Below are 57671 nucleotides of genomic sequence, written 5' to 3'. Positions count from 1 at the left end.
ATAGGTTGTTATTGTAGCGGCTCCCAATGCTGATGACAGTGCGCCGTTGCCAACGGCAAATCCCGCAAATGAACCACTTGGGAAAACGTTGGTAGTAGTAGCATTATTATCTTTCACCTGAATCCATCCTGATCCTCCAAGAATAAAGTCGAAGTTCGAAGGTGTGGTCAGATTGGCATCAGTAAGTCGGCTTTTGTTCGAAAATTCATCTGTCGAAACAATCGATTGACTGGAGGTTACCGTCAGATTACCAAATGCTGAAACTGTTAATGGCATGTACGTATTACATGTTGCGCTGCTGACCTGTGCAATTGCATTGATGGATACAAACACAGAAAAGAATACATACAAAACAGCAAAAAAGCAGGCATAAGCCCTGCTTCTCGCGAAAGCGGTTGAATTTGAAAATGATTTCATGGTTTCTATATTAGAGGGATTGAAAAACTTTGACCTTTGGATAAGTAAAAGAATGAATACCAAATGACGTGAGCCTTAGCTTATCAAGCGACGGATATAGAGAAACCGCTTTACTGATAAATAAATGATGACGAAGTGATACACACGAAGGCCGGTGTATAATATCTCTCCGAATACGGAAGATAGAAGTGTTCATAACGGGATTAATATATAGTGAGAAATAGTTAGTAAAAGCGCATTATATTATCAGGCATAGTTCTCCCGCAAGGATAAAATCTCGTTATCCTAGGTACAGAAAAGCCGATCAAAAAAGAAATTAAAGAATTACTGGCGGCGAGCCACACTCGAAATATGAATAGGACTGAAGGGTTTGTCCCCGGAATTTATCATATTTTCCGCGACTGTGAAGACGGGGGGATAGTAGTGTTGTGCATTTCATAAAATGTACTATAAATGGTGAGAAATATGTTTATGGGTATTCTTAGAATCGTCAAGACATAAACTGCCTTCCTAACTAGAATATATCCTTTCAATGAGATCGTTGAAAATCTTATTAATATTACTATCTCATTTGACAGTAGTACAGGCTATATTTTAATTTTCCTTCTCTTCTTCTTATTACTACCTTTTAATGATTGTGGAGTTCCGGGCTTGTTTTTACAGACCAGATTTTAAGCCAGCAAGTTATGAGCTATACCGGCAGCATTGTGGGTAAGGTTACTGCAAGGACTTGTAATCTGATTTATAATTTAAGCCTTCACATCTTCAATATAGGGTAATATTCCATTGTATTATCTAAAATTAAATTACTGGTTGGAAATATCAAACTAGTGTCATTCCGTTAAGTATTTTATTCTATCATAAACATAGTAAAATTTCTACAATAAACTAACACTTAATTGGAAATTTTTACTGAAAAAATATTTTACGGTAGAATGACGCTCTGAGTCAGGAAAAAAATGTCAGAATATTGAGAAATTTGAAGAAGACTTTCTTGGTGTATGAATGCGATTATGTAATATAATATCGACAGTTCTTTTTTCTTTTAAGATGGGTCAATAGACACAAAAAAACATCAAAAATAAAAGCCCGGTATAAATTATGCCAAGCTTTTGTCTTTGATGTTTGTACCAAAAAGTACAGATTTTTGAGATAACGTTGAGTAAAAGTTTATGTAATATTTTTTAAATTTTAATGTTAATGAATATTTAATCGGTATATCAGACCACAATAGATTACAATTTCAATCCGAAGTAATACTTGTTCTACACAAAATCGGGTAAAAACTTCGATGTAAATATATAAAAATATTTGTAATTATATAAATGGTTGAAATAAAAAAATATAATTTTTTTTTGTTTTGAGAACTATCGTAGTTGGCCGGAAAAGATATTTAAAAGACGGTAATGTGATAAAATATCAAATTTATTTTATAATTTCTATCTTGATTACAATTTCTTATAAATACTGGTATGAAGATTTATTCTGTGATATATTCTAACTTTCTTATTATCAGTAGTTTTAAAACGATATTGGTCACATTTACTTAAATTTTCCAGGAGATAGGCGGAGATTTTATTGTGTTATTCTAAAGATTAAAAAGCCTGAAATAATTGTTGAACAAAATTGAAAAGATCATGAAAAAACTAATAATGGCTGTAATAATGGTATTTTTACTTTCTTCATCTTTTGCTAATGCCACAGCCAATAGTAATGTAGAAGTTTTAGTACAAGACAAGATGTCTGTAAAACCAGAGGATTTGCCTGAACCTATCAAGTCTACGCTTTCTGCAGGCGCTTATGCAGGATGGGAAATTACCGAAGCCTTTCTAATAACGAAGCCTGACAAGACTCAGTTTTTCGAGATTATTGTAAAAAAGGGTAGCGAAATGTCAAAAATTAATCTTGATAAAGACGGCAGAAAGGTTGAATAAAGGTTTTAGGAAAGAAAACGCCAAAAAGCAGAAATATTCTCCGGCTTTTTGGCGTTAATTTTTGCAATTTTGCATTTCCGCAAAACGTTAGATAAAGAAATTTTTAATACTTAATCCATTTTTGCCTTATGGCTCACTTGCTCCTTGTTGAAGACGATACTACATTTTCTAAACTGCTAAGTAATTTTCTTGGTAAGCATGGCCATGAAGTGCAGGTTTGCTCAACAATAGCCGGAGCAAAAGAAGCGATACGTTCAAATGCGGGAACTTCAAATGAGTATGCCGTATTGATGCTGGATTATCGACTGCCTGATGGCAATTCCCTGGATCTTTTAAAATTGCTGAGAGAGGAAGGAAACAGAACGCCTGCATTGATCATGACAAGCTTTAATGATATCAGGACGGCCGTGACAGCTATGCAGAGCGGTGCATTTGATTATATTACGAAACCAGTCAATCCGGAAGAATTGTTAATGGTTTTGAAAGAGGCATTGAATAGAAAAGAAACTGTTTCTGTAAAGACAACCAAGAAACCTGAAAAGCAATCGCTTGATTTCATTGAGGGAAATAGTAAGATTTCAAAACAGCTTTACGAGTACGTTCGCTTAGTGGCACCAACGGATATGTCAGTGATCATTCAGGGTGAAAGTGGTACGGGTAAGGAACATGTAGCGAAATCAATCCACCGTTTGAGTAAACGTAGTGAGGGTCCGTTTGTAGCCATAGATTGCGGATCACTGTCAAAAGACCTGGCTGCCAGCGAACTGTTCGGACATAAAAAAGGTGCTTTTACGGGAGCGCTACAAGATAAAATTGGTCAGTTTGAAGCAGCTGACGGCGGGACATTGTTCCTGGATGAAATTGGTAATCTTGGATATGATGTCCAGATAAAATTGCTCAGGGCATTGCAGGAAAGAATTGTGGTACCAATTGGAAGTACAAATCCTGTTAAGGTTGATGTCCGGTTAATTGCTGCTACAAATGAAGATTTAATGGTGATTTCTCAAACTGGCGACTTCAGGGAAGATCTTTATCATCGCTTGAATGAGTTTAAAATTCAGGTACCTGCGCTTCGTGAAAGAGGGGAGGACTTGGCAGTATTTATTCAGCATTTTGTTGATAAAGCGAATGAGGAATTAGGAAAGGATGTTCGTGAAATATCTAAGGAAGTAATGGATATTTTTCAAAAATATGACTGGCCTGGTAACTTGCGCGAACTTAATAATGTAATAAAAAGGCTTGTGCTCTTATCAAAAGAAGAGATTGCGGATCTTAAATCACTTCCTCAGGAAATGATCACTTCGATGCAGGCAGTACCAGCCGCTCCCGTAAAATTGCCGGGAGGTTCCGATCTTAAATTATTACAGGAGACGCATGAAAAGGAAATGATCGAAAAAGTTTTGCAGGATGTCCGCTACAATAAAAGTAAGGCTGCGAAGCTTTTGAACATTGACCGCAAAACACTTTACTATAAAATCGAAAAATATCAGATCGAATAAGAAAGAATCTTTTCGTCAATCTGTTCTATCAATAAATCAGCCTCTGCAACTGTTTCATTCAGTTCGGAGGCTGAAATGCTTTCAGGGTTTTCTCTAAGTGAAACTTCGATTTTTCGGAATTGGACCGAGATTTCGGGTGCTCCAATTTGTCCAATACGACCCGATAAACGATGCGCTATCTCTGTAATGGTTTCAACATCATTATTAGATATAGAATCTTTCAAGTGCGATAAATCAGTCCGGGTATCTTTTACAAATTGTTCTAAAATTTCTTTCAGCAAACTTTCATCACCAAAAGTCATTTCTTCCAAAACACTAAAATCTGGGGCACTTGACAGTTTTTCTGCACTTACAACAGGTGGATTGACAGGAATTTTTACCGGCTGATTATCCGAATTTGCCTGTAACAAATCCAGAATTTCATTAGCATGAAACGGCTTCATTAAGATTCCGTCAAATCCCATTTCCAAAAGATTACTTTGTTCTTCCGGTAACGCTTGTGCCGTCAGGACATAAATTTTAACAGACTTCGCCGCTACTTTTCTTAAACGCTGGCATAATTCTGCACCATTGAGGCCAGGCATACGCATATCCGTTAGCACGACGGTAACTTCGTTGTCCCATTCTCTCGCCAGAACTTCTTCGGCTGATGAAAAACATTCGTGCGCAATATGATGGCTTTCCAAAACCGAAGCACACCATTTTAGGATGAATGCATCATCATCTACAAGCCAGACTTTGCCGGTAATGTTGTAAGTTTTTTCCAGTGATTTATCTGTAATTCCTGTCGGTGTTTCACCTTTTGGAAAATCTGTGTTAACAATAAATGTTGTTCCTTTATTTAATGTACTGTTCACTTCAATAGTGCCGCCCATGGCATCCACCAGCGCTTTTACAATACTCAATCCTAAACCGGTTCCTCCAAAACGACGGGCGATAGAAGGATCCGCCTGTTCAAACTGATTGAAAACACGGTTTGCCTGCTCTTTTGACAATCCGATTCCGGTATCTTCAACTTCAAATTTTACAGTGTAATTATTTTTTATTTCCGTGTGCGTAACCCGTAGCGTTACCTGACCTTTTTCCGTGAATTTGATGGCGTTTGTAAGCAAATTGTACAGGATCTGACGAAGCCGGAATGGATCTCCTTTTAAATACACATCTGCACCAAGTGAATTTTCCAAAGACAAAACCAAAGATTTGGCAGTGGCCGTCGGACTCAACATTTTTACTACCTCGTTAAGTAAAGGTGTTATAGCAAAAGTGCGTTCTTCAAAAGTGAATTGATCTGAAATAATCCTGCTGTAATCCAGCACTTCATTTACCAGATATAACAAATGTTCCGATGCAGAATGAAGTGTTTCCAGATCTTCTTTTTTCGGTTTTTCTTCTTTTTTCAGTGCTTCTGCATAACCGATAATCGATTGCAGCGGTGTCCTAATTTCATGACTCATATTGGACAAAAACCGCTGTTTTGCCATACTGTGATACTCGGCTTCTTCTTTTGCTTCTTCAAGTTCGTAACGGTATTTGCTGCTTCGGGTAATATCTGTAAAAATAAAATAAGCCAGCAAAGCGGTTAAAAAGAAAAATCCGATCATAATATATTCGATCTGATTGATACTTTCTCCAACCATATTTTGGGTTTGCAAACCATCCGTACTAGCCTGGCGAACAATCTCACCTTCAACCTCCTGCATCACATTTCGCAATTGTCCCACCAGCGCATTTCCAGCCGTTGTTAATTCATGTTCACGATTAACAAAGCGATCTGTTCGGGCACGCTGGGATTTTTCAATGGCTTGTACCGCAACGCCAACCTGTTCTATAGTGCTGTCTTCACGCGCAACGGTCAGCGTATCAATATGTGATGTAACTTCTTCTTTTCTGACAATCTTTGGCACCACAACCGGCGGTGCGGTTTTTACTTTTTTATTACCAAAAACGCGGTTGAAAAATCCCTTTTTTTCTGCCTCAGGGGCTGCGGAAGCCACTGGTTCTGTGTAAACTGTCGTGGTGGTAGTTCTTCTTTCTGTGGTAATTACAGTGCTGTCCGGTTTCTTCTTTTTCTTGGTCGTGATAAGTCCGGAAATGCTATGTACTTCTTCTGAAAGTGCCTTATTATTTACAAGTTTGGATCTAACTTTTACATAATCACTGTAAATACTGTCGCGGGCGATGAGGATGCTTTTCATCGAATCAATGCGTATTACCTGCAATGGTGTATCGCGACAAAAGAAACTTAGCGTATCCAGCGTACGGATAAGCTGCGCCGACTGATTCAAAAATTGCTGCTTAATAGAATCTTCTTTTTCAGGAAGGGGCCGTGCATTTTGCAGTTGGTCCAGCAAAAGAATATCCTTGAAAACTTTGTTTACAATGCGCAATTTTTCGCTGGGCGTAGAAAGAATTTCCAGCTTTTCCAGCATGTTTTCAAATGCAATTTTACTGACAATCCATGAAGATCCGAGCGCTATGGCGGCCACAAAGAAGCCCAGCAGCACCTTGCCTTTTACAGACTTTGTAAACGATCTGTTTCTTTTTGAAGACATTATAGATTGATCATGTATTTGTTAGTAACGCAATTTTGCAAAAAAAACGTTTAGTTTTCCAAAGAATGCATTTCGGGTCAATTTTAGAGAATCAGGTTTTAATATTTTAAACAAAAAAAGCAGGCCACCTCAATAAGAAGTGGCCTGCCGAAATATTTTTTTGACTTATTATTTTGCCAAGGAATTGATCCAGGCGGCAATTTTCATTGCATCTGCTTTTGGAACCTGAGGCATTGGAGCCATTGGTGTTGCAAAATCAGGCCAGTTTTCAGGCTTCGGAGCGTAGATTAAATCAACGATCTGCTGATTTGTATATTTACGTTTCGCAACATCAACATAAGCAGGACCCACTACTTTTTTATCCATTGCATGGCAAGCCAGACAGGTATTTTTTGTCAGTAAAGGTTTAACTTCTTCCCATGTTGGTGCTTTTGAAGCTGAGGCAGTTTTCGCTGGTGCAGCTTTTCCTTTTCCGTCCGGAGAGATATGTTCTTTTACCGGTGCTGCTTCTGTTGCTTTTACATTTCCTGATCTTGTTGTTTTCAAATCAGCGGCTTTCAATTTCTCGCCGTCAGGAATGTTGTTTAATGTGTAATAAGCATCCGGGTGAACAAGTGACCAGTAATTTCCGGCAGCACGTACACCTTCAAGCTGGATTTTATGAACAAAATACTGACGCATTCCGTCCAGTACGATTCTCACTTTTTTGCCATCTTCTGATACTTTCACGCCTTTTACAGTCACTTCTTCTGTATTGATCGGAGGACTTCCGTATACAGGATAGTGTTTGTACAAATAGCTGCTCACTTTATAAGAATCAAGATCTTCCGCAGATTTGCGGTCAACCGGCATAGTAAATTCAATTTCAAAACCGTCTGGCTGCGCTTTTACAGTATACATTTCAAATGGCATTTTACCATTCCAAACCAAACGCTGCAAGCCCTGATTTGCATCACCAGCTGAACCCCATCCGCGGTTTGTTTCACCCACGAACATAGAACCATCTTTATCAAAAGCCATACGCAAAACACCCGACTGGAATCCGCTGCGGAAACCGATAGAAGCACCCTGATATTCACCTTTTACTTTTTCAAGCACCAGACGCATGATATTACTTTGTCCCTGGTCACCTACAAAAACCTGACCTGTAAATGGACCAAAACCACCTTTTGTTTCATCCATAATCAATTCAGAAGTAGAAACTCCGTGAACACCATAAGGCAACCAAACAGCAGGAAGCTGAACCATCGGATATTTTTCTTTCAGCTGATACAAGAACTGAGGCGTTTCGTTACGCGTGTTTTCAGGTTTGATAGCGCGGTCGTTCGAATCCCTTTCTTTGCGGTTATCACGTTCTGCGAAGAATTGTTTTTCAGTCAATTTAACCGGAGAATTTGGTAATTCAGCCCATTTCAAACCGGCTGGATGTCCCATAAATCCACCTTTTTTCACAGGAAAAACACCACCTGTTCCCATCCAGTCACCCTGATTGTCTGTATACCAAAGTTCGCCAGCCAACATACTGATACCGGCAGGAGAACGAACTCCCGTTGCGTATGGCTCAAACTTTCCATCAGGCGTGATACGGAAAATCCATCCACGGCCAGGAACACGGCTTTCGCCTCTCCACCATTCTTCGTCACCAAATGCTACGTTTCCACTTACGAAAAAGCTTCCGTCCGGTGCAACTTTTGGACCGAAAGAATATTCATGATAGTGACCCGATAATGGCCATGCATAAACGGTTTCATAAACATCTGCTTTTCCATCCCCATTTTTGTCAATCAGTTTTGTCAACTCGCCACGTTGTGCACAATACAAAACACCATCTTTGTAAGCAAGACCAAGAATTTCATGCAGACCTGTTGCGAATTTTCTGAAATAGGGCGTGCGGCTCGTTGGATTATCCACGATCCACACATCTCCGCGACGTGTTGAAATTCCCAGAGATCCGTTTGGCAAACTTGTCAGACCACCCACTTCCAATACAATTCCCTCAGGAATCGGCGGGGTGATAATCTTGTAAAAATCCTCCTCTTTCGGCGATTCCTGAGCTTTTACCATCGGTAGAGCCGCCAAAATTATTAATGCTATTTGAGCAATTTTTTTCATTGTTATTATCAGCTTATAGCTTTGATTACTTTGAGTTTAGAATAATATGGCGTATTTCAGATCACCATTTTTCACCGGAACGATCAGTTCCTGGTTTCCATTGACAGTTCTGATCTCAGGTTTCACCGTTTTGTCAGTGATCTGGATAAAGTACGATTTGTTGTTCACCGCATAAAGTCCTTCCGAAACTTTTTCAATAGAAGTACCTTCTGCCAGTTTCGCTACAAGATCTTTTGCAGGATTTGTAACTTTCACTTCACGTTCAAAATATTGATCGTTAACAACTGAAAGATGATCAGAAACCGGTGAGCCGAAAGCGATATAATTGAAAGTAGGAGCGTCTGTATCATCCAATGAATATCCTTTTGGACGGTAACCGCTTCCGGTTGTATCCGCAACCCAGGCAGATTGTCCGTTAATTTTACCAAGCAACATATCATTTCCTAAAAGCGTAACGCTGCCACGTGGACGGGAAGATCCATCACCACGGTCATGCCACATTGGCGTTGCGTCAAGGAATTCTCCACGCCAAACCTGCAAAACTGCACCTTTTTCCAGGTCATAGGTGTAATGCAGGTTTGAAGGACTTCCTACCGAAACTGCGTGTACGATACGGATGTTCTTCGCTGTCGGCGTTTTTTTGAAATCCATAAAACTGCGCATAACTGTGTTGGTAGGAGCAGTAACAAGAATTGGATCAACACCACCGCCTGTTGCGCCGGAGCTCAAAGTATTCAAAGAAGTTTCTCTGAAACCAGGACCAGAAACCCAAAGTCCAAGGACTGGTTTCATCCAGCCTTCTGTTTTGTTGTTGAAAAGTTCAATGGTGTGATCGCCGGCAGCTAATGTAGTTTTTGCCTGGCGGAAACTGTTATTGTCTCTTCCTTCCAATGGCAGCACATTTTTACCGTCAATTTTCAAATAAGAATTGCCTGCTGCCTGTAACCTGAAATTGTACTCACCGGCAGTTGGAGCGTTATATTTACCATTATAAACGAAAGAATAGTTATTCGCTTCTTTCAAAATTTCCCAGGTAAGCGCGTCTGTCTTGCCTGATTCAGCTACTTTTTGTTTTGATAAATCTTCTTTTTCAGACAGATTTCCGTAGTAAGTTTTGTATGTAAGGTCTGATAACGTTCCCGGCTTTTTGTCAAAATTATTGATCACAATGTTTTTGATCGCCAAAGAACCATGGTCACCCTGGATACGGATAGGGCCCATCGCAACATCTTCTGCTGTAAGAGAACCACGTGTCGGGCCGCTTACTGCTACATTTTCATGGATAAGAACGCCATTCAGAATTATTTTCAGGAACACAGCGTTTGAGATTTTCTTTCCGCTCACATCGAAACGCGGAGCCTGGTAAGAAATTTTAATATTTTGCCACAAACCAGGAGCTTTGGCTACATTAAAACGAGGAGCATATCCTTCGTAACCTTTTTCGCCTTCCGGTTTGGAATCATTCCAGCGTTCGTAAATTCCACCATTGTCATTATACTTGGCTGTTTTTTTACCCCAACTATCAAAAAGCTGAACTTCATAATTGCCTTGAAGATAAATACCGGAATTGGATTCTTTTGTCAACATAAAATCCATTTCAATATCTAAATCTCCATGTTTGAAATTTGATATCAATTCATATTCCTGGCCGTATTTTCCTTTTTCGTGAATGGAAGCTAAAACTCCTTTACCAGGTTTGGTATTCAAAACATTGACTTTGGAAATATCAACAGAGGCGTCGCCCACAATTTTCCAATTGCCGGCTTTGTTCGTAAATGCGCTAAGATCGTTCAGAGGTATAGCCTCCTGTGCAAAAGCGGATTGCACGGCTATCACTCCCAGACCCCAGGCGAAAAGTTGTAAAAAGAAACTGTTAGGTTTAAACATACAAAAAGTAAGCTTAATAGGTTTATAGATAAAAAGAGGTACAAATTACGATATAAGAATCGGGAAAATCACATTTCTTTTCTGCCGAAAAAACATTTATCAACCATTTTAACACACTATTCCATAATACACAAGAAAAGTTTCAGGTTGAATTATTATCAATCTGAATACTTCTTAAAATCAAAATACGACTAGTCTGAATATTGACAGATCCAGCCTGCGGTTTGTTGATGAACCGCTGCTGGATCTGCCGGAAAAAGCTAAACGTAAGGAATAATTATATCTTGATGATTTGGGTATTTTTCAGTGTAATCGGGGAGTGAATTTTAACGCACAAAACTAAATCGGTTTAGTAAACTTACTTAGATATTAATAATTTTTCAATAGTGGCTTTATTATTTACATATTATTAATATGATTTCAGGAAACCGCTTTTGTTGAAGAATCCCTGATAATCAGCTGTGCAGGAAGAATAATTTCATGAATATTGGTATCTTTTTCTTTCAAAGCATTCAGCATAAGTCTGATAATATGCGTTGACAGCTCCGGAACGGGTTGGGCTATAACGGTGATAGACGGACTATAAAATTTAAACAAGTCGTGATCATCAAAGGATACGACGGCAATATCGTTTGGGATATTCAGTTTCAGACTTTTAATTGCCTGTAAACCCCAGACACCGATGTAATTGGTTGAAAAGAAAACTGCGTCAATTTCCTTGTTATCAGTAAGAAATGAAGCAATTTCGCTTACGTTTTGTTCCGGACTGTTATAAAAATTGAGTTTTTTGACGAATGATTTCAAACCCGCACCTGAGACTGCTTTATCATAGCCACCCTGCCGGTCGACCATTTGCATCTGATCAGATTCAATTGATACAAAAGCAATATTATTAAAGCCGTTCGTGATTAAGTGGTTAATTGCCTGGTAGCTGCTGTTCAGGTTTTCAATACCAACATAATTACATTTCAGTTTTGGAAGATTTCTGTCAATCAGAACAACGGGAATATCCTCATCAATAAGCGATTGGATTTCATCTTCAATTCCTTCCGGAGGTGTGATAATAAATCCGTCAATGGAGCGATCACGAAAAAGGCGGATGAGTTCTATGGCTTTTTCTGTTTTGTTATCCGTGCTGCAATAAATAATGCGGTAACCTTTACTATGCGCTTCCTCCTCAATCAATCTTGCAACCTGGGCAAAAAGAAGGTTATTGGAAATATCTTCCACCATCAGACAGATGATTTTGGATTTGCCCGTCCGTAATCCCTGAGCCATCATATTGGGTTTGAAATTCACCTCTTCGACAAATTTCAAAACCTTTTCTGTAAGTGCCTCACTGATTCGTTTTTCCTTGGCCTTACCGTTTAAAATGAAAGAAACAGTCGTGATTGATATTCCTAATTCTTTTCCGATATCCCGTATGGAAAGTTTTTTACTCATTTTTATTAAAGGCGGACGTTAATTTGACTAAAATAAAAATTCACTGAAAACGGGGTTCTCAATGAATTTTTACTCCTATATTTTATACAAAAAATTCAGAAAGCAATATACGGAATCATTTCTTAACTGATTCTGCCGCCACTCTTTTCTTGTTCGGTTTGGCACCCATAACGAAATTGATCCTGCCTCCGTCCATGATTTCTGCATGCGTAATGTAATTGCGGGTCAGAACTTTACCGTTCAGTTCAATTTTCTGAATATACACATTTTTATCGCTCTGGTCTTTTACATCGATTTCAAAAGTCTTACCGTTTTCAAGATTAAGCTTTGCATTTTGTACCGTTGGACTGGTAAAAATATATTGATCTGAACCTGGTGCTACCGGATAAAAACCCAGTGAGCTGAAAATAAACCAGGCGCTCATTTGTCCGAAATCATCATTTCCACCTAATCCATCAACAGAAGATTTGTACATCGCTTTCAGGATCATCCGTGTTTTTTCCTCCGTTTTCCATGGTTGATCCAGCCAGTTGTACAAATAAGCTACGTGGTGTGAAGGCTCATTTCCGTGAACATAATTACCAATGATTCCGTCGCGGGATATATCTTCAGTATTTTCAAAATATTTATCCGGCAAATTCATGCTGAAAAGTGAGTCCAGATGGGTTGTGAAACGTTTTTTTCCACCCATCAACTCGATCATATCAGTCGGTGCCTGTGGTACGTACAAACTGTAATTCCAGGAATTTCCCTCAATAAAACCTTGTCCGTGCGTATCAAGCGGATCAAAGTTTTTTCTCCAGGAACCATCATCCAATTTTGGGCGCATAAAACCGATGGATGCGTCATAAACATTTTTGTAGTTAGCAGCACGTTTGATAAACTCATCATAAATGTCAGAACGGTTCAATTTCTTCGCCATTTGCGCGATACACCAGTCGTCATATGCATATTCCAAAGTTTTTGAAACGGAAGACGAATTTTTGTCATCCGGCACAAAACCTTTTTCCATGTAGTAATTCAGTCCGTCGTAATATTTATTTCTGGCTGTTGTCACGCAGGCATCCAGCGCTTTGTTAACATCAAAATTAGCATTCCCTTTGATTACCGCGTCCGCAATAACCGGCACAGAATGATAGCCGATCATACACCAGTTTTCATTTCCATAATGCGACCATACCGGCAGCATTTTATGCACACTTTGGTTATAATGCGCCAGCATGGATTTGATCATATCTGCATTTCTGGCTGGCTGCAAAACGTTGAAAAGCGGATGCAAAGTTCTGTAAGTGTCCCAAAGTGAGAAACTTGTATAATTTGTAAAACTATCCGTTTTGTGAACAATTTGATCAATCCCTTTGTAAGATCCGTCAACGTCCATATAAGTGGTAGGTCCTAAAAACGAATGATACATCGCAGTGTAGAAGTTCACTTTGTCATCTTCATTAATCGCTTTGATCGCAACTTTATTGAATTCTTTGTTCCAAAGCGCTTGTCCTTCCTGTTTGACACGGTCAAAATCCCAATGCGGAATTTCAGCTTTCATATTCGCCAATGCACCTTCGGTACTTACCGGAGAAATGGCAAATTTGATCTTGATCTTTTCGTTTTCCGCTGTTTGAAAATCAAAATACATTTTCAGGTTTTTTCCAGCCACTTCCGGGAAATTATGCGCCTGATCGAACTTTCCCCAGAAACCTTTATAGACATTTTTATCGTCAATTCTGGTACCGTAATTTTTAAACGGTTTACTGAAAGTCATCGCGAAATAAACGATCCGTGTCCTAGCCCAACCGTTTGTCTGACGAAATCCGGTGATTAAAGTATCATTTTCAACGCGTACAAAAGTCCAGACATTTTTATTGTCATATTGATACAGTCCGGCCATTAAATCCAGAATCACGTGCGCCTCATCCGATTTTGGAAAAGTATACTGATGCATCCCAACACGGTTGCTGGTCGTTAATTCTGCCGTGATATTATGGTCGTCGAGTTTTACTTTATAATAAGCGGGTTCCGAGGTTTCGTTTTTGTGAGAAAAAGCTGAACGGTAGCCGCTTTCCGGTTTATCTTCCGTTCCGGGATTTAATTGCAGTTTTCCCGTTGTTGGCATAATCAGGAAATCTCCAAGATCCGAATGTCCGGTTCCGCTGAAATGCGTGTGACTGAAACCTGTGATTGTTTTGCTGTCGTATTGATAACCCGCGCAGAATCTGTAAACATCGGCATTGTATTTTCCGTTGACACCATATGGCAATGTATCGGTATCCGGACTCAACTGAACCATTCCGAAAGGAACCGTTGCGCCTGGATAGGTGTGTCCCATTTTGGCCGTTCCAACCAGTGGATGTGCATAAGGGACAAAATTTTCTGTTCCTTTTTGGGCAAAAGAACTAAGTGAAGCAAGAAAAAAGGCGGTGGAAAAAAGCTTTGTCAGGGTCATTTTACTATTTGTATTGATAGAAAATAAAGGCATAAACTTGAAGGTCAGCGTTTAACTTTTAGTTAAAAGTAGATATAAATCGATTTAGCAAACACATCAGCAATTTATATTTTTAATATTTATGCTTATTATGCAATTTAAGACGCGTAAATTTGAAATCTCTGATCGAAATTCACGTTTTTACAGACATCCAAAGGTAAGGAATTGACCTGCGGACTAAAAAACATGAGTAAATCAGTTCTTTTTAAATCTTATAATCCCAAATAAAAATCGATTGATAATCTATGAAAAAAATTACAATGATTGTGGCTGGTCTGTTAACAACAGCCGCATCGTATGCACAATTACAGCCCTCGAAACAAACTCCTGAATCTAGCGAATTATGGACTCCGGTTCCTCGCATTGTAACACCTGGAAAAGCTGCCCCAACCGGTTATGGTTTTTCAGCACCTTCGGATGCAATTGTTTTATTTGATGGTAAAAATCTTGATCAATGGGTTTCAGGCAATGAAGGCGGCGGGCCTGCACCATGGACAGTTGCTGACGGCGCGTTAACTTGTGCACCTAAAAAAGGTGATATCGTTACCAAACAAAGTTTCTCAGATTATCAGCTTCATATCGAATGGCGTACTCCTGCAAAAGTGGAGGGAAGCAGCCAGGGACGTGGAAACAGCGGTATTTTTATGCAGGGAATTTATGAGCTTCAGGTACTTGACAGCTACAATAACCCAACGTATGTAAACGGACAGGCTGGTTCTATTTACAAACAAACAATGCCGTTGGTAAACCCGGTTGTTGGACCTGGCGAATGGCAGACTTACGACATCGTTTATACTGCTCCGCATTTCAACAAAGATGGACAAATGACAATTCCTCCATATATCACAGTTCTTTTGAACGGTGTTTTGGTTCAAAACCATACAGCAATTCAAGGGACCACGCCTTACATTGGACAACCGATGATCACGCCTCACGGACCAGGCCCGATCAGATTGCAGGATCACAACAACACAACAAGTTTCCGTAATATCTGGATCAGAGAAATCTAGTATCAGAATATCTCAATGAAAAAGGGATGTCGGCAATGACATCCCTTTTTCATTTTTATCAAAATAGAACCACCAATTATATTTCACTGCAAAATTTCAGAAGCTGTTTCAGCTGATCTTCATTATCAAAATCAATTTCATTTTTCCGAAGAAATTCTGATAGCACATCCTGCTGTTTTGCATAGATTTTTGAAAAACCGGACCTTCTGGCCGGATGAAAATTGCGATTTTGATCAATCAGGTAATAGGTAGTTTTGTATTTATAATCCGGGCGTGATGCATTATTTTGCCACTGAAATTCTCCGTTGAGATTATTGATCAAGAGAGAAGTTGGGATTGCACTTTCGCTGGTAGCCGTCAGTTTTCTTTCCGACATATTCGCGGAACTTCCTTTTACTGCCAGGTATTTCTTTTTTGCCAGGAGCACATTATTGAAATTTCCAACAACTTCCATTTCTCCCTTTTTAAGCCGGCTATAAAAAATATTTTCGCCAATAGAAATATGGTCGATGAATTCTTTGTTGGTGATCAGCAAGGTATCGCGGCTTGCGGCAATATATTCAACTTCACCGTGCAGATAGTTATAATTCAGTTTTACCCGCGTATGTTTTCCATTTTTGAAATAAACCTTGCCGTCCTTAAATTCTTCAAACTGGTAAATTCCTTTCGGAGAAACCCGAATTCCTTCTTTGTTTTCCTTTCCTGAACCGGGAGGCATCGTTTGAGAAACAAGATCACTGGCAGGAGCCGATAGCAATAGTACAAACAGCAAAGTTTTCATATAGAGGATTATTTAGTTGCAATTCACAAACTCTAAAATCAGGCACTAATCACTATTACTTTTTGACGGCAAATACAAAAATGACGGTTTGAGATAAAGATGTGATTTGTAACTGCTTATACCCCTATAATCGAAAATAAATTTAAAATTTTAAAGTGCGGAAAGTTCCTTCTTACTTTTGAAAATATAGTTCTTGTTAAAGATCACAATTGCTGCCAGAATCAGACTATAAGCGACCAGTTGCAATCCCGTAATTTCTTCTTTGAAATAGAATACTGCTATTATAAAACCGATCAGCGGATTGATATAAAGCAGAATGCCCATGGTTGAAGAATTGACGCCCTGCAAAGCATACAGATTCAAAAACAGCGGAGCAATGGTAAAAACAATAGCGATGACTACAATCAATACGTAAAATGAAATCTCAGTGGGAACGTTGGCACTATAAACTGGATAAAAGGGTAGTAGAAGTAAAGACGAAAATACAATTTGAAAAGTAAGCAGCAGGAATTTATCAAATCCTGTGCTTTTCTTTTGGCTTACCAGATAAAGCGCATAGGAAGTGGCAATGATGAGACTGTATAAAAGATCTGTCAAATGGCCGATAGACAATATGGAACAACTGAATGCACTTAACGCTACGGCTGCCCATTGCCAGCGGTTCAGTTTTTCATGCAAAATAAAATAAGCCAGCACCGTCGTCAGAATTGGACAAACCAGATAAGCCAATGATCCCGCTTTTACGCTGATGTGGTTGATTGCATAGATAAAAAAGAACCAGTTCGCAGTAAGTAACGAGCCTCCCAGTAAAGTCACCACGACAATTTCTCTTTTCTTTTTCTGATTCAGCGATTTGAAAAAAGCATAATTTTCTTTCAAAACTTTTTGTCTGAAAAGCAGACTGATAACCAGCATCAGAACTGCGCAAAAGAAAACCCTGTAAAACAAAATATCCAGCGAGGCGTAGTTGTGTAAAGCTTTTAGTGCAAAACTGAAGAATCCCCAGATGGAAAATGAAGAAAGTGCTGCGATGTAATATTTTGAAGATTTCATTTCAATTGATTCGTGAGAATCACAAAAATAGGAGATGAGTAATAGATTAAATAATCGTGTTTGAAGAAGTTTCGTTCCGTACCAACAGATTTGAAATTGAAAATTTGCTGTTCATTTATTTCCCCATATTTCCCTCAAATTGAAGACGAAGAAACAGACTATATTATTTAACATAGTATTATTTAGTACTTTATAGATGCTAGTATTCGTTTCTGATACCTAGCACGACAATTTTATTAAGTTAACCAGAACTATTATTTTACTACTCATGCAATTATCTTCTGGTTTATCCCGGTCAAAATACATTTCGGTACTGATTCTGCTTGTCTTTGTTGTTCTGCAATCCTGTAAAAAGGATGTTGAAAAGATGACAACACAAGAGCTGGTGAAGGAATTAAGTAAAGAAAAGAAATATACTGCATTGCTGGAATACGCAGGAAATGCGGGAGTGAAAACGGAAAAATTTGCTTTCAAAGAATCCGATGCGCCTGTATTTGCGTTGCTTGAAGAAACCGGTTACGGTCATCAGCCTTCATTAAGATATATCAACAAAAAAGTAAAAGCAGATACGGTTATTTTAAAAGAAGCAGCCATTGCTTTGGTAAAAGGTGAATCGCTTGAAAAAGTGATGGAAAAACTGGAACCTGAATATCCGGTTTATAAAAACCTGAAACGTCATTACACAAGACTGATCGGCGAAAATAAAAAGGATAGTGCAGCTGTGGTTGCCGAATCGATCAACGCATATCGCTGGATTCACAGACAAGCCGGTGATGCACCGCGTTTGGTGATGGTTAATATCCGTGGTGCTTATTTAACAGGAATGGATGCTGATGGAAAAGATGGTATTACCATGAGGACTGTTGCCGGAAAATTTGATACACAAACGCCTACAATTGATACTTATGCTACGAGCATTGTTACGCATCCATACTGGAACGTACCAAAAAGTATCGCGATAAAAGAAATTTTCCCAAAAGCAGCGAAGGATGAAGAGTATTTGTCGAGAAATAAAATTGAGGTAATTGATAAAAAAGGACAGGTTGTAGATGCCGGAGAAATTGACTGGGAATCTATGACGCCGGAAGAATTTCCATACCGCTTCCGCCAGGAAACCGGTGGTGATAATTCGCTTGGATTATTGAAAGTTGAAATTAAAAATCCGCTTGCCATTTATCTACACGATACAAATGCCCGGTATCTTTTCAATACAGACCAGAGATGGAGAAGTCACGGATGTGTGAGAGTACAACACCCGACAGAACTTGCCAACTTTATGGCTGGTGAACAATTGCTGGATAATGATTCCTTGATGGAACCGGATACAACATCAATCCCCCCAAAATGGCATAAATTGAAAAAACGTATTCCTGTTTTCCTTTTATACCTGGGAGCCGACTGTAACGAAAAAGGTGATCTTCTTTATTTTGCTGATGTGTACAAAAGGGATGCGCCAAGAGTCTGACCTTTTTCTTTGATCATATTGATGCCGGATAACAAAGCTGAAGATTTGAAATAACGCGGGTTTTGGGAATAAATAAAGAGGCCGGCTCCATCGTATAAAAGCTGGATTAGCTTTTTGCTATCCGCAATTGAAACGGCAGGGCAGCCCTGGCTTCTTCCCAAACGACCGGTGTTTTTTATAAAATCTTCGCTGACATAATCCGCTCCGTGCATGACGATAGCACGTTCATAGGCGCGATCATTGATACCTTTTTCCAGTCCTTCCAAACGAAGAGAAAGTCCGTGTTTGCCCTGATAAGTTCCCAATGTTTTGTAAAATCCAAGACTTGACTGGAACGATGAATTATCATTGGAAAATTCTTTCGCATATTCCTGTCCCGAATTTCTGCCGTGCGCGACGAAGGTATTTAGTATCAGTTTTTTCTTGATCAGGTCAATTACATATAATCTTTTCTTGCAGGACGACTGGCTGAAATCAGCAATGGCCATGATCTGCTTGTCAAGTTTCATTTTGTGAAATCCGTACCAGGCATATAAAAATGCGGTTTCAGAAAGTCCCTGTTTTTTTAAATCAAGAGAATCATACAACATCGCCCATTCCGGTTTTTCAACCGAATCGGAATCTATGGAAACTGTATCTTTTTGAATCTGGTAAGAAGAAGAAACGAAAAGTGGATTAATTTTTTGAAAGCCAAAGGAAACGCTAAGCGCAACAACCATTACTAAAACTACAACCTGTGCTTTTGTCATCTCGAATACTTAAATGATTTAATATAAGATTCAGCTAAGAGGACCGGGGAATACGTTATATCACAAAACGTTGAAGTAGAAAAAAGCTTGTTTCCGATCCGAAAATATCCTTTCAACATGTGAGTTCAATTAACATAAGTTCTATTGAAATTGGTTCCGAAGATTAATTTCTAAGCTTTGATTACCAGATAAATCTGTTTGAAAATTATAACTATCAGATTTTATAATGATACAAAACTGGCGTTTTGAGAGCGTTTTTTATCTTTTGCAACAATATTTCATTATTTCTTCAATTACCTAAATCTATGTAGTTAATTTTATCGTAAATACACAATATTTCAATTGCTGCTGATTCAGTTGAATGACAGGAATTTATTTTGATAAAATTTTAGAGTATCCGGGTGATGTTCTGCCCCCAGTGTGAATGAGTATGAATAAATGGAAAATATTGATTGCCGACAGTCATGCAATTGTTAGAGTGGGGCTGCTGGAATTAGCGAGTGAAAGTTTTATTGTTGAAGAGCCAATACAAACCAGCTCACTGGATGAGACATTACTCGCAGTAAAACAAAATTCCGATCTCAATCTGGTTATACTTGGATCAAATCTGGGTCAGCTTGATGAACTTATTGGTGATATCCGGGAATTTTCTCCCAAAGTACGAATTTTAGTTTTTGCGAAAAATCTGCATTATCCGCATGCTATAAGCTATTTGATAGCAGGAGCAAATGGCTTTCTTACCCAGAATGCATCTGCTGAGGAAATAGTTGGGGCCATTACAAAAGTGTTGAATAATGAAAGATATTTATGTCTGGAATTATTGGAAGCGATGGCCCAGGAGACTTTTTTAAATAATGTTCATCGTCGAAAAATTTCTCCTCACAAAAATAAAACGGACACGCCCAATTCCCTGAATGATAAGCTATCCAAAAGACAAAAAGAAATTGTCGATTATCTGATCAAAGGAGAATCGGTGTCAGCTATTGCGAGCCATTTAAATATAAAAATCTCCACCGTTGGAACGCATAAGTCCATTGTTTTTGAAAAACTTGGTGTTAAAAACGTCCTCGAATTAATTGAAATGTATTATGGCGATCTGGTGATGTGATAGACCAATCCCGAATCCGGTGGCATGATATTGCTATGTTTTATAGTAGAATATCAAAATCACTTTAACCGGGAATACATGGAAAATGAAAAAACTCCTTTCAGAAAAAAATGGGCGAAATGGAGATTTATCGGATTGGCAATAATCGCGCTTGCAATCTTCATTAAGTTTTTTGTTTTGAAGGATGAAGAAGAAGAAATGCTAGCACCAATTGTTGAAGTCGATCTTAGCAAAGTAGCTTTTAAAAGTGAAAAGGAAGTTGAAGCAATTTTGGGAAAAGGTAAGCTTGACAGTTACTGGCGGGATGCGGACGCTGGTTGTGATAAATGTCCAAAGGTGGTTTACAGAGATGGTAAAATAGAAATTATTTACATCAAAGAAATCGCTGACCGGATCACAATTAATAATCTTTCGGAGTACAGTTTCAAAAATCACATTATTCTCGGACTGCTTGGTCTAAAAAGTGATACCAATCCAACCTTTGAAAATGACGAAGTGAAGCGGTGGGACAACTATGAAAAATATACCCAGATAGCCGCTTTCGCAAAAAAGGATAAACTTGAATATATTTTGATAAAGAGTAAAGTAAAATAATCCGGATCATATTTAGCATTGGGAAGTCTTCTTTTACAAGGAGACTTCTTTTTTGTTTTAAAGACCTGGTTAAGTTTATATTAATTTTTTATCAAATTTATTTGTATCAATATAACCTGAACAATTGCTGTTACTTTTGTACTTCAATCCGACCGTTCCCGTTATGCTTTCATCAAAAAATTACAGGCGCGTTGCTTTAAGTCTGATCTTTGGATCAATACTCATTTCATCATGCAATCGCCACTTTACCGTTTCAGGAAATCAATATAAAGAATACGCTATTGATCAGTCGGCGGGTATTGACTCTTCTCTGGTCAGATATTATTTGCCATACAAAAAACAGATGGATGCGGAAATGAGCCGTGTTATAGGTCAGACTGATCAGGAATTGACAAAAACATCTGATCCGGAAACTTTAATCGGCGATTTTTTCTCTGATGCAATTTTGACAGAAGGATTGAAAAAAGACCCGGCAATCCAGTTTACTTTATCAACAAAAGGAGGATTGAGAACCAGTTTTCCAAAGGGAAACATTACGGTTTCCAATGTTTTTGAATTGATGCCGTTTGAAAATGAACTTGTCGTTTTGAAATTGTCAGGAGCGTCAGTTCAAAAAGTGATAGATTTTATCGCAAAATCAAGCGGACAACCGGTTGCTGGAATTCGAATGAACATCCAGGATAAAAAAGGGACGGACGTAATGATTGCCGGAAAACCTTTTGATATAACGCAAAGTTATAATTTGCTGACTTACGATTATCTGGCCAATGGGGCAGAAGGTCTGGAATTTTTAAGTGAAGCCACAGAACGTAAAAATATTGATAAAAAGGTGCGGGATGCGTTAATTGATTACATCAACGGTCTTACAAGTGCTGGAAAAACCATAAATACTCAATTAGATGGAAGAATTGTTGTCAACAACTAATCGCCGGGATTTTCTGAAAAGTGGTAGTACGGCTGCTGCTTTATTGGCATTAAGTGTTTCTCCTTTTGCAGCTTTTGCGAAGGATGAAACGGTGCAGCTGACCATTTTGCACACCAACGATGTCCACAGCCGTATCGAACCTTTTCCGATGGACGGTTCCCGTAATCAGGGAATGGGTGGCGTGGCAAGACGGGCTGCGTTGATAAATAAAATTCGCGCTGAACAAAAAAATGTGCTTTTGCTTGATGCAGGAGACGTTTTCCAGGGAACGCCTTATTTCAATTTATTTGGTGGAGAACTGGAAATGAAGCTCATGAGCGATATGGGTTATGACGCGGCGACCATGGGAAATCATGATTTTGACAATGGCATCGATGGATTTGTAAAACAATTGCCTCATGCCAACTTCCCATTTCTTGTCAGTAATTATGATTTTCAGAATACGGCATTAAAGGACAGAACCCAGCCATATGAAATCTTCAAAAAACAAGGTCTCAAAATTGGTATTTTTGGTTTGGGGATTGAGCTGGCAGGTTTGGTTGATAAAAAGAATTATGGAGAGATTATTTATCAGGATCCGATTGCAAAAGCCAATGCAACAGCAAGTTTGTTGAAAAATGATCTGCATTGTGATCTTGTCATTTGTCTTTCACATTTGGGATACAAATACAAGGAAGAAAAAGTATCGGATCAGATTTTGGCTCAATCGACCAGAAATATTGATCTGGTAATCGGCGGTCATACACATACTTTTATGAAGGCTCCCGAGGATATCAAAAACCTGGATGGAAAAATTACTACCATTAATCAGGTTGGATTTGCAGGAATTAATCTGGGAAGGCTGGACTATTTTTTCCAACGCGGAACAGGAAAGCGTATCATGACGGCCAGTGTTTGTCCGGTACATGAAAATTCACTTGTGTAATTTTTCAGAATTGAAGTTATATGAAATAGCCCGCTAGCTCAAAGCTTCCGGGCTATTCTTTTATCACTAAAATAATTTCTATTCGACCCGACTGATCTGCATGACCGGAGTTACACTTGTAAAATTGGAGATATCGGAAATGATCGTTGGTCCTTCTGCATCCATTCCCGTTTGTAAAGATTGAAGATCGCTGAAATGAATTCCACAAATAAGTGCATAAACAGGCTCTGAACCTGGTGCAACACCGGCAATTCCTACTTCTACATCAACTTTCAACAATCCCCAGGGATTGAGCAATTCTTTAAGCATCGGTGTGTGAACATCCAGATAATAAGCCAGATTGAAATCATCTTCGGCGGCGCGGGGATACAAAACGGTGACTTTAAACATTGTTTTTTAGTTTGAAGTGATTAAGGATTTTGAATCGTTTTTGGAAGTTGATTTGACATCATATCCGTTTCCAAAATACAACTCAATTTACTCCAAAGTTTTGAGAAACGATCAGAATTGCTGGTTAAGCTGTAATTGATTTCGTTAGAATTAATTTTTAATGAATCAATCCACCATCCAATCCCGCTTCCACTTCAATCGGCCTTGTTATCATTCTTTTACCAATCAGAAAAACACAAAGTGCCAGAGAAGATGAGCTTGCCATAGCGAGCGTCATTGGGAAAGTTGACGGCTCTTCGAACAAACTTACAACAACAGAAATCGCAGCACCCATGCCCATTTGGATTGCGCCCATTAGTGCGGAGGCGCTACCTGCATTTTTTGAAAACGGAGCCAGTGAAAGTGCGGCCGCATTTGGATAAGTAAGTCCGATGCAACACAGAAAAAGAAATAAAAGTATAATGGTAAGCGTTAACGTCAGAAAGCCGTTGTAGGAAGCAAACAGCATGGAAAGGCTGATCATAACCATGAAAACAAGAGCAATATTGATAACCTGCTCACTTTTGTATTTTCTTAATAATAAGGTATTTATCTGACTGGAACCGATAAAACCTATTGACAAGAAGGCGAAAATCCAACCATAAACTTTCTCATTCGTATGAAATACTTCCATAAAAACCAGAGGAGAACCGGATACGTATGCGAATAATCCGGCAAAAGCGATGGCGCCAGTAAACGAATAAGTATAAAACTGAGGCTCACGGATTACGGAAAGAAAATTTAGAATTATTGGCCTTGGTTTTAAGGAAAGTGTGGTATCTGGCTTAAAACTGTCTGGCAGCCATAAAACCGAAGCTGCAAGAATCGCCACGCCCATTCCTGTTAAAATTAAAAATACTGCCTGCCAGCCAAAAGCTGCCGTAACATATCCACCAACGGTAGGGGCGATCATAGGAGAAGCGCCTACTACTAACAAAAGCAAAGAAAAAACTTTTGCGCTGTCTTTTACCGGAAAAAGATCACGAACCATCGCGACAGAAGCAACAGCGGCTGCGCAACTTCCAATGGCTTGTACAAATCGCGACAAAATGAGCATATCAATGGTAGTAGACATCGCACAACCGACAGATGCCAGAATGTAAACGGCGAGTCCGATAAACAATGGTTTTTTTCTGCCAAAACGATCCAGTAACGGCCCATAAAGTAATTGCCCCGCAGAAATTCCAATAAAAAATCCTGATAATGAAAGAGAAACTTTTGAAGCAGTGGTGTGTAAATCTTTTGCAATAGCCGGAAATCCCGGAAGATACATGTCAATCGAAAAAGGTCCTAATGCGGTTAAACTGCCTAAAATAAGTATAAGGTAAAAGTAAGTTCTGTTATTCATTTCTTGGAAAATTGGATTCTGGACTGATTTTTGATAACAGTGTTATAACAAAGTCGGTTCGCGGAATTTTAAATTACGGGTAGAAGTCCTGTTTTTCAGCCTTGTAGAATAATTTATATAATTAATCGCTAAATCGATTTTTCTTGTAGAAGATAAACTAACCCTTAACTTTACTAGAGTAAATGATCATGCTTAACGATGAAAAGTGACATAAAAACAGCTACCCTGAAATCCTTTGCCTGGACCATAACCCTGATTTTAATTTTAGCCTCCTTTGTATTTATAACGCTGATTACCAATTCAAAATCCGGAATTATTCAAAATAATATTCGTGTACTCAGGAACGGTAATGACAATTACCGCAGAATCGATACATGTATTTCTGTTTTATATGTTGCTGAAAATAATAGTCGGCTTTATGCAGTCACTTCGGACAAAAGATTTCTGGATCGTTACACCCAACAGATGCATACGGTTTCTTCGATTCTAAGTGATTTTCAGGAAGAAAAGAAGAAGCAATCGTTTTTTAATAATTTATATCTTCCACAACTTCTTGAAAATAAGCAGACTAAGGATGAGGAATTTGTGCATTTAAAGAAAATGGTTGACGATTTAATGCTGTTTCGTCCTGAACAAAAACAACCCGAAGTTACGGTCACAATACCCGTCAAGAAGCCTTATGTTGTCAAAACAACAACCAAAATAGCTAAATCAGATTCTGTCACGATTGTTCCGAGAAAGAAAAATAAAAAGTTTTGGAGAAGGCTGGTTGAGGCTGTTTCAAATAAAAACCAAGATAGCAGCGAAGTTAAAGTGGCCGCGTTGAAAACTACAACCACTTTTGCGGATTCACTTGCAATACATCCAAGAAAACAGGAGGTGGTAAGTGTTTCGGTGAACGACCATTCTCTGGAAAAAGCCAGACGAGAACTTAACAAGGCAGAACTGGAATTGCTGGTGCTCAATAATCGTATTTTTTCTAATCTTCAATCGGCTTTAAAGGTGTTGAAAATGGAAGAAATCAAAGATGTTGAAACTTTAAGGAATTCCATATTGGTACAAACATCCGACAATATGACGGAACTAGATCAGTTGTGGTGGGGAAATGTAGCAATTGTGCTGATACTGACCGTGATGATTTTATGGAACATTCTGAGGTTATACAAAAGCGAGAAGACAATTCTTGAGTACAGTATTCTGGCTGTTGAGTCGGCAAAGAAAAAAGGTGAATTTCTGTCACATGTATCCCATGAAATACGTACGCCTTTAAACTCAATCATAGGGTTTTCGCGCCAGATTGACTTTGCAAAACCCAAGGAAGATTTGCAGATGAAAATCAACGCGATTAAAAATTCATCTGACGTATTACTTATGCTGGTGAATGAAATTCTGGATTTCTCAAAATTTGAAAGTGGTAAAATAAAGCTTGTCGACCATAAGTTTCATCCTCTTGAAATGCTTGAAAACGTGACGGGAATGTTATCTGTACTGGCCGTAAATAAGGAAATTCAATTACACAAACAATTTGAAATTGACCAAAGTTTAATGCTCAGCGGTGATGATTTTCGCCTGAAACAGGTAATTATAAATCTTATTACCAACGCAATAAAATTTACTCCGCAGAAAGGAGAAGTGCATGTTCGTGCCAGGTTTGATAAAATAAAGGATCACCAGGGAATGTTGAAAATTTCGGTAACAGATTCAGGTGTAGGTATTGAAGATAAAAACCTGAAACTGATTTTTGAAGATTTTACACAAATAGAATCCTCAGATGAACGAAACAGGCAGCAAGGTACCGGTTTGGGATTGCCGATCTGTAAAAGAATTGTTGATCTTTTTGAAGGAACAATTAGTGTACAAAGTGAGCTGGGGAAGGGCTCGGTTTTTAAAATTGAAATTCCATTAAATATGGCAGTTGAAAAAGGACAGGTTGAGGAAAAGAGCGGCCTGATCGGAATCGGTAAACTTTTAAAAGATAAGCGGGTTTTGATGGTTGATGATATCAAAATTAATCTGTTATTACTGGGTCGGATTATGGATAAAAATGCGATTCGTTATGACCTCGCATCGGACGGGGAAGAGGCATATCATTTATTCAATAAAACGGATTATGATTTGATTATTACGGATGTGCAAATGCCAAAAATGGACGGATTACAGCTGACAAAACTGGTGCGAAATGATCAGAATCTTCTGAAATCCGGCATTCCTATCATTGGATATACCGGCAATGTGGCAGACGAAGACCGCTCTCATTATCTGCGTATGGGAATGAATGATTTGCTTGGGAAACCGTTTACAGAAAGTGATCTTGTCGAAGTTTTGGAGAAAGTAATTTCATAATTATTTTTATATTCACGCAACTTGTTCTTTCAGTGGAACATCTTCTCAAAAGCCGTGAAAAACTATAATGAATTACTCCTATGCTGAATCGCTCTATTCTGATTGTTTTTTTAATTTTTACAATATTTAGTCAGGTTCATGCGCAAACCGGCACGGGTGTAAAAGGCGTCATTAAAACTTCAAAAGGTGAACCTTTGCCATTTGCAGCAATCGTTGTGAAAGGAACAGAAATAAGCACAATTTCCAACGAAGAAGGAAAATATCAGCTCGATTTAAAACCTGGATACTACGAAGTAATTTTCCAGTATCTGGGTTTCAAAACCGGTCAAAAGTCATTTACCATCGAAAATAAAATGGAAACTTTTGACCTGACGATGGAAGAACAAGCCTATAATCTGGGCGAAGTCAGGATTGGAAATAAGGGCGAAGATCCTGCGTATACAATCATGCGCCGGGCGATTGCAAAAAGCCGCTATCATTTTTTACAGGTTGAAAGTTATACTGCCAAAGCTTATTCAAAGTCCTCTTTCGTAATCACCGATCTTCCTCTGGAATTTCTCTATAAAAAGGAATTAAAAGAAATTGAAAAGGAATCCAACTTCAAAAAAGGTGTTCCGATTTTAAACGAAAGTGTCTCGGAAGTAACATTTCGTCAGCCAAATTCATATAAACAGCGTGTGATTGCGGCGAGAAATAGCCAGGATAATAATTTTGCAAGTGCCAATCAATATTTCCTGACGAGTTTTTACCAGCCGGAAGTTGTAAAAGCAGTTTCGCCATTATCACCACGCGCTTTTACGTATTACAGGTTTGAGTATGAAGGCAGTTTTCGTGAAAATGGGGTTGAAATTAATAAGATAAAAGTCACACCGCGTTCTTATGGCGAAGGTGTTTATAAGGGAACAATTTATATTACCGAAAATCTTTGGAGCATTTACAGTCTTAATCTGCAAACGGTTAATACGGGTTTTAATATTGAAATAAAACAGGTTTACAGTCCGGTTCAAGGTGTATGGATGCCTACAAATCAGCAGTTTCATGTGAGCGGCGGGATTTATGGTATCAAAGGAAAAGGTGATCTGGTGATTTCTCAGACTTTTTCAAAACTGAAAGTTAACCCTGCTTTTCAGGCTGATATTGTTGTCGTTGACGGGAAAAAAGAAAAGGATGAAGCGAAGAAAGTTGGGCTTACGAACCGTGAAATCAAAACGCAGAAACTGGAAGATGTGGTTAGCAAGCAGAAAGAATTCTCTGCGAAAAACCTCAGAAAAATGATGAAGGAATATGAAAAGCAGGATCTTAAAAAGAAAGAGGAAAAAGGGGAGGATGTCGATCTGAATTTTACAAGACAAGATTCGACTTCGGTTGATTCCATGGCCAATCGTAGAAGTATGGCTTTCTGGGATTCAATCCGCTCTGTTCCGTTGACGGTCGCAGAGGTGAAAAGTTACACGCGACTTGATAGTCTGGTGATTATAAAAGAAGGAACGCAGCAACAGCGTGACAGTCTGAAAGTTTCCAAAGCGGATACCACAAAAAGGAAAAGCGGCGGGGGCGGATTTGGGAGTTCTATTGGTGATATTTTTACGGGTCACACATTCCGTTTAGGCAAGAAAAGTCCATGGAGACTGGAATATGTTAGCCCTATTTATGGTTTGCAGGTCAATACCGTTGAAGGCTGGGTTTTGAATGGTGGTGGATTTAAATTGAGATATCGAAGAGGATCACAACCGAAAAAGAATTCGGATGAAATTAATATATCCAGTAACGGCATTAAAAGAAATACGGTCCGACAACAAGGTACCTGGACGTTCAGTGGATTGACCCGTTATTCTTTTGGAAGACAAAAGTTGTTTGGAACCGGTGGGGCAGATTATGCCTGGAAACGAAATCTGATCAGTTTTTCTGGCGGAAAAACAGTTTCCCAATACAATCCTGATAATCCGATGCATCCGATTTTGAACAGTTTGACAACACTGTTTTTGGAAAGAAATTTTATCAAGATTTATGAGAAAAATTTCGTTCGTCTTGATTTTAAAACCAATCAGCAAAATGATCATTTTGAGCTGAAAGCGAATATTGAATACGCAGATCGCCAGGGACTTTCTAACCTGGAAAAAACAAATCCATACCGCTGGATTGATTGGGATAAACGTTCTTTTACGTCTAATGATCCATTTAATTCGGAATTGGCACATCAGTCTGAAACAACCAATGTCAACATGCAGCCACATCAGGCTTTGACTCTGGGCATATCGGCCGATTACAAACCCTGGCAGAAATATAAAATCCGAAAAGGAAAGACAACCTTTTATGACGATGATTCTCCGAAACTTTCCGTCACATACCGGAAAGGAATTAAAAATGCATTTGGCAGCGACGTCGATTTTGATTTCGTAAAGGTTGGCATTGCACACGGATTTGATATCGGTATTCGGAGCAAACTAAGCTATAAAGTCGCCGCGGGTATGTTTATAAATAATGATTCTGTACCGTTTCCTGACTTCCAGCACTTTGCCGGAAACCAGTTTTTTTTCCAATATGGAGATCCGGTCGGTACTTTCCGAATGCTGGATTATTACCGTTACAGCACTTCAAAACGTTTTGCGGAAGCACACGCATTGGCTGAATTACGGAAGTTTTTGCTAACCCAAATCGCCTGGTTCAGGATACTTGGGATTAAGGAAAATTTCTTTGCACATTATCTGGCAACGCCGGATTCAAATAATTACGGGGAATTGGGTTATGCGCTGGACGTTGGTATCCGCTTTCCATTCCGTGTTGAAGTGGCTAACAGTTTTGAAGGATTCAAGTACAAACACACCGTTTTCCGGATTGGTACTACGATGAATTTTTCTTTTGGTAAGAAGTAGGAAGAAAATTTTGATGAATTGATTTGAACGTCATAAAATGAATTCATCAAAATTTTCTTTATGGATTACCTTAAATTCACTATCTGGATAAGCATTTGAAAAGGTTTTGGAAAAAGAAGTCTTGGCATTTGGATTCCATTTGAATTCATAAGCGCTAAGTTTGCCGTCAGAATCTTCTATGTAATCGATTTCAGCCTGCTCTTTTGTACGCCAATAGTAAGAATTTGCCCAAATTCCGTTGTAGTTTATAAATTTTATTCTCTCTGAAATAATAAAATTCTCCCATAAGGCGCCAATATCTGTTCTTAGTTCAGGTTGGCTAAAATTGGCTATAAGTGCATTACGGATTCCGTTATCGTAAAAATAAATTTTTCTGCTGCTTTTAAGTTCATTCCGAAGGTTCCGATTAAAAGAGCCCAGTCGGAAGATTACAAAAACCTGTTCTAATAAATTGATGTATTTTTCTACCGTTTTATTATCGAGTCCGCAAATCTGTCCCAACTCATTATAAGATACTTGCGAACCAACCTGAAATGCCAGCGCTTGTAATAATTTAAGAAGTCTGTCCGGTTTCTGGATATTTTCCCACATTAAGATATCCTTATATAAATAACTATCAGTGAGCTGTTTGAGAACTTCTTTTTCGGTGCCTGTATGATTTATTATATCCGGATAATATCCATAGATAAGGCGGTGGGGAAGCAGTCGCTTTTCTTCAAGCAAACCATGCTGCATGACCATTTCACCAAAAGAAATTGGAAACATTTTATATTCCCATTTGCGACCGGTTAGAGGTTCGTTGACCTTATTCGCCAATTCAAAAGCTGAGCTCCCGGTTGCGATAAGCTGAATATCTTTGATATTATCAGTTATCAATTTTAGTTTCAAACCGATGTCTGAAATTCGTTGTGCTTCATCAATAATAATATTTCGATTATTACCGATCATACTTTTCAGTCGTGAAGAAGTAGTGTTTTCGAAAAGAGCTTGAACATCAGGTTCGTCTCCGTTGAGCCAAAGCGTATCACCTGAGTTGTTAAATATGGTGTTTAACAAAGTTGTTTTTCCAACCTGACGGGCGCCAAGAAGTATGATGGCTCTACCATCATACAATTTTGCTTTAATATGATCTTCAAGAATTCGCTTAATCATATATCTAGAGAAAATTAAATATACAACTTTTTAGGAATGAATTCCTGAAAAGAGTTAACTTTTTAGGAATCCATTCCTAAAAAGTTAACTCTTTGTCTACATTTTCTGTACAAACATCGTTTTCAAAACCATCACAGTTCTTTCTACTTTGCCTTCAATTTCTTCCGCGTCGTCAGTCAGACGAATATTTTTTACAACCGTTCCTCTTTTCAAAGTTGTTGACGAACCTTTGACTTTCAAATCCTTAACCAGTTTTACAGAATCGCCTTCTGCAAGCAGGTTCCCATTACCATCTTTAACTTCCATGAATTATTTTTTACTGTACCAATATTTTCAATCTGCCGCAAAGTTAGAGAAAAGGACTAGCAATGATCAATTTAGCAAGATTAGCTGACTGAAACTGACGAAAATCATAAAATTCACCTAAACGCAAAAGAGCTGTTTCCGGCGGGGAAACAGCTCTTTTTTATAAAAAAATACTAAGCGTCCAATGCTTCACGAAGTTCTTTCGCAGCCGCAGCCGGATCGGCAGCGCCGTAAATTGCAGCACCTGCAACCGCAACTTTAACGCCGGAAGCTTTCACCGCAGCGATATTGCTCAACTTAACACCACCAGCGATTGAAACCGGAACACCTGCACGAGAAGCTTCATCAATCAAAACCTGAATTGAATATCCTGGCTGAGCCTGTTCATCAAGACCTGCGTGTAATTCAACAAATTCAACACCCAAAGCAATAACTTCCTGAGCACGTTTTACGCGATCCAAAACGCCGATTGTATCCACTACAACACCTTTTCCGTGTTTTTTAGCAGATTTAACAGCGCCGATAATGGTTGCGTCACCTGTTGCGCCAAGGATGGTGATCAAGTCTGCGCCTGCACCGAAAGCCATATCCGCTTCCAGTTCACCTGCATCAGCTGTTTTAAAGTCAGCGAAAACCAGTTTGTCCGGAAATGCTTTTTTCATCGCTGTAATCACAGCCAAACCTTCACTTTTGATTAAAGGCGTACCCAATTCAATAATATCGATATAAGGAGCAACTTTTGTTGCTAATGCGATTGCGTCTTCTGTTGTTAATAAGTCTATTGCGACTTGTAATTTAACCATGATTGTACTGTTTATTTAATTGTAAATTATTGGTATTCAATGTAATACTATTCCAGGTTGGCATGGCGTTTCCAAAGTTCTTCTGCCGGTGTTCCGTCCAGTTTCCATAAAGTCTGGATCAAAGCGTCAGTAAGAAGTAATACAGATTGTTCAAATAAACTTCCTGCATATTGTTTTGAAATACTGCCGCCGTGATCTTCCTTTTGAGCTGCCGGAAGAATGGCAACATGGCTTGATAACTTAGCCAATGGAGATTCCATTGTGGTTGAAATTGTAATAACTTGCGCATCTGCCGAAACTGCCTTTTCGGCTGCTTTGACAATACTGCTGGTTGTTCCTGAACCTGAACCTGCGATGAGCAAATCGTTTTTTTTGATTGCTGATGTTGTCGTTTCACCCACGACAAAAACCGTAAAACCCAAATGCATTAACCGCATCGCCGCAGCTTTTAAAGCCAACCCTGTCCTTCCTGCACCGACGATAAAAATCCGTTCAGCATTTTGAATAAAGGGAATCATATTGGCAACCTGATAAAAATCGATCTTACCCGCCAGCTTCTGATTTTCTTCCAGAATCATCACCAGATTCGCCTGGATATCAGTCGCTAAATCAATATTCACTGCTGAACTCATTATCTCACTAAATATTTATTGAAATCTTGTTAATTAAGAAAATCCCCTAAATCAAGATCACAAAGGTACCTGGGAGTTATAGCGAACACGTTACACTATCAGCGCGATATGTTGGACTATTTGCTAATGAATAATTAATCGATTGCAGAATTTGCTAATTTTGGTGTCTAATTCGGAATATAGCATTTGTGACGAATGATTCCGGAATTTAATAAAGTTGAAAAAATGGAAGAAACGAAGCTAAGCGTTGAATTAAATAAAACGCTGATTTACATAAGAAATCTGGATAATTGTCCACCAAGTTATCTTAACGATCCAAGCAGAAAGGAATTCTTTGAAATTGTCTGGCTGAAAAACGAAAACGCACTTCATACCGTGAAAGGGGATGAATTATTGAAGGGAGACTGGATATATCTGATTCCTCCTTACCGTGTTCATCAGCTTAACAAAGCTGGTAAAAAAGGCATTTTATTATCCTTCAAAAGAGATATTCTGGATGATGATGTGAAGGAATTTTTGCTGGATGTTTTCAAGATTTTCAATATCCAGGGAGAATTTTCGTGTCTGCAAATCAGTGATGAAACGGCTGAGCAATTAGGGAAAGTTTATCAACTACTGGAAGAAGAATATCAGCGGGAAAATAATAGTCTGGTGATTATTAAGGCATTGTTGAAAGTATTTTTGCTTCAACTGGTTCGTATTAAAGAGCATAATTTCACGGTGCAGGATATTAACCAGAAACGTGTTTATGAATTTATGGTATTGCTGGAAATGAATTATCAGCAGGTGAGAAACACAGATTTTTATGCAGGAAAATTGGGGATAAGTTCAAAACGCCTAAACCAGATTTTGAAAGAAAAACTGGACAAAACGGGCATGCAGTTAATTCACGACAGAATTATCCTGGAAGCGAAACGTCAGATTATCCACAGTGAAAATACGATCAAGGAGATTTCGTATGACCTTGGTTTCACCGACCGACCGTATTTCAGCCGCTTTTTCAAACAGCATACCGGCTTGTCGCCTGAACAATTTCAGAATGAAGCGAAAGCGCATATCGTTACTAAATTCAATACCTTATTCTGAGCGGCTACAAATTGCCTCTCAGAATAATTTTATCCGGCGTGGGATATTCTAAAAGTTTGGTAAAATCCACTTTCCAGAAATCAAGATCCAGCAAATGACCTTTATCGTCTTTCGTTAAGGTAATGACAACCGGAGTTTCATCCGAATCAACATATTCAACCTGAATTAAATCGCCGGCATAAGCCGAAACGTCACCACCCAGACTGATACTTCCCATTTTCCCGTCTTCATATTCGTCAACATATTCATCAACTGGATATTCTTCAGGGTTAAGGTTTAATTGATTTAACAGAAATTCGATCAGATCTTTTTCGTTCTGCCGGATTAGTCTTTTTTCTCTCATCTTGTAATTTCAATGTCAGGCTAACTTTTTATCCTTGTTTCTCCACTGTTCTGCTTTCTTACCAACAAACCAGAAAGAGACCGCAAGTATAGCAAAGAAAATTCCTTTGTTGGTTCTGTCCCAGAAATATTCAAAGTAGCGGGTGTAAATATTAAGAAGGAAAAAGATAAGGCATGTATCCCGCAAAACGTCATTTTTAACCTGAAAAGCATAAGCTGTTAGTGCACCCAAAACAATGGTGTAACCCACAGCCCAATACCAAAGCGTTCCCTGTCGAATAACCGTCCATCGGCTTAAATCGTCATAATTTCCAAAAATAGAAAGTGTCCAGGCTGCCAGAAGAAACAGGAATAAACCAATTGAATAAGTGACTGGTGTAAAGGATTTGAGTAAATCTATTTTAGCAACAACCCAGGACAATGACCAGATGACAAGCCCAAATATGGTCATATTTAATGGGTAATTCATTCCTGCAAAACGCCAGTTTCCACCCGTCCAGAAATAGGTTTGTGCTCCCCACCAACCTGCAATTGTCAAAAGCATCACCGTCCATAAAAGCTGAGAATTCAGGTAAGCTGCGCTGATGAAATAAGCGACGGCAGCGATCAGTAATGGTCTGGCATAATTGCCTTCAAAATAAGCAAAACTCCGTGTCCAGTATGCGATGGCTATGGCTACGCTTAAAATAATGGTGATTGTATAAGTTTCGTTACTAGCCTTTGCAGTCGGGTATTTTAGTTTTCTTCTTTTGGCTAAAATAACGAAGGCGATGGCTAACAACGAAAATCCGATTCCAACAATGGTTTCTGAAAAGCCCCATTTATTACGCAGCAATTCAATCCACTTTTCATCAATAACTAACGCCCCAAATGCCAACAGACCACAAGAAACCGCCGAGATAAAGGCATACCAGGTAATCGTATCCGCATTGGAATTGCGAAGCTGGTAGCTATTTCGTAAATCCTCAGCAAGCTCCGGCGTGATTTTATTCGTCTCCTGCCAGAACTGAATCGCGTTGTCGAGAATAGTTGCGTCCTTTTTTTCTAATTCCATTTAGTTGATGATGAGGTTTACTTGAAAAGGTATTGTTTTTATCTCAAATAGTGTTTTCAAATATACCTTTTTTAATTTTTTATTATGAATATCGTGCCGGTTGGAATGGGTTAGGTTTCTGGAAATAGGATGGTTTAGAAATAAAAAGAGAAGCCAAGTTTTTAAAACTTGACTTCTCTCGGATATACCCTTTAAACCGGTAATAAAATATTTATACACCTAGTTATTGAATAACAATTTTTCAAGATCCATTTTGGGAATTTCTAAATGATCAGCGATATTTTTAAGTATCTTGTTGATAGTTCCTTCTCTTAAAGGTTTATGATTTGGAATGGTCTCTGAATGGGTTCCATTCAGAGACGTTTTAATTCATATGTGGCTTCCATTCTGGCGGACAGCGATATATCCAAATTGAGCAAGCCTTTTGATAAGGTCTTGCCCTGTTAGATTCTTAAGGATCATTATGTAGTGTGTGTAAATTCTAAGAAAATTCTAAATAACAAATACTTCGTCCTTTATAAAATGAAGGCGTACAGTTTTTGGCATATCTTCAGAATTCTCAAAGTGACATTCCAAAGCCTCTCTAATCATAGATTTAAGTTCTTCGATATTATCACCCTCCGTTATAATTTGCTCATTATCATTAACTTTGGCTTCTGCAATAAAACCTCCGTCTTGTTCCTGCTCTACAATAAAAAGTATTTCGTTCATATTTCTCATGTGTGAATGTATAATCAAATATACATTTTTAATGGCTTACTTTCAATACCATAGTTTGACGGATGATATTCGATTAAGTAAAATCGGAAGAGCTATAAAAAAGAGAAGTCAAGTTTTCAAAACTTGACTTCTCAGGTATTCTCAAATATTTAAACACCTATTTCAACCCAGACAAAAACTCAACCACATCCCGAATTTCTCTTTTGGACATGATTGAACCCATCGGAGGCATACTGGAAGGAACATTATCGCGTTTTGCAATTCTTGATACCGGGATTTTCAAAGGCTCGGCTTCCGAAGTTTTAAGTACAAGCTCATGTGCGTTTTCTTCTGACAGAATTCCTGATGCGGTTTGTCCGTCTTTAAGTGTCAGAACCACCATACCAAAACCAGGGGATAATCTCGCACTTGGCTCGATCAACGCTTGCAGAATTTGTTCTCTTGTCAAAGTTGAACCAATTTTGGAAAGTGACGGACCAACTGCTCCGCCTTGTCCACCGATGGAATGACAACGTGTACATTCTGCTTGCGAACTCGTCATGAAATATCTGCGTCCCAGCATGGCATTTCCGCCATAAAGTGATTCCTGATAATCTGCAACCGTTGTTCCGGTAGAGCGCATTGGAGCCATTTTGGCGATTAATGTACTTGATTTTGTTGAATCCACAGCTTCACCAAGGTCAAGAGCCAAAGTATTAGGAAGTTCTTTTGAAGCCATTTTACCAATCAAACCATCAAAAATTGTTTCAGTTTTGGCAACTGGCAAACCACCTAAAACACGCAACATTTGCTGCTGCTCCTTGATACTTCCTTTTTCAAAAATCGTCTTGGAAATATCTGAAAGTGTCTCTTTTGACATATTTACACTGCTCACCAAAGCCAATGCAGAAGTACGAACATCAGCATCCGGATCGGTCATCCCTTTTTTCATAACCGTTTCCATTTCTGAATATTTCAGGTCATGCAAGGCAGTTAACATAGCGGCTCTTACTTTCGGATTTTTGTTATCGTCAAGGATTTTAGCCAGCGTCGCATTATTGTCAGAAATTCCCAATTCGCTTACCAGCTGAGATGTTGCGATTAAAATGGCAGCATCGTCTTCCTGCAAAAGTGAACTGATTTGAGGTTTTATTTTTGTCTTAACAATTTCAGGATTTCTGGTAATTACGCCCCGGTAGCGACCGTCAACGCGATCCAGAACTGATGGATTTGCCCAGCTACCCAAAGTCGCCAGTGCCTCCGCTCTCAGTTCATTACTTACGTCTTTTCTTTTAGCAAAAGCAATCAGATTGTCCAATTGTTCATCGCCACCTACACGCAGGGATGCATTGATCGCACGGCGCAGTAAAGGCTCAGAAGTAAATCTTTTCTCTTTCAAAATTGCTGCCAAAGCAGGTAGAGCCGGTTCAATCGATAAATCATCATTGATCGCACGAGCAGCTTCTGTTACTACATATTCGTCTTTGTCCTGCAAAAACAAACTTACCTTGTCGCTGCTCAACCGGCGCAATACCAAGACGGCGGCGATACGTAGCGATTTGTCAGGATTGTTAACAAGCGCAACAATCGGTTCTACTTCACCAATCCGGGAAAGGGCAAGAACTGCCGAGTGTCTTAAATAAAGGTCTTCATCTTTATTCGCTTTGATCATATCAAGCAACGCAGTAACTGCTTGTTTTTCTTTGATACGCCCCAAAGCCTGCGCGCCGAAAAACTTCACACGAGGATTTTTGTCAGTCAGTAAAGGAATTAGCAAAGGACCCGCTTCTGCGATTTTTGCATCACCCAAAACTTTTGCAGCCTGCGAAATGATTTCCGGATCAGCATCTTTCAATAAAGTGAACAAAGTATTTGCATAAGCTTTGTCTTGTCTCGCCAATTGTCCGATACCCCAAATTCCATGGATACGAGCCAGTTGACTGCCGGTTGCCGTAATGGCTTTGTTTAATTCCGCAGCACCTTTTGCACCACGGGAAGCCAGTTCAAACTGCGCTTTCAAACGGATGCGCATATCCTGATTTGACAACAAAGTGTACAACATTGACTCAGCCTGTTTGGTATAATCCAGCTGCATCAAACGTTTTGTTTCAAGTCGCAACGCTTTCAGATCATTTTTGCTGTCCGTTACATCCAGTCGCCAAACGCGCCCGTAGTTTTTCGTATCCCAGCCATTGATCCAGTCAGCCACATAAAGTGCTCCATCCGGACCGAAACGAATACCGGTTGGCAGAATTCCGTTCAAAATATTTTTTTCTCCATCAAGCACGAAAGAGGCACCTTTTGGCTTCAAACCAAATGACCAGATTGGCGAACGTGCAGGGTTACCAACAAATTCAACCAGGAAAAACTTGTTTTTCCATTCTGATCCCAAAGCCGTTCCCGGATTGTACTGCATTCCCGTTGGACCGTTGTGGAAATTCTGGATAGGAGGAATGATGTAGGCCGCCTGACCTTCCCAATGCGGAACATATAATTTCTCGTCCATCCATACTTTATAGCTGTTATTCTTTGGATCAGTATATTTTCCGTACTGCCAGTTTGAACGCCAGCCGGCGTCCGAACCTTCAACCACGTGAACAAGACGCTCGCTTTCGCCGGGATGATCACCGTCGTTATCAGAACTTATCAGGTTACCGTATTCATCAAAAACGAATTCGTGCGTATTTCTCAAACCACCTGCAAAAATCTCGAAATCAGTTCCGTCGGGATTTGATCTTGCGATAATTCCTTCATTAGGGCGTTTGAAATTCTCACCTTCTTTGGTTGTAATGTTGGCTCCGATATCACCGATGTTCCAGTAAATTTTCCCATCCGGACCTTCAATCGGATTTGACATACCGTGACCGCCGAATCCAATATGTACACCATAACCATGACTAATGGATGTTTTTTGATCCAGAATTCCATCACCGTTGGTATCTTTCAGTCTCCAGACATCAGGAGCGATGGCTACAAAAGTATCTTGTGCACGAACCAGCAAACCGCCGGCAACATCTGAAATTTCTTCAAAGAAATCACTCAAAATGCGCATGGAAACGTCTGCGATACCGTCATTGTCAGTATCTTCCAAACGCCATACTTCGTCTTTTTCAACGGTAAGATCCTTCCAGTCGTGTGAGCCGTCGCCGTTCAAATCTTTAAGCCATTCGTTTTCCTTGCTTTTGGAAGGATCAAAAGTGCTGCGCAAAAACGCACGACGATCTTCAACAGATTGCAAAGCAATGGAAGGCGTCATCCAGTTACGGTGACCGCGGATATCAAATTCAGAGTTTTTCTGTCTGTTTGTTCTATTGAGATAAACTCTTCCCTTATCGTCAATGGAAATGGCAACCGGATCTGGTGCCAGAGAATCTGATGCCCAAAGGTCAAGTTTTAATCCATCGGCAAGTTTTATAACCGTATTGTCACGGATTTCCTTAGCTCTGGCTTTTCCAGTGGCTGGATCTTCCTTAATCACCATCGGTTTGCTGGAAATTTTGGTAGTCGATGGAGCCATTTTCATACAGGAAACGACCACAACGGCGGTTAATGCCAGTATCGGAAGTGGTTTTCGTAAAAAGTTTTTAGGGGTCATCAGGTTGAATAACTGTTTGGTATGGAATAACGTCTTAGCCTTGAAAGACTAAATGTATATCGAAAAAGAGTTAAGAGGAAGAAAACCATCTTTTTTACTGCTAAAAAACATTTAAACGCAGAGTTAGCGGAGTTTTTCGCAGAGTACGGTGAGTTTTGTTTTTTTAACGCGGAGGTATTGGAAGTTTTCCGCAGCGTTTAGGGGAGTTCTCTTGTTAAACTGACAAAAACAAAAATTCCCGAACTCAGCGTATAACTCCCAAAACTCTGCGTTTAATAAAATTGACTATTTTTGTGGGAATTAAATTGTTTAGCACATTGGCCTGGTATCATACATATTTTGAAGGTTTGCCGCAGAAGGCATGGAAGTTAAATCAGGACGAAGAGTATACGGAATTTGAAGTCGATTTTTTGCGGGATACACTTGATCTGAAAGAAGGAAACAAGGTTCTCGATGTCATGGCTGGTTATGGCCGTCATGCTTTGCCGCTTGCAGATCAGGGAATCGAGCTTACCTGCGTTGATTTATCAACGGAATATTGTGAAGAGTTAGAAAAAATTGCTGAGCAGGAAAGTTTGCCTGTTGCTGTGGTTTGTGAAGATATTCTTGCCGTTTCTTTTGAGGCCGGATCTTTCGATGCGGCTTACTGTTTTGGAAACAGTTTCAGCTTTTTTCCGCGTCCGGATATGCAGAAATTTCTTCAAAAGATTTCTGATCTGTTAATTCCTGGCGGTCAGTTTGCTGTTCATACTGAAAATCTTGCGGAAAGTATTTTTCCCAATTATCAGATAAGAAACTGGATGCCGGTGCAGAGTGATATCGTCTATCTCGCTCAAAATGAATATTATCCGGAAGAAGGTTACATAGAAGCTGAGCAGACTTTTATTTCGGGGACTGAAAAAGTAACACATACGGTTCGTCAGCATATTTATACTTTGGCCGAACTCAAATTTATGTTTGAATCTGCTGGACTGAAAGTTATTGGCGCTTTTGGAAATCTGGAAGCGGATCCATTTATGTTGGGAGACGAACAATTATATCTTATTGCAAGAAAACTGTAATGTTAATGCGGGAGTCTGGAACGTAACAATCCGTAAGTCCAGGTTCCTGCAATTGCGCTCAGCAAGGTTATTATTACAACCAGAAAACCACTTCCGATTTGTGCAAATAATGGTCCAGGACAAGCGCCTGTAATTGCCCAGCCCAGGCCGAATAAAAACCCTCCGTAAATCTGTCCTTTATTAAAGTGTTTTGGTGGTATACTTACTTCTTCACCGCTAATTGTTTTGATTTTAAATCTTTTGATGATTTGTAAAGAAATCAAACCCACTGCAACTGCCGACCCGATCACGCCATACATATGGAAGGAATCCAACCTGAACATTTCCTGAATCCTGAACCAGGAAACGATTTCCGCTTTGACAAAAACGATTCCAAAAAATACACCGACGATCAGGTATTTCAAATTGCCGATAAAACTTTCAGTTCTTGACTGCTGATTGGTACCGTCATAACTGTCTTCATTTTTATCTAAAAGCTCAATTTCCGCAGCAGAGCTATTTTTAATGGTTGTCATAGTATTCAATTAATTTCAGTGGAAAATATTTATCTGACCAGGTTTAAAAGCCAGGGTAGCAGAATCCAGGTTGAAAAGAAACCGCCAACCATAAAAAATATCGTTGCTACCAGCGAAGGCCATTGCAAATTGGCAAGTCCCATAATGGCATGTCCGGATGTGCAGCCTCCAGCGTAACGTGTCCCAAAACCAACCAGAAACCCTCCGAAAACGAAAAAGATCAATCCTTTTAAAGATAAAATATTTTCAACTGAGAAGATATCGGCCGGCATTAATCCTGAAAAATCTGTTATTCCTAATTGAGTTAAACTGGCTTTTGTGGATTCTGCAACGATCAATGAATCAGGATTTGTCAGCAGATAAGTGGCCACAAAACCACCCAAAGTTATTCCCGCAACGAAGAATAAATTCCAGGCTTCTTTTTTCCAGTCGTATTTGAAAAAAGAAATGTTGGCAGGAATAACAGCGGCGCATATATGACGTAAGGAAGAAGAAATCCCGAAAGATTTATTTCCTAGTAAAAGTAAAATCGGAACTGTAAAACCAATAAGCGGCCCGGCGATGTACCAAGGCCAGGGTTTGCGGATGAGTTCGAAGATTTCCATATGAATGTTGTATGATGTTAATACCTTTTCTTGTTTCGAGATTTAATTAAACCTGCATATCAACAGGAGGCTCCTAAGGAGCCGGACATATTTTTCATCTTGGATGCTATAAACAGGAAGCCCTTACCGGGCTGAATTTATAGAAATTTCCTAGTAATTAGCCCGATACGGGCTTCCTGTTTATAGAAATTATGTGTAAATAAGGATTGTCCGGCTCCTTAGGAGCCTCCTGCTCTGGCGATGAATTTGTTGAAACTTAATAATGTTCAAAATTAATTCAAAACCACTTCCGTCTTCTGAATCGCTCCAAAACCGCCTTCAATATTCACCACATGATCAAACCCTCTCGATTTTAAAATAGAAGCTGCAATCATTGAACGGTAACCGCCGGCACAATGCACATAAAGTGTTTCATTTTTTGATAAGTTCCCCATACCTTCATTGATCGTATCCAAAGGAATATTTTCTGCGCCATCCACATGTCCGGCTTCAAATTCATCCGGTTTTCTTACGTCGATAACTTTAATTCCTCCTTCATTATAACGATCTGCAAATTCCTGGGCTGGCAGAGAAATTACCGTATCCACTTCTTTTACTGATTTTTTCCAGACATTAAATCCACCTTTTAAATACCCGATGGCATAGTCATAACCAACACGTGCCAGGCGTGTTACTACTTCTTCTTCCCGTCCCGGATCGGTTACCAATAATATGGTTTGTTTCAAATCCGGAATAAGCGCACCAACCCAGGGAGCAAATCCGCCGTCGATGCCGATATTAATGGAATTTGGAATAAAACCTTTGGCAAAATCTTCCGGTTTTCGGGTATCTAAAATCAAAGCACTGGTTTGATTTGCTTTTGTTTCAAACGAATCCGGAGATAATGCGTGATCACCTCGTTCCAAAACATCATCTATACTTTCGTAACCGTCGCGGTTCATTTTCACATTTTCAGGAAAATATTGAGGAGGTTCGGTTAATCCTGCTGTTACTTCTTTAATAAATTCCTCCTTCGTCATATCCGCACGAAGCGCATAGTTGAATCTTTTTTGATTGCCCAAAGAATCACTGGTTTCCTTGCTCATGCTTTTTCCGCAAGCAGAACCTGCGCCGTGAGCCGGATACACGGTAATATCATCAGGCAAAGTCATGATTTTTGTACGCAAACTGTCAAACAAAATTCCAGCCAGATCGTCCTGGGTTATTTCTCCGTTTTGCGCAAGATCCGGTCTGCCCACATCACCTATAAAAAGGGTGTCGCCACTGAAAAGCGCGATTTCTTTTCCGTTTTGATCAGACAACAGATAACAGGAAGATTCCATCGTATGTCCGGGCGTGTGCAAAACTTTTATTGTGATATCGCCCAATTTGAAGATTTCGCCATCTTTTGCGATATGTGCTTTAAAACCGGTATTTGCTTTTGGTCCGTAAACAATTTCTGCTCCCGTTTTTTCTGCCAGATCAATATGTCCGGAAACGAAATCCGCGTGAAAATGGGTTTCAAAAACGTATTTGATTTTCACGTTTGCTTTGACAGCTTTTTCGATATAAGGCGCTACTTCACGCAATGGATCAATGACTGCCGCCTCACCGTTGGAAGAAATAAAATAAGCTCCCTGAGCTAAACAGCCGGTATATATCTGTTCGATTTTCATCATAATTGCTTTGTTTTTGGAAAGTCCCGAAGAGAAATTCCGAAAGGTTATATTTAACCAATACTCAAATTTCGAATAAAAGTTGATAAGAGTGGATGATATTTGTCATCATGAAACTGGAAATCCGAAAACCTACCACATTAGAAAATGTAACTCTTTCAGGATAATATAAATTCCAATGCACAGAACGAACCAGCCAAAGGTGTTCCGAAGTGTCCTGGCTGAGAACTTTACAGATAAATAATTTCCGGTAAAAAAGCCTGATACTGATAAGGTGGTAATTTTTAACAACAAATCCCAATCCGGATTTGCAGCAGGTAAGCCGGCGAAAAAACCAATCATTGACTGTACGCCAATGATAAGCAGTGAAGTCCCAATGGCTTTTTTCATCGGGACTTTGTTTAAAATAGTCAGAAGTGGAATAATAAGAAAACCACCGCCAGCTCCGGAAATTCCTGAGATTGTGCCAACAGAAATTGATTCGGCTAAAATCAATCCTAAACTGTTTTTGACTTTATTTATCAGTTCTGTTTCACTTTTTTCTTTTCTGAAAATCATAAACAGAGATGCTGCGATCATAACCATGGCAAAGAAAAGCATGATTAGTAATCGTCTCAGAATAATGACAGAATCGAATAAAATAATTTCTTCGGGAATGGCCGGAAGAATTACTTTTCTGGCAAATATGACAGCCAGCGCAGAAGGAATTCCAAATCTTACCGCCATACTGAAATCGATGGATTTTTCCCGATATAAAGGAATTACGCCGATCAGACTGGTAATTCCAACAATAAACAGTGAATATTCGGTGGCATTTACCGGACTGACAGAAAATAAATAAACCAAAATCGGAACGGTCAGAATAGATCCGCCTCCTCCGATTAATCCTAACGATAAGCCTGCAAGTATAGATGCCAGATAGCCAACAATCTCCATTTTTATTTCTACTGATTTTGACAAATTTCGACAGAAAAAAAAAGCAAGTCTGTGACAATTATCACTGTCAGAAATTAATTTAACCATTCAATAGAATTTCTGTTGAGCCTGACTTTCTTATCCATTTCCATTTTCTTTAACAGACGGGAAATAACCTCACGTGAAGAATTTAAATCCAGTGCGATTTCCTGATGCGTGACAGTAAGCTCATTGCTCCCCTTTTGTTTAACCTGATTTTGAAGATAAAATTCCAGGCGCTCATCCATTCCTTTGAATATAACATGGTCCAGCAAAAGCAGTAATTCATCAAAACGTTCCCGGTAATTTTCCAAAACAAAATAATACCAGCTTTTATAATTTTTCATCAGTTCGTCGATGACGGGAACCGGTATTAAAATAGCCACAGTATTTTCAACCGCTTTGCCGAGGACTTGGCTGGTTTCCTGTTTGGCGGCACATATAATGGATAAAGCGCAGGCTTGCCCTGGATTTAAATGATAGATGAAAGCTTCTTCACCGTCGTGGCCTTCACGGTACAGTTTGATAAGACCTTCTGCGATCAGTACGGTATGTTTAAAATATTGTCCCTGACGCATGATCAATTCTCCTGCCGGAAAATGTTTCAGAATAGCAACTTCTTCTATTTTTTCCTTTAAAGCTGTTTCAAAAAAGGAGAAATGAATTTCGATATATTGACGAATCTTTAAAGAGTCAGTGGACATAAGGATGATAATTTTAACTTCGGCAGTCGGCTTTTCAGCTTATTAGATTCTGATGTTTATACCAGTTCAGACATTCAACTGAATGAGTAACAACTTTGTTCAATTCCATCATCTGAAAGCCGAAAGCCGACTGCCGACCGCTAAACCTTCACCGTTTTCCATTTTCCCATTCTAAATCGCCATATGCCCAGCAATGCCAAAATTGATTCAGCAACGGGTACTGAAATAAAAACACCAATTGGGCCAAGTGCGAAAAATATTGCCAACACATAAGCCAACGGGATTTCGAGTAACCAGAAACAAATTAAATTTAAAACGGTTGGCGTTTTTGTATCACCTGCACCATTTAGCGATTGGATTACTACCATACTGTAAGCATAAAATCCATAACCGAGACACAAAACGCGCAAGGCCAGTTTCCCGGTATGAATGACTTCAATATTCGGACTGAACCAGCCAATAATGCTTTCTGCTCCCGCAAACATTAAAATGGAAAGTCCGAGCAGGAAAAACAAATTGTATGAGGCGCATTTCCATACCGAGATTTCTGCACGTTCCGGTTTTCCCGCACCCAGGTTTTGTCCGACCAAAGTTGCCGCTGCATTTGCCAAACCCCAGGCTGGTAAAAGCGTAAACATGATTACACGAATCGCAATGGTATAACCGGCAACAACATCACTGCCAAATTCTGCCAGAATTCTGGTAAGGAAAATCCAGCTTGCGGAAGAGACTAAAAACTGCCCCGTTCCGCCAGCGGCAACTTTTAGCATGCTGACAATCGTTTCTTTGTGCGGTTTCAAATCGGCCCAGACAAACGCCAAAGCTTTATTAACACGTGTTAATGAATATAATTGATAACCAACACCAATGGAGCGGCCTAAAGCAGTCGCAATAGCTGCCCCGGTGACCCCAAAAGCAGGAATAATGCCAAAGCCAAAAATCAGCGTTGGACCCAGGATCATATTTAAACAATTTGCTATAATCAGTGATCGCATGGCTGTCGCCGCTGCACCGGCACCACGTAAAGCACCACTTAATGAATACAGTAAAATCACAACCGGGGCGCTCAGAAACTGGATTTGAGCAAAAACGGTTCCGGTTTTGATAACATTGGGATCTGCCCCCATTGTACTTAATACATCACCTGCAAAGACAAAACCTGCAACAGCGATGGGTAAGGAAATGGCAAGTGAAATTAAAATAACCTGTCCGATTGCTACCCGTGCCTGCGCCATGTTCTCTTCGCCTATACGTCTGGCAATGGTTGCGGTTGCGGCTGTGCTTAACCCAATCGCTACGGAATAAACCAGCGTAATAACCGATTCGGTAAGTCCGACAGTTGCAACCGCCTCTATACTAACTTTGGAAACAAAAAATATATCAACAACGGCAAAAAGAGATTCCATGACCATTTCCATGATCATGGGAACGGAAAGAAGGAAAATTGCCCGGTTGATGCTGCCATCAGTAAAACTTTCTTCGGACCCGCTTAAAGCCTGACGAAGCAGTTGAAACCACTTTTTCATGTATAAAAAGTAAAATTCTGATTAATAATAGAATATCTGCGTTTCAGAAACGCAGTATGGAAAATCCTGTGAAAGGATATGTAAAGACGGAGTGGCTAAAAATTAACCGAGGATGAACACCAACATAGGCTTAGAGCGATTTTGGCAAAGATACAAAACTGTTTTTTTAATATTCAAATAAAAAACTGGAATACTATTTGTCTAAGTCGTAACTTCATGCCGTTTGAGCCTGAACTTTTGAGGTTTATAATCCGTTCTTAATTTACCCTTTCTGTTAAAAAAGGGATGCTTTTGCCACTGGGTCAGCTCAGGAATGTGTGAAAGCCTGAAAAAAATGTATCCTGAATGATTGATAAAAGTAAGTTATTTTCTACTGCCGTTGAGCAGGAAACAGCTGTGCTGGTAGCTGTAAGTACACAAAAACAAACCAGTGCAAAAACAAAAGAATACCTTGAAGAGCTGGATTTTCTGGCTGCGACGCTTGGTGTTAAAACCCTGCACAAATTCACTCAGAATCTGGAACGTGCTGATATCAAGACTTATGTTGGAAAAGGAAAGCTTGAAGAAATAAATACTTTCGTGACCGCCAATCCTGTGGACATGATCATTTTTGATGATGATCTTTCGCCTTCGCAGGTGCGTAACCTTGAAGTTGTTTTTAAAGATATAAAAGTACTTGACAGGAGTCTGCTGATCCTTGATATTTTCGCGATGCGTGCTAAAACGGCACAATCCAAATTACAGGTTGAGCTGGCGCAGTACCAATATATGTATCCACGACTGACCAGACTTTGGACCCACTTAAGTCGTCAGTCAGGGGCGGGCGTAGGTATGCGCGGTCCCGGGGAAACGGAACTTGAAACGGATAGACGTATTGTAAAAGACAGGATTGCGTTTTTGCAGGAAAAACTTGAAAAAGTAGATCGTCAGAGCATGACAAGACGCAAGGAACGTGACCGTCTGGTACGTGTTGCGATTGTCGGATATACCAACGTTGGGAAATCAACGCTGATGCAGGCACTTTCAAAATCCGATATTTTTGCTGAAAACAAGCTTTTTGCCACCGTAGATTCTACGGTTCGGAAAGTGAATATGGAAAATATTCCATTCCTATTGACTGATACCGTTGGTTTTATACGGAAGTTGCCAACTACGCTGATCGAATCTTTTAAATCCACTCTGGATGAAGTGCGTGAGGCTGACATTTTGGTACACGTGGTTGATATTTCCCATGAATCTTATGAAGAGCATCTGGAAGTTGTTAACAATACTCTGGTGGAAATCGGAGCGGCGGATAAGCAGACGATCCTTGTTTTCAATAAAATAGATTTATACAAACCGGCTCCAAAAGCAGAGGAGTGGGATGATGAAGGAAATATTGTTCCCGAAGAAGCTTCCAATGAAAGCGTTTTGGATCAGTTGAAAAAGAGCTACCTGGCCCATAAAGCAGATTCGGTCGTATTTATTTCTGCTGCCAAAAAAGAAAATATGGAAGAGCTACGCAACACGTTATTTGCTGCGGTAAAATCAAAACACTTCGCAATTTATCCAAACTGGCTTGATTTGGGATATTCTGCTGTGCAATCAGAAGAATAATCACTTGTAATTGAATCGGAATTTTTCCAATTTTGCACCCCGATTGGTATTCATAGGAATATGGATACCAATTATTTTGACTGCGTAGTTCAACGGATAGAATAGGAGTTTCCTAAACTCTAGATATGGGTTCGATTCCCGTCGCGGTCACAGGTTTGTTTTTTAGAGTGGATGTGAATCTTTGATTTGCATCCACTTTTTTTGTTGAAGTTTTAAGGGCTTGGTTTGGGGACTGCTGGGCTTCTTAGGCTCCGATATTTGAAGGGTCTGTGAGGACACAGACCACGGGGTAGATAAAATTTGATTGGAAGATTAATGGCGAATGGAATTCAATTTATACGGAAGCTTCACGGGCAAGTATTCCTATGGAAGCTGGAAGTATAGAAGAATTCATTTTTGAACATTATTACGGTTATACCAAAATTGATAGTGAGGCAACGGAAGAATACAATATTCAGCACGACCGGTGGAATGTAAATCAGGTGATTAACTATGAAATCAACTGCAATTTTGCTGCGATGTATGGAGAAGATTTCGATTTTTTGAAAGACATAAAACCCGATTCAGTTATGTTAGCAGAAGGTTCTTCCATTGCTGTTAAATGGAAAAGACACCGGATTTAATAAAAAATGCTTTTCTAAAAATCACATTTAATTTTTAATCAAATCCGGATCAACACACGTCATTAACTTATTTCCTGAAATTTCTCTGGAATGAATTTCTGCGTCAACCGGCCCTTTAAAATCCAGAACTGCCAATCTGTTTTCGCTGCGGTATATAAATGAAACTGCCAGACAAGGTTGTCCGAGGTTGAAAGTTTTTGCGCCATTTAGGGGATACTGGGCAATTAATTTTTCCAGAATTTCGGCGTTGGTAAATTCCAGACATTTCAGAATAAACTGGTCATATTCTCCATCCCAGTTTAAGTAAAGCAGGTAAGCGGAGTTGTCCTTTATTTTAAAGTAAAAATTAAATCGTCGGCGCTGGGCAAACTCACCGGAAAGTTGCAATTCAGAAGATTCCGGAAAGTATGTTTTTATCTCCTCACGTAAATAATCTATTGCATCCATAGTGTTGAGTTGTTATTTGTTCCGGTATTTGTTAATTATAGCAAATATATTAATGACCTGCTGCATATTCAACGAATTATTAAGCTAATAATTGACAATCTGCAAAATTTTGACGCAACTGTATCAGTAGAAGGCGAATACAAAAAGTGCCTTCGGATTTAAGTCCAGAGGCACTTTTAGTTGTCCTGAATTTCACTACTTCTCCATCCGTAAGGCGGTTTTCAATAGCGGCGTATGCTTCTTCAACGGTGTTGCGTCCGGAGAGTTTATGGCGAAGAAGAGCTAATTATTGTAGAACTGGTACTTTAAAGATATACACTTGATTCCAAACCTTATTTTTTAAGATATGGCTTTAAATTCCGTTTAACTTTTTATTCAATTAACTGTAATCAATAAATTTCTTTTAGAAGTTAAGAAATATAATTACGTTATCTCCCATAAGTCTTCCAATAAAACTGAACCCCCAAACCCCCAATTTACGTTAATTAAGCATGCAGCTAAAATCATCTGCGGGTACTAATCAACGACTAAAAATATGCAGGAGATTGAGCCATATTATAATTGGGAGAAGCATTATGTTGCCAGTCGGGATCGCCGTTCGCCGTTTTATGGCAGGACTTACAATCTTGATTATTACGAAAATGCGATTTATGGTTATTACATTCATCCGCTCTGGGATGAGATCGGTTCGGAGACACTTTACGTCAAAATTCTTTTCGCAGATTATAACAAACATTTTGCCATTATTGAGCTTATGGGTGAATGGAACGATGCCCTGCACAACGATATTATGTATCTGAAACGGCAGGTGGTTGAGCCCCTGATCGATGAAGGAATTAACCAGTTTATTCTGTTGGGTGAAAATGTTTTGAATTTTCACGGCAGTGAGGACGACTATTATGCTGAATGGTTTGATGACATCGAAGACGGCTGGATTGCTGCCGTAAATTTCAGGGACCATGTGCAGGAAGAATGGAAACGCTATCGCCTGGATTATTATCTAAACTTCGGCGGAACTTTGCAGATCGATAACTGGCGCACCCTTCAGCCGGATATCTTCTACGAAATCGTTAAAAAATTGATCATTAGAAGGTTATCATAGCAAAAAGGTCTGCGTTTGTTTGCAACGTTCGGAACTCCTTTGTAGCTTACGCATTCAACCTTTTCTAACTTATTCAATCCTAATCAACAACAGCAGTTATGGCAGCTAATGAAGAACCAACACCATCCGAAGGATCATTGGATAAAAAAATCGAAGATATCAAAGCGAAATCAACCGAATTGAAAGACGAAACTGCTGACAGCGTTGAGGAAATTGGAGAAGATGTGAAAGATGCGGCGGAACTTGGGGTTGAGGAGACAAAAGCAACAGCTGAAGAAAAAATTGAGGAAGTGAAAACGGATGCCGCAGCATTAAAAGCGGAGGCGGAAGTTAAGGCCGAGGAATATAAAGAAGTTGCAGAAGATAAAGTTGAAGATGCGAAAAGTGAAGCATCTGAACTTGCTGCGACAGCGGAAGACAAAACGGAGGAATTGAAAGTTGCTGCGGAAGAAAAGGTTGAGGAAGTGAAAAGTGAAACGGCAGAACTTAAAGCAGAGGCAGGAGAAAAAGTAGAGGAACTGAAAGCGGATACTTCTGATAAAATTGATGATGCAAAAGAAGTTGTGGCAGAAGTAAAAGAAGATGTCGCTGCATCAGCTGAGGCTTATAAAGAAGTTGCAGAGGAAAAAATAGAAGAAGTTAAAACTGAATTTGAGGATGCGAAAATTGAAGCATCTGACAAGGCAGAAGAACTTGCAGCCGAAGCCGGTGAAAAAGTAACCGAAGCACAGGAAAAAGCCGTGGAAGTGAAAGACGAAGTTGTTCAAAAAGCAGCGGAAGTAAAAGAAGAGGCGGCTGAGAAAGTGGAAGAAGTAAAATCCGGTTTTTCTGCAAAAGTTGAGCAACTTCAAAACGAGGTAGAACTAAATATCGCAGCCGGAAAAGTGAAGGCTGAAGAAGTTATTTCTGAATTGCAAGGTCGCGCTGGTGCTTTGAAAGAAGAAGCGGCAGGTAAGTTTGAAGATCTGAAAGATGAAGCTGCTGAAAAGTTTGCTGATCTGAAAGAGGATGCGACTGAAAAATTTGCAGATGCAAAGGTAATTGCGGCTGAGAAATTTGAAGATGCAAAGGAGATCGCTTCTGAAAAACTGGCGGAAGCGCAGGAAAAGGCGGCAGAACTGAAAGCAAAAGCAGAAGTTGAAATTGAAGAACTAAAAGTTGCAGCTTCTGAAAAACTGGAAGAAACGAAAACGAAAGCCAAAGGTTTCTGGGCCAGGTTGTTTGGAAAATAATAGGAATTAAAATTGAAATGATGCCTGTCTGAATTCTTTTCAGGCAGGCTTTTTTATTATATTCCTGAATGGGATTTGAAAAATATACACTATGGAACTTGATATTGACAAACTGCTGGAAATAGCCAGAGACGCCGGAAAGGTGGTTTTGGATATTTATTATGACGCTGAAAAGTCGGAGGAGGTGGAGTACAAGGCAGATCACTCACCGTTGACACTGGCGGATCAGGCGTCCAATAATTTGATCGTTGCAAGACTGGAAGTTTTGACACCTGATATTCCGGTCATGTCGGAAGAGGAATTACATGTTTCTTACGAAGAACGTAAAAACTGGGAATATTTCTGGTGTGTGGATCCGCTGGATGGGACGAAGGAATTCATAAACCGAAATGGAGAATTTACGATCAATATTGCGCTGATTCATAACCGCGTACCCGTTTTAGGAATTATTTATATCCCGGTGACTGATACTATGTACTACGCAAATCAGGAGACTGGCGGTTGGAAAATTGATTCCAATGGAGTTAAAACCGCTTTAAAAGTTGATAAAAACAGTACCGACTGGATTTCTGTCGGAAGCCGTTCCCATGCAGCACCGGAGGAAACAGAAGTTTTGGCCAGGTATCCGGTTGTGAAGAAAATTGCTATTGGCAGTTCCCTTAAATTTTGTCTGCTTGCGGAAGGTTTAGCGCATATTTACTTTCGTCAAAATCCGACTATGGAGTGGGATACGGCTGCGGGACAAGCAATATTGACATTAAGCGGCGGACAAATGACAACTTTGAATGGCGAACCGTTTTTATATAATAAAGTCTCGCTGGTAAATGGAAGTTTTATCTGCGGAGCGCAATATGTCACGCTGCATGATGGAGAATAATAGAGTATAATCGACAGTAAGGGTTTCTTTTGTTTGAACTAAAAAACATCGGAAACCATGAAATCTTATAAACCACGTCACAGATTTTTCTGCCTTACTTTTCTTCTGTTTTTATCTCTAAATCAGATTTTTGCGGATTCAAAAGACAAAGTGCTTTCCGGGAAAATGATAGTCGTCGTAAATGATTTTGTAAAATCACTGGACGCGGGACAAGTAAAGGAAGCATGCGTTTCTTTTGAAGATACCATTCGGTTTGACTGGCATTACGTACCAAGAACCAGAAAAGGTCTGACCCTGAGAAATATGAACCCTGCACAACGGGCCAAAGCTTTTGAAATGGTGAAGCTGGTCATGAGCGCGAATGGTTATCAGAAAACGCTGGATATTGTTGATCTGGAAAATGTGCTGCGTGTTGTTGAAAAACGTCCTTCAAACGATACATACCGAGATCCGGAGAATTATTCTTTTATGGTTTTTGGTACACCCGACATGAAACAGCCCTGGGGTTGGCGTATGGAAGGCCATCATGTTTCATTACAATTTACATCCGTCAACGGTGTCATCACATTTACACCGGGTTTTATGGGTTCAAATCCGGGAAAAGTTTTGGCTGATGTCCCTCAAAAAGGAAAACGGATTTTGAAAGATGAACAGGATATTGCATTTCAGCTGCTTCATTCTTTCTCAGATTCACAACGAAAAAAAGTGATTTTAGCAGAAAAAGCGCCCTGGGAAATTTTGTCGTTAAATAATCGGAGTAATCTGGTTGTCGTGAAAACCGAAGGCATGGCGATGAAGGATATGACCACTGCACAAAAAGCACTATTTGAGGAGCTTATCGCCGTTTATCTGAATCGTTATCACGTGACTTTGAAAGATCAACAAATGGTTAAATTACAGAAATCGGGGCTTGATGGCATACATTTTGCTTGGATGGGTAATGTGGATCCGGAAATAAAAGAGAGAGCGGGGTTTTATTATCGGATTCAGGGGCCGACAATCCTCATCGAATTTGACAATACCCAAAACAACGCAAACCATATCCACACCGTCGTCCGGGATCTGACCAATGATTTCGGCGAGGATTTACTTCGATTGCATTATGAAAAAATGCATCCGAAGCCTTAGAAAATTTCTTTCATTTAAATCAGCGTTCGATGAATCAGCCATTTTCTGTGCCCTTTCAACATCCGTTCACACCGGATAAAAACTATACAAAATCAGTCGCCTATTTTTCAATGGAATTTGCCCTCGACCAGGCTTTAAAATCTTATTCGGGAGGATTGGGTTTTCTGGCGGGCTCACATATGAAAAGCGTATATGCCCTGCGTCAGAACTTAATAGGTATCGGGATGCTCTGGAAATATGGGTATTATGATCAGGGACGAAGACGAGACAATAGCATGGAACCGCAGTTTCATGAAAAAATATATCATTTTTTGACAGATACCGGCATCAATTTCCAGATTCCCATTTTAGGGAAACAGGTTTGGGTTAGGGCTTATTATCTTGCTCCGGAAGTTTTTAGTACTGCTCCCATGTTTTTCCTGACCACGGATGTGGATGGAAATGACGAACAAACCCGGGCAGTTTCTTATTCCTTATATGACTCGGATGTGACGATGAAAGTAGCTCAGTGCATGGTGTTGGGAATTGGTGGAGCAAAGCTGCTCGACGAACTAAAATATCAGCCGGATATTTATCATTTCAACGAAGCACATGCCATTTCTGCCGCATTTTATTTGTACCAGAAATACAAAAAACTTCCGGAGTTAAAGAAGCGAATGGTATTTACAACCCACACACCGGAAGAAGCAGGAAATGAAAAACATGATATAAATTTCCTCGAAAATCTGGGTTTCTTTTCAGGATTAAAAATGGATGTAGTTCGGAAAATTACAGGGATTAAGGATAACATTTTTAACCATTCGCTTGCTGCTTTAAGGTTAAGTAAAAAAGCAAATGGAGTATCGAAGTTGCATGGAGAAGTTTCCCGCCAAATGTGGAAAAGCTATCCGGGAATTTGTGAAATCACACACATCACCAATGCGCAGAATAATACTTATTGGGTGGACGAAACGCTGGAAAAGGCAAGAATCAAAAAAGATTCCAAAGCGATTTCAGCCAGAAAAAAAGAACTTAAAAGTATTCTTTTCAAAACAGTTGCGGACCAGTGCGGAAAAATATTTGATCCTAATGTGCTGACCATCGTATGGGCAAGGAGGTTTGCTGCTTACAAACGTCCTGATATTTTGACCTGGGATGTTGCCCGTTTTGAAAAACTTCTAAAAAATAAGGATCTCCCTATTCAAATTATCTGGGCAGGCAAACCATATCCAAAAGATGAAGGCGCTATTAATACATTCAATCATCTTTTTTACCTGAGTCATTATTTTGATAACATGGCGGTTTTGACCGGATATGAATTAGCACTTTCAAAACTGTTAAAGGACGGTTCGGATGTCTGGCTTAATACGCCGGTTGTGACCCGTGAAGCATCAGGAACCAGCGGAATGACGGCGGCAATGAATGCTTCGATAAATTTATCTACCTATGATGGCTGGATTTGTGAATTTGCCAAAGACGGAGAAAATTCCTTTATCGTCCCGGTGGCAGAAGGTGATGATATTAATAAAACGGATTGTGATAATTTCTTCGATTTGATTGAAAACAAAGTATTGCCGACTTATTATAAAAATCAGAAAGAGTGGGACCGGATTACTTTGAATAGTATGAATGATGTGAACGAACCGTTTAATTCTGATCGGATGGCTCGGGAGTATTATGAGAAGTTGTATTAAGATTTAGATTAAAGGTTTCACGCAAAGAAGGGAAGAAAAAGGGGCACAGACCGCGAAGTAAAAGCTTTGCGGTCTGTGCCCCTTCCTTTTTTGCTTTGCGTGAAATAAACCTGAAAAACTCCTAAATTTGAGAAAGTTAAAAAACCAACCAAATTCACTTCTATGAAATTAATTTCTTCAATATTCATTTTCTTTTTATTCATTCAGACCTCTTTCGCACAGGATTATTCTGACAAAATCACTCTCGTAATTCACGGCGGAGCAGGAACCATAACCCGGGCCAACATGACTCCGGAAAAGGAAAAAGCATACCGCGAAGTTTTAAATATCGCTTTACAAAAAGGCTATGCAGTTTTGAAACAAGGCGGAACCAGTGAAAAAGCCGTTGAAACCGCGATTATGGTTATGGAAGATTCCCCTCTTTTCAACGCAGGAAAAGGTGCTGTTTTTACGAATGAAGGAAAGAACGAAATGGACGCCGCGATCATGGATGGCAAAACTTTGAAAGCTGGTGCAATTGCAGGTGTAACGACAATCAAAAATCCAATTCGTGGTGCAATTGCCGTCATGGAAAAATCTCCGCATGTACTAATGGCCGGAAAAGGAGCAGATTTATTTGCCAAAGAACAAGGTCTGGAAATCGTCGATCCGTCTTATTTCTATACAGAAGCACGCTACAAAGCCTTATTAAAAGCGAAAGAAGAAGAAAAGATAGAGCTTGATCATACCGAGAACACAAAGAAAGAAATTCAAAAGAAACCAAAAACCGGTTTTGCAAAAGAGGAAGATCTGATTTTTACAGAAGGAAAAAAATACGGAACCGTTGGATGTGTGGCTTTGGATAAATTTGGAAACCTGACAGCCGGTACTTCAACAGGCGGAATGACGAACAAAAGATATGGGCGTATTGGTGATGCACCGATTATTGGTGCCGGGACCTATGCAAACAATAGTACCTGTGCAGTATCAGCCACCGGTCATGGTGAATTTTTCATCCGATCTGTTGTAGCTTTTGATATTTCTGCTTTGATGGAATATAAAGGTTTGTCTGTGAAAGATGCATCGGATGAAGTCGTTATGAAAAAGCTTGTGGAACGCGGAGGCGAAGGCGGGGTGATTGCGCTTGACAGAAACGGGAATTTCGCAATGCCATTCAATAGCGAAGGAATGTACCGCGGTTACATTAAAGCGGATGGAAAAAGTGAAGTAATGATTTACAAAGACGAAGTGAAGAAATGAAAAATGCTCACCCTGCGTGGGCCGCCCCGATTTGCACTCGGGGCGGCCCACGCAGGGTGAGCATGGTTTAGCGTTTGCAACGCGAATAAAAAGTCAAAATATCATTAGTTAATTATCTGAAATCACCCAATCTGACTAGCCAGCAAAGCAATTCCGTCAACAAAACTATGCGGTTTGTAACCCAAAACAGATTCAGATTTTGTCAGATCAAAACCAGTTCTCGGCGGACGGCGTGCGGGTTGTGAAAAACCAGAACTATCTGTTTGAGAAATAAAAGATTTATCCAGTTTGAAATAATCGGCGGCAATAATTGCCATTTCATATGGCGTGTAAAGTTCTTTACCTGAAATATTGAAAATGCCTTCTGCTCTCTGATCAGCAATTAAAAAACAACCGGTTGCCAGATCTTCTGCCAGGGTAGGCGTGCGGAATTGATCCGTTACTACTTTGATATTTTTACCTTCTTCCAACGATTTTTTTACCCAAAGAATAATATTACTGCGGCTCATATCATGCGCAATTCCATAAACTAATACCGTCCGTGCAATCGCCCATTTTATATCAGAATGAGTTACCGCTTTTTCAGCTGCATACTTACTCCATCCATAAAAACTGATCGGATTCGGTTCAGCATCTTCTTTATAAGGGCCGGCAGTTCCGTCAAAAATAAAATCCGTGGAAACATGGACCAGAAAAACATCATGTCTTTTACAGGATGACACCAGATATTCTACCGCATTTACATTTTGTTTCCAGCACGCATCTTTTTCCGCTTCACACTGATCCACGTTTGTCATGGCGGCTGTGTGAATAATTACCTCCGGTTTTGTTAATGCAATAACCGCTTCAACCTGAGCAGCGTCCGTAATGTCCATCGCGTGGTAAGTATAGCCGTCATGAAATGGCAGCCGGTTTTCTCCGCGTGCCGTGGCAATCGTTTCGATGGAAGAATCTTTGATTAATAACTCAATCAGTTTCTGACCAAGTAGCCCGTTTGAACCGGTGATCAGGAACCGTTTTTTTGTTGATGCGGAATTGGAAATATCTTGTGCAGTAACCGTCATGTCTGGATTATAAGTGCTTGTTTGGAACAATATAGAACATAAATATCTAAAAAATAAAGCTGCTGACCGGAG

At 39.5% G+C, this 57671-nt stretch carries 47 protein-coding genes and 1 tRNA gene (1 of these 48 running past the window's edge); 21 read left to right on the top strand and 27 right to left on the bottom strand.

Features of this window, described 5'->3' with window-relative positions:
- Positions 1 to 417, bottom strand: partial view of a beta strand repeat-containing protein gene (locus tag IEE83_RS25125; RefSeq protein ID WP_194123210.1) — the 5' end (the start) only. Its footprint begins 3621 nt before the window's first position; only the first 417 of its 4038 coding nucleotides appear in the window; its start codon is at positions 415 to 417; its stop codon lies beyond the left edge, outside the window.
- Positions 418 to 2054: 1637 nt separating this feature from the next.
- Here IEE83_RS25125 and IEE83_RS25120 point away from each other — a divergent pair.
- Both IEE83_RS25120 and IEE83_RS25115 read left to right on the top strand, forming a co-directional pair.
- Complete coding sequence (locus IEE83_RS25120) at positions 2055 to 2351, top strand: hypothetical protein (RefSeq protein WP_228101970.1); 297 nt, start codon at positions 2055 to 2057, stop codon at positions 2349 to 2351.
- Between the two features lie 128 nt (positions 2352 to 2479).
- The gene (locus IEE83_RS25115; protein ID WP_194123209.1) at positions 2480 to 3850 is read left to right on the top strand and encodes a sigma-54-dependent transcriptional regulator; all 1371 of its coding nucleotides are present in this window, start codon (positions 2480 to 2482) and stop codon (positions 3848 to 3850) included.
- Here the strand turns inward: IEE83_RS25115 and IEE83_RS25110 are convergent.
- The 5 genes from IEE83_RS25110 to IEE83_RS25090 all read right to left on the bottom strand — a co-directional run bounded on the left by IEE83_RS25110 (position 3838) and on the right by IEE83_RS25090 (position 14320).
- A complete protein-coding gene (locus tag IEE83_RS25110) occupies positions 3838 to 6402 on the bottom strand; it encodes an ATP-binding protein (RefSeq protein WP_194123208.1) in 2565 nt (854 codons plus the stop codon). The genes IEE83_RS25115 and IEE83_RS25110 overlap by 13 nt on opposite strands.
- Positions 6403 to 6570: 168 nt before the next feature.
- Positions 6571 to 8514 carry a c-type cytochrome gene (locus IEE83_RS25105; RefSeq protein WP_194123207.1) on the bottom strand — a complete coding sequence of 648 codons (1944 nt, stop codon included), beginning with the start codon at positions 8512 to 8514 and terminating at the stop codon, positions 6571 to 6573.
- A gap of 36 nt (positions 8515 to 8550) precedes the next feature.
- Positions 8551 to 10401: a 3-keto-alpha-glucoside-1,2-lyase-like domain-containing protein gene (locus IEE83_RS25100; protein WP_228101969.1), complete on the bottom strand. Its 1851-nt coding sequence runs from the start codon at positions 10399 to 10401 to the stop codon at positions 8551 to 8553.
- Between the two features lie 420 nt (positions 10402 to 10821).
- Positions 10822 to 11844 carry a LacI family DNA-binding transcriptional regulator gene (locus IEE83_RS25095; RefSeq protein WP_194123206.1) on the bottom strand — a complete coding sequence of 341 codons (1023 nt, stop codon included), beginning with the start codon at positions 11842 to 11844 and terminating at the stop codon, positions 10822 to 10824.
- A 115-nt stretch (positions 11845 to 11959) separates the two neighbouring features.
- On the bottom strand, positions 11960 to 14320 hold the full coding sequence (locus IEE83_RS25090; RefSeq protein ID WP_228101968.1) for a GH92 family glycosyl hydrolase: 2361 nt from the start codon (positions 14318 to 14320) through the stop codon (positions 11960 to 11962).
- A gap of 251 nt (positions 14321 to 14571) precedes the next feature.
- Between IEE83_RS25090 and IEE83_RS25085 the strand changes: the two genes are divergently transcribed.
- The gene (locus IEE83_RS25085; RefSeq protein WP_194123205.1) at positions 14572 to 15336 is read left to right on the top strand and encodes a 3-keto-disaccharide hydrolase; all 765 of its coding nucleotides are present in this window, start codon (positions 14572 to 14574) and stop codon (positions 15334 to 15336) included.
- A gap of 76 nt (positions 15337 to 15412) precedes the next feature.
- On the opposite strand, the gene IEE83_RS25080 is transcribed toward IEE83_RS25085, so the two are convergent.
- Positions 15413 to 16117 (bottom strand): hypothetical protein, encoded by a 705-nt coding sequence (locus IEE83_RS25080; RefSeq protein ID WP_194123204.1) that lies wholly within the window; start codon positions 16115 to 16117, stop codon positions 15413 to 15415.
- Positions 16118 to 16267: 150 nt separating this feature from the next.
- The gene (locus IEE83_RS25075; protein ID WP_194123203.1) at positions 16268 to 17170 is read right to left on the bottom strand and encodes an EamA family transporter; all 903 of its coding nucleotides are present in this window, start codon (positions 17168 to 17170) and stop codon (positions 16268 to 16270) included.
- Positions 17171 to 17438: 268 nt separating this feature from the next.
- Here IEE83_RS25075 and IEE83_RS25070 point away from each other — a divergent pair, with 268 nt between their 5' ends.
- Positions 17439 to 18635, top strand: a complete 1197-nt coding sequence (locus IEE83_RS25070; protein ID WP_194123202.1) for a L,D-transpeptidase family protein — start codon at positions 17439 to 17441, stop codon at positions 18633 to 18635.
- On the opposite strand, the gene IEE83_RS25065 is transcribed toward IEE83_RS25070, so the two are convergent.
- Positions 18593 to 19384 carry a murein L,D-transpeptidase catalytic domain family protein gene (locus IEE83_RS25065; RefSeq protein WP_194123201.1) on the bottom strand — a complete coding sequence of 264 codons (792 nt, stop codon included), beginning with the start codon at positions 19382 to 19384 and terminating at the stop codon, positions 18593 to 18595. The two genes, IEE83_RS25070 and IEE83_RS25065, sit on opposite strands and share 43 nt — an antisense overlap.
- A gap of 430 nt (positions 19385 to 19814) precedes the next feature.
- Between IEE83_RS25065 and IEE83_RS25060 the strand changes: the two genes are divergently transcribed.
- The 4 genes from IEE83_RS25060 (at position 19815) to IEE83_RS25045 (ending at position 22936) form a co-directional block, all read left to right on the top strand.
- Positions 19815 to 20492: a LuxR C-terminal-related transcriptional regulator gene (locus IEE83_RS25060; RefSeq protein ID WP_228101967.1), complete on the top strand. Its 678-nt coding sequence runs from the start codon at positions 19815 to 19817 to the stop codon at positions 20490 to 20492.
- A gap of 78 nt (positions 20493 to 20570) precedes the next feature.
- Positions 20571 to 21086, top strand: a complete 516-nt coding sequence (locus tag IEE83_RS25055; RefSeq protein WP_194123199.1) for a hypothetical protein — start codon at positions 20571 to 20573, stop codon at positions 21084 to 21086.
- 163 nt (positions 21087 to 21249) lie between these two features.
- Positions 21250 to 22011: a 5'-nucleotidase C-terminal domain-containing protein gene (locus IEE83_RS25050; RefSeq protein ID WP_194123198.1), complete on the top strand. Its 762-nt coding sequence runs from the start codon at positions 21250 to 21252 to the stop codon at positions 22009 to 22011.
- Complete coding sequence (locus tag IEE83_RS25045; protein ID WP_194123197.1) at positions 21986 to 22936, top strand: bifunctional metallophosphatase/5'-nucleotidase; 951 nt, start codon at positions 21986 to 21988, stop codon at positions 22934 to 22936. Before IEE83_RS25050 ends, IEE83_RS25045 begins: the two co-directional genes overlap by 26 nt.
- A gap of 78 nt (positions 22937 to 23014) precedes the next feature.
- Here the strand turns inward: IEE83_RS25045 and IEE83_RS25040 are convergent, their stop codons facing one another.
- Together IEE83_RS25040 and IEE83_RS25035 are read right to left on the bottom strand one after the other, a co-directional pair.
- Positions 23015 to 23326, bottom strand: a complete 312-nt coding sequence (locus IEE83_RS25040; RefSeq protein ID WP_194123196.1) for an EthD family reductase — start codon at positions 23324 to 23326, stop codon at positions 23015 to 23017.
- 157 nt (positions 23327 to 23483) lie between these two features.
- Entirely contained in the window at positions 23484 to 24713 is a 1230-nt protein-coding gene (locus IEE83_RS25035; RefSeq protein ID WP_194123195.1) for a multidrug effflux MFS transporter, read from the bottom strand.
- A 198-nt stretch (positions 24714 to 24911) separates the two neighbouring features.
- On the opposite strand from IEE83_RS25035, the gene IEE83_RS25030 reads away from it, so the two are divergent.
- Positions 24912 to 27056, top strand: coding sequence for an ATP-binding response regulator (locus IEE83_RS25030; RefSeq protein WP_194123194.1), 2145 nt, complete (start codon positions 24912 to 24914; stop codon positions 27054 to 27056).
- An 80-nt stretch (positions 27057 to 27136) separates the two neighbouring features.
- Entirely contained in the window at positions 27137 to 29929 is a 2793-nt protein-coding gene (locus IEE83_RS25025) for a DUF5686 and carboxypeptidase regulatory-like domain-containing protein (protein WP_194123193.1), read from the top strand.
- 30 nt (positions 29930 to 29959) lie between these two features.
- Here IEE83_RS25025 and IEE83_RS25020 read toward each other — a convergent pair whose 3' ends face one another.
- The 4 genes from IEE83_RS25020 to hxlB all read right to left on the bottom strand — a co-directional run bounded on the left by IEE83_RS25020 (position 29960) and on the right by hxlB (position 32822).
- Complete coding sequence (locus IEE83_RS25020) at positions 29960 to 31081, bottom strand: ATP-binding protein (protein ID WP_194123192.1); 1122 nt, start codon at positions 31079 to 31081, stop codon at positions 29960 to 29962.
- Positions 31082 to 31177: 96 nt separating this feature from the next.
- Positions 31178 to 31387 (bottom strand): alkylphosphonate utilization protein, encoded by a 210-nt coding sequence (locus IEE83_RS25015; protein WP_194123191.1) that lies wholly within the window; start codon positions 31385 to 31387, stop codon positions 31178 to 31180.
- A gap of 173 nt (positions 31388 to 31560) precedes the next feature.
- Positions 31561 to 32190 carry a 3-hexulose-6-phosphate synthase gene (gene hxlA / locus IEE83_RS25010; RefSeq protein ID WP_137339215.1) on the bottom strand — a complete coding sequence of 210 codons (630 nt, stop codon included), beginning with the start codon at positions 32188 to 32190 and terminating at the stop codon, positions 31561 to 31563.
- Between the two features lie 47 nt (positions 32191 to 32237).
- Positions 32238 to 32822 carry a 6-phospho-3-hexuloisomerase gene (gene hxlB / locus IEE83_RS25005; protein ID WP_194123190.1) on the bottom strand — a complete coding sequence of 195 codons (585 nt, stop codon included), beginning with the start codon at positions 32820 to 32822 and terminating at the stop codon, positions 32238 to 32240.
- Positions 32823 to 33047: 225 nt separating this feature from the next.
- Between hxlB and IEE83_RS25000 the strand changes: the two genes are divergently transcribed.
- A complete protein-coding gene (locus IEE83_RS25000; RefSeq protein ID WP_137339213.1) occupies positions 33048 to 33908 on the top strand; it encodes a helix-turn-helix domain-containing protein in 861 nt (286 codons plus the stop codon).
- A gap of 4 nt (positions 33909 to 33912) precedes the next feature.
- Here the strand turns inward: IEE83_RS25000 and IEE83_RS24995 are convergent, their stop codons facing one another.
- The 4 genes from IEE83_RS24995 to IEE83_RS24980 all read right to left on the bottom strand — a co-directional run bounded on the left by IEE83_RS24995 (position 33913) and on the right by IEE83_RS24980 (position 39598).
- Entirely contained in the window at positions 33913 to 34251 is a 339-nt protein-coding gene (locus IEE83_RS24995) for a DUF6984 family protein (protein WP_194123189.1), read from the bottom strand.
- 15 nt (positions 34252 to 34266) lie between these two features.
- A complete protein-coding gene (locus IEE83_RS24990) occupies positions 34267 to 35304 on the bottom strand; it encodes a hypothetical protein (protein WP_194123188.1) in 1038 nt (345 codons plus the stop codon).
- A 492-nt stretch (positions 35305 to 35796) separates the two neighbouring features.
- Positions 35797 to 36015: a type II toxin-antitoxin system HicB family antitoxin gene (locus IEE83_RS24985; RefSeq protein WP_194123187.1), complete on the bottom strand. Its 219-nt coding sequence runs from the start codon at positions 36013 to 36015 to the stop codon at positions 35797 to 35799.
- Positions 36016 to 36181: 166 nt separating this feature from the next.
- Positions 36182 to 39598, bottom strand: coding sequence for a DUF7133 domain-containing protein (locus IEE83_RS24980; protein ID WP_194123186.1), 3417 nt, complete (start codon positions 39596 to 39598; stop codon positions 36182 to 36184).
- A 293-nt stretch (positions 39599 to 39891) separates the two neighbouring features.
- Between IEE83_RS24980 and IEE83_RS24975 the strand changes: the two genes are divergently transcribed.
- Complete coding sequence (locus tag IEE83_RS24975) at positions 39892 to 40659, top strand: class I SAM-dependent methyltransferase (protein ID WP_310588568.1); 768 nt, start codon at positions 39892 to 39894, stop codon at positions 40657 to 40659.
- A 2-nt stretch (positions 40660 to 40661) separates the two neighbouring features.
- Here the strand turns inward: IEE83_RS24975 and IEE83_RS24970 are convergent, their stop codons facing one another.
- The 6 genes from IEE83_RS24970 to IEE83_RS24945 all read right to left on the bottom strand — a co-directional run bounded on the left by IEE83_RS24970 (position 40662) and on the right by IEE83_RS24945 (position 46618).
- Positions 40662 to 41174: a DUF6691 family protein gene (locus IEE83_RS24970; protein ID WP_194123185.1), complete on the bottom strand. Its 513-nt coding sequence runs from the start codon at positions 41172 to 41174 to the stop codon at positions 40662 to 40664.
- Between the two features lie 29 nt (positions 41175 to 41203).
- Complete coding sequence (locus IEE83_RS24965) at positions 41204 to 41779, bottom strand: YeeE/YedE family protein (RefSeq protein ID WP_194123184.1); 576 nt, start codon at positions 41777 to 41779, stop codon at positions 41204 to 41206.
- Between the two features lie 272 nt (positions 41780 to 42051).
- Positions 42052 to 43434 (bottom strand): MBL fold metallo-hydrolase, encoded by a 1383-nt coding sequence (locus tag IEE83_RS24960; protein ID WP_194123553.1) that lies wholly within the window; start codon positions 43432 to 43434, stop codon positions 42052 to 42054.
- Between the two features lie 132 nt (positions 43435 to 43566).
- A complete protein-coding gene (locus tag IEE83_RS24955) occupies positions 43567 to 44394 on the bottom strand; it encodes a sulfite exporter TauE/SafE family protein (RefSeq protein ID WP_228101966.1) in 828 nt (275 codons plus the stop codon).
- 50 nt (positions 44395 to 44444) lie between these two features.
- Positions 44445 to 45092 carry a Crp/Fnr family transcriptional regulator gene (locus IEE83_RS24950; RefSeq protein WP_194123183.1) on the bottom strand — a complete coding sequence of 216 codons (648 nt, stop codon included), beginning with the start codon at positions 45090 to 45092 and terminating at the stop codon, positions 44445 to 44447.
- A gap of 140 nt (positions 45093 to 45232) precedes the next feature.
- Complete coding sequence (locus IEE83_RS24945) at positions 45233 to 46618, bottom strand: MATE family efflux transporter (protein ID WP_194123182.1); 1386 nt, start codon at positions 46616 to 46618, stop codon at positions 45233 to 45235.
- 345 nt (positions 46619 to 46963) lie between these two features.
- Here IEE83_RS24945 and hflX point away from each other — a divergent pair, with 345 nt between their 5' ends.
- From hflX to IEE83_RS24930, 3 genes are all read left to right on the top strand, one after another.
- Complete coding sequence (gene hflX, locus IEE83_RS24940; protein WP_194123181.1) at positions 46964 to 48214, top strand: GTPase HflX; 1251 nt, start codon at positions 46964 to 46966, stop codon at positions 48212 to 48214.
- Positions 48215 to 48292: 78 nt separating this feature from the next.
- A tRNA-Arg gene (locus tag IEE83_RS24935) sits at positions 48293 to 48364 on the top strand.
- A gap of 143 nt (positions 48365 to 48507) precedes the next feature.
- On the top strand, positions 48508 to 48837 hold the full coding sequence (locus IEE83_RS24930) for a DUF2071 domain-containing protein (protein WP_310588580.1): 330 nt from the start codon (positions 48508 to 48510) through the stop codon (positions 48835 to 48837).
- Between the two features lie 27 nt (positions 48838 to 48864).
- Here the strand turns inward: IEE83_RS24930 and IEE83_RS24925 are convergent, their stop codons facing one another.
- Positions 48865 to 49284, bottom strand: coding sequence for a hypothetical protein (locus IEE83_RS24925; RefSeq protein WP_194123179.1), 420 nt, complete (start codon positions 49282 to 49284; stop codon positions 48865 to 48867).
- Positions 49285 to 49819: 535 nt separating this feature from the next.
- On the opposite strand from IEE83_RS24925, the gene IEE83_RS24920 reads away from it, so the two are divergent.
- From IEE83_RS24920 to IEE83_RS24895, 6 genes are all read left to right on the top strand, one after another.
- Positions 49820 to 50386, top strand: coding sequence for a hypothetical protein (locus IEE83_RS24920; protein WP_194123178.1), 567 nt, complete (start codon positions 49820 to 49822; stop codon positions 50384 to 50386).
- 98 nt (positions 50387 to 50484) lie between these two features.
- Positions 50485 to 51618, top strand: a complete 1134-nt coding sequence (locus tag IEE83_RS24915) for a hypothetical protein (RefSeq protein WP_228101965.1) — start codon at positions 50485 to 50487, stop codon at positions 51616 to 51618.
- 91 nt (positions 51619 to 51709) lie between these two features.
- Positions 51710 to 52495 carry a 3'(2'),5'-bisphosphate nucleotidase CysQ gene (cysQ, locus tag IEE83_RS24910; RefSeq protein ID WP_194123177.1) on the top strand — a complete coding sequence of 262 codons (786 nt, stop codon included), beginning with the start codon at positions 51710 to 51712 and terminating at the stop codon, positions 52493 to 52495.
- A 57-nt stretch (positions 52496 to 52552) separates the two neighbouring features.
- Positions 52553 to 53623 carry a DUF3500 domain-containing protein gene (locus IEE83_RS24905; protein WP_228101964.1) on the top strand — a complete coding sequence of 357 codons (1071 nt, stop codon included), beginning with the start codon at positions 52553 to 52555 and terminating at the stop codon, positions 53621 to 53623.
- 29 nt (positions 53624 to 53652) lie between these two features.
- Positions 53653 to 55296 (top strand): alpha-glucan family phosphorylase, encoded by a 1644-nt coding sequence (gene glgP / locus IEE83_RS24900; RefSeq protein WP_228101963.1) that lies wholly within the window; start codon positions 53653 to 53655, stop codon positions 55294 to 55296.
- A gap of 162 nt (positions 55297 to 55458) precedes the next feature.
- Complete coding sequence (locus tag IEE83_RS24895) at positions 55459 to 56535, top strand: isoaspartyl peptidase/L-asparaginase family protein (RefSeq protein ID WP_194123176.1); 1077 nt, start codon at positions 55459 to 55461, stop codon at positions 56533 to 56535.
- Positions 56536 to 56657: 122 nt separating this feature from the next.
- On the opposite strand, the gene IEE83_RS24890 is transcribed toward IEE83_RS24895, so the two are convergent.
- The gene (locus tag IEE83_RS24890) at positions 56658 to 57599 is read right to left on the bottom strand and encodes an SDR family oxidoreductase (protein WP_194123175.1); all 942 of its coding nucleotides are present in this window, start codon (positions 57597 to 57599) and stop codon (positions 56658 to 56660) included.
- Positions 57600 to 57671: the final 72 nt, after the last annotated feature.

This window comes from Dyadobacter subterraneus, assembly GCF_015221875.1.
Lineage (GTDB): Bacteria > Bacteroidota > Bacteroidia > Cytophagales > Spirosomataceae > Dyadobacter > Dyadobacter subterraneus.
Note: the sequence above shows the minus strand (reverse complement) of the source record. Positions and strands in the feature narration are given on the sequence as shown.

What these genes read in the sequence shown, in the direction of transcription:
- IEE83_RS25120 (WP_228101970.1), top strand. Translation starts at nt 2,055, where the DNA reads ATGAAAAAACTAATAATGGCTGTAATAATGGTATTTTTACTTTCTTCA.
- IEE83_RS25115 (WP_194123209.1), top strand. Translation starts at nt 2,480, where the DNA reads ATGGCTCACTTGCTCCTTGTTGAAGACGATACTACATTTTCTAAACTG.
- IEE83_RS25110 (WP_194123208.1), bottom strand. Translation starts at nt 6,402, where the DNA reads ATGTCTTCAAAAAGAAACAGATCGTTTACAAAGTCTGTAAAAGGCAAG.
- IEE83_RS25105 (WP_194123207.1), bottom strand. Translation starts at nt 8,514, where the DNA reads ATGAAAAAAATTGCTCAAATAGCATTAATAATTTTGGCGGCTCTACCG.
- IEE83_RS25100 (WP_228101969.1), bottom strand. Translation starts at nt 10,401, where the DNA reads ATGTTTAAACCTAACAGTTTCTTTTTACAACTTTTCGCCTGGGGTCTG.
- IEE83_RS25095 (WP_194123206.1), bottom strand. Translation starts at nt 11,844, where the DNA reads ATGAGTAAAAAACTTTCCATACGGGATATCGGAAAAGAATTAGGAATA.
- IEE83_RS25090 (WP_228101968.1), bottom strand. Translation starts at nt 14,320, where the DNA reads ATGCCTTTATTTTCTATCAATACAAATAGTAAAATGACCCTGACAAAG.
- IEE83_RS25085 (WP_194123205.1), top strand. Translation starts at nt 14,572, where the DNA reads ATGAAAAAAATTACAATGATTGTGGCTGGTCTGTTAACAACAGCCGCA.
- IEE83_RS25080 (WP_194123204.1), bottom strand. Translation starts at nt 16,117, where the DNA reads ATGAAAACTTTGCTGTTTGTACTATTGCTATCGGCTCCTGCCAGTGAT.
- IEE83_RS25075 (WP_194123203.1), bottom strand. Translation starts at nt 17,170, where the DNA reads ATGAAATCTTCAAAATATTACATCGCAGCACTTTCTTCATTTTCCATC.
- IEE83_RS25070 (WP_194123202.1), top strand. Translation starts at nt 17,439, where the DNA reads ATGCAATTATCTTCTGGTTTATCCCGGTCAAAATACATTTCGGTACTG.
- IEE83_RS25065 (WP_194123201.1), bottom strand. Translation starts at nt 19,384, where the DNA reads ATGACAAAAGCACAGGTTGTAGTTTTAGTAATGGTTGTTGCGCTTAGC.
- IEE83_RS25060 (WP_228101967.1), top strand. Translation starts at nt 19,815, where the DNA reads ATGAATAAATGGAAAATATTGATTGCCGACAGTCATGCAATTGTTAGA.
- IEE83_RS25055 (WP_194123199.1), top strand. Translation starts at nt 20,571, where the DNA reads ATGGAAAATGAAAAAACTCCTTTCAGAAAAAAATGGGCGAAATGGAGA.
- IEE83_RS25050 (WP_194123198.1), top strand. Translation starts at nt 21,250, where the DNA reads ATGCTTTCATCAAAAAATTACAGGCGCGTTGCTTTAAGTCTGATCTTT.
- IEE83_RS25045 (WP_194123197.1), top strand. Translation starts at nt 21,986, where the DNA reads ATGGAAGAATTGTTGTCAACAACTAATCGCCGGGATTTTCTGAAAAGT.
- IEE83_RS25040 (WP_194123196.1), bottom strand. Translation starts at nt 23,326, where the DNA reads ATGTTTAAAGTCACCGTTTTGTATCCCCGCGCCGCCGAAGATGATTTC.
- IEE83_RS25035 (WP_194123195.1), bottom strand. Translation starts at nt 24,713, where the DNA reads ATGAATAACAGAACTTACTTTTACCTTATACTTATTTTAGGCAGTTTA.
- IEE83_RS25030 (WP_194123194.1), top strand. Translation starts at nt 24,912, where the DNA reads ATGAAAAGTGACATAAAAACAGCTACCCTGAAATCCTTTGCCTGGACC.
- IEE83_RS25025 (WP_194123193.1), top strand. Translation starts at nt 27,137, where the DNA reads ATGCTGAATCGCTCTATTCTGATTGTTTTTTTAATTTTTACAATATTT.
- IEE83_RS25020 (WP_194123192.1), bottom strand. Translation starts at nt 31,081, where the DNA reads ATGATTAAGCGAATTCTTGAAGATCATATTAAAGCAAAATTGTATGAT.
- IEE83_RS25015 (WP_194123191.1), bottom strand. Translation starts at nt 31,387, where the DNA reads ATGGAAGTTAAAGATGGTAATGGGAACCTGCTTGCAGAAGGCGATTCT.
- hxlA (WP_137339215.1), bottom strand. Translation starts at nt 32,190, where the DNA reads ATGGTTAAATTACAAGTCGCAATAGACTTATTAACAACAGAAGACGCA.
- hxlB (WP_194123190.1), bottom strand. Translation starts at nt 32,822, where the DNA reads ATGAGTTCAGCAGTGAATATTGATTTAGCGACTGATATCCAGGCGAAT.
- IEE83_RS25000 (WP_137339213.1), top strand. Translation starts at nt 33,048, where the DNA reads ATGGAAGAAACGAAGCTAAGCGTTGAATTAAATAAAACGCTGATTTAC.
- IEE83_RS24995 (WP_194123189.1), bottom strand. Translation starts at nt 34,251, where the DNA reads ATGAGAGAAAAAAGACTAATCCGGCAGAACGAAAAAGATCTGATCGAA.
- IEE83_RS24990 (WP_194123188.1), bottom strand. Translation starts at nt 35,304, where the DNA reads ATGGAATTAGAAAAAAAGGACGCAACTATTCTCGACAACGCGATTCAG.
- IEE83_RS24985 (WP_194123187.1), bottom strand. Translation starts at nt 36,015, where the DNA reads ATGAACGAAATACTTTTTATTGTAGAGCAGGAACAAGACGGAGGTTTT.
- IEE83_RS24980 (WP_194123186.1), bottom strand. Translation starts at nt 39,598, where the DNA reads ATGACCCCTAAAAACTTTTTACGAAAACCACTTCCGATACTGGCATTA.
- IEE83_RS24970 (WP_194123185.1), bottom strand. Translation starts at nt 41,174, where the DNA reads ATGACAACCATTAAAAATAGCTCTGCTGCGGAAATTGAGCTTTTAGAT.
- IEE83_RS24965 (WP_194123184.1), bottom strand. Translation starts at nt 41,779, where the DNA reads ATGGAAATCTTCGAACTCATCCGCAAACCCTGGCCTTGGTACATCGCC.
- IEE83_RS24960 (WP_194123553.1), bottom strand. Translation starts at nt 43,434, where the DNA reads ATGAAAATCGAACAGATATATACCGGCTGTTTAGCTCAGGGAGCTTAT.
- IEE83_RS24950 (WP_194123183.1), bottom strand. Translation starts at nt 45,092, where the DNA reads ATGTCCACTGACTCTTTAAAGATTCGTCAATATATCGAAATTCATTTC.
- IEE83_RS24945 (WP_194123182.1), bottom strand. Translation starts at nt 46,618, where the DNA reads ATGAAAAAGTGGTTTCAACTGCTTCGTCAGGCTTTAAGCGGGTCCGAA.
- hflX (WP_194123181.1), top strand. Translation starts at nt 46,964, where the DNA reads ATGATTGATAAAAGTAAGTTATTTTCTACTGCCGTTGAGCAGGAAACA.
- IEE83_RS24925 (WP_194123179.1), bottom strand. Translation starts at nt 49,284, where the DNA reads ATGGATGCAATAGATTATTTACGTGAGGAGATAAAAACATACTTTCCG.
- IEE83_RS24920 (WP_194123178.1), top strand. Translation starts at nt 49,820, where the DNA reads ATGCAGGAGATTGAGCCATATTATAATTGGGAGAAGCATTATGTTGCC.
- IEE83_RS24915 (WP_228101965.1), top strand. Translation starts at nt 50,485, where the DNA reads ATGGCAGCTAATGAAGAACCAACACCATCCGAAGGATCATTGGATAAA.
- cysQ (WP_194123177.1), top strand. Translation starts at nt 51,710, where the DNA reads ATGGAACTTGATATTGACAAACTGCTGGAAATAGCCAGAGACGCCGGA.
- IEE83_RS24905 (WP_228101964.1), top strand. Translation starts at nt 52,553, where the DNA reads ATGAAATCTTATAAACCACGTCACAGATTTTTCTGCCTTACTTTTCTT.
- glgP (WP_228101963.1), top strand. Translation starts at nt 53,653, where the DNA reads ATGAATCAGCCATTTTCTGTGCCCTTTCAACATCCGTTCACACCGGAT.
- IEE83_RS24895 (WP_194123176.1), top strand. Translation starts at nt 55,459, where the DNA reads ATGAAATTAATTTCTTCAATATTCATTTTCTTTTTATTCATTCAGACC.
- IEE83_RS24890 (WP_194123175.1), bottom strand. Translation starts at nt 57,599, where the DNA reads ATGACGGTTACTGCACAAGATATTTCCAATTCCGCATCAACAAAAAAA.